Annotated in this window: 51 protein-coding genes; 30 read left to right on the forward strand and 21 right to left on the reverse strand. The window is 63.4% G+C overall.

Going from position 1 to position 49,875, the window contains the following annotated elements:
• Positions 1–23: 23 nt before the first annotated feature.
• Positions 24–872, reverse strand: a complete 849-nt coding sequence (locus C2U70_RS02965; protein ID WP_140976369.1) for an NlpC/P60 family protein — start codon at positions 870–872, stop codon at positions 24–26.
• Entirely contained in the window at positions 865–2,244 is a 1,380-nt protein-coding gene (locus C2U70_RS02970; protein WP_140976370.1) for a leucyl aminopeptidase family protein, read from the reverse strand. The genes C2U70_RS02965 and C2U70_RS02970 overlap by 8 nt, the downstream gene beginning before the upstream one ends.
• On the opposite strand from C2U70_RS02970, the gene C2U70_RS33635 reads away from it, so the two are divergent.
• Positions 2,243–2,371 (forward strand): hypothetical protein, encoded by a 129-nt coding sequence (locus C2U70_RS33635; protein ID WP_283810335.1) that lies wholly within the window; start codon positions 2,243–2,245, stop codon positions 2,369–2,371. The two genes, C2U70_RS02970 and C2U70_RS33635, sit on opposite strands and share 2 nt — an antisense overlap.
• A gap of 57 nt (positions 2,372–2,428) precedes the next feature.
• On the opposite strand, the gene C2U70_RS02975 is transcribed toward C2U70_RS33635, so the two are convergent.
• Together C2U70_RS02975 and C2U70_RS02980 are read right to left on the reverse strand one after the other, a co-directional pair.
• Positions 2,429–4,753, reverse strand: a complete 2,325-nt coding sequence (locus C2U70_RS02975; protein WP_140976371.1) for a tetratricopeptide repeat protein — start codon at positions 4,751–4,753, stop codon at positions 2,429–2,431.
• Positions 4,754–5,044: 291 nt separating this feature from the next.
• A complete protein-coding gene (locus C2U70_RS02980; protein ID WP_140976372.1) occupies positions 5,045–5,416 on the reverse strand; it encodes a hypothetical protein in 372 nt (123 codons plus the stop codon).
• 281 nt (positions 5,417–5,697) lie between these two features.
• Between C2U70_RS02980 and C2U70_RS02985 the strand changes: the two genes are divergently transcribed.
• The 5 genes from C2U70_RS02985 to C2U70_RS03010 all read left to right on the forward strand — a co-directional run bounded on the left by C2U70_RS02985 (position 5,698) and on the right by C2U70_RS03010 (position 13,767).
• Positions 5,698–8,379, forward strand: a complete 2,682-nt coding sequence (locus C2U70_RS02985; protein ID WP_140976373.1) for an arylsulfatase — start codon at positions 5,698–5,700, stop codon at positions 8,377–8,379.
• 75 nt (positions 8,380–8,454) lie between these two features.
• Positions 8,455–9,525, forward strand: coding sequence for a SphA family protein (locus tag C2U70_RS02990; RefSeq protein ID WP_246666650.1), 1,071 nt, complete (start codon positions 8,455–8,457; stop codon positions 9,523–9,525).
• Positions 9,526–10,092: 567 nt separating this feature from the next.
• Positions 10,093–11,589, forward strand: a complete 1,497-nt coding sequence (locus C2U70_RS03000; protein WP_140976375.1) for a DUF1254 domain-containing protein — start codon at positions 10,093–10,095, stop codon at positions 11,587–11,589.
• Between the two features lie 267 nt (positions 11,590–11,856).
• Positions 11,857–12,864 carry an ABC transporter substrate-binding protein gene (locus tag C2U70_RS03005; protein ID WP_140976376.1) on the forward strand — a complete coding sequence of 336 codons (1,008 nt, stop codon included), beginning with the start codon at positions 11,857–11,859 and terminating at the stop codon, positions 12,862–12,864.
• Between the two features lie 225 nt (positions 12,865–13,089).
• Positions 13,090–13,767, forward strand: coding sequence for a hypothetical protein (locus tag C2U70_RS03010; RefSeq protein ID WP_140976377.1), 678 nt, complete (start codon positions 13,090–13,092; stop codon positions 13,765–13,767).
• Between the two features lie 72 nt (positions 13,768–13,839).
• Here the strand turns inward: C2U70_RS03010 and C2U70_RS03015 are convergent, their stop codons facing one another.
• Positions 13,840–14,175 (reverse strand): hypothetical protein, encoded by a 336-nt coding sequence (locus tag C2U70_RS03015; protein ID WP_140976378.1) that lies wholly within the window; start codon positions 14,173–14,175, stop codon positions 13,840–13,842.
• Positions 14,176–14,554: 379 nt separating this feature from the next.
• On the opposite strand from C2U70_RS03015, the gene C2U70_RS03020 reads away from it, so the two are divergent.
• The 3 genes from C2U70_RS03020 (at position 14,555) to C2U70_RS03030 (ending at position 17,404) form a co-directional block, all read left to right on the forward strand.
• Positions 14,555–14,758 (forward strand): hypothetical protein, encoded by a 204-nt coding sequence (locus C2U70_RS03020; RefSeq protein ID WP_140976379.1) that lies wholly within the window; start codon positions 14,555–14,557, stop codon positions 14,756–14,758.
• A gap of 270 nt (positions 14,759–15,028) precedes the next feature.
• Positions 15,029–16,519 (forward strand): metallophosphoesterase family protein, encoded by a 1,491-nt coding sequence (locus C2U70_RS03025; protein ID WP_140976380.1) that lies wholly within the window; start codon positions 15,029–15,031, stop codon positions 16,517–16,519.
• 72 nt (positions 16,520–16,591) lie between these two features.
• Entirely contained in the window at positions 16,592–17,404 is an 813-nt protein-coding gene (locus C2U70_RS03030; RefSeq protein WP_140976381.1) for a tetratricopeptide repeat protein, read from the forward strand.
• Positions 17,405–17,543: 139 nt separating this feature from the next.
• Here the strand turns inward: C2U70_RS03030 and C2U70_RS03035 are convergent, their stop codons facing one another.
• The 10 genes from C2U70_RS03035 to C2U70_RS03075 all read right to left on the reverse strand — a co-directional run bounded on the left by C2U70_RS03035 (position 17,544) and on the right by C2U70_RS03075 (position 26,488).
• The gene (locus C2U70_RS03035; protein WP_140976382.1) at positions 17,544–18,518 is read right to left on the reverse strand and encodes a type II secretion system F family protein; all 975 of its coding nucleotides are present in this window, start codon (positions 18,516–18,518) and stop codon (positions 17,544–17,546) included.
• 9 nt (positions 18,519–18,527) lie between these two features.
• Complete coding sequence (locus C2U70_RS03040) at positions 18,528–19,505, reverse strand: type II secretion system F family protein (RefSeq protein ID WP_140976383.1); 978 nt, start codon at positions 19,503–19,505, stop codon at positions 18,528–18,530.
• Between the two features lie 13 nt (positions 19,506–19,518).
• Positions 19,519–20,982, reverse strand: a complete 1,464-nt coding sequence (locus tag C2U70_RS03045; RefSeq protein ID WP_140976384.1) for a CpaF family protein — start codon at positions 20,980–20,982, stop codon at positions 19,519–19,521.
• 20 nt (positions 20,983–21,002) lie between these two features.
• Entirely contained in the window at positions 21,003–22,271 is a 1,269-nt protein-coding gene (locus C2U70_RS03050; RefSeq protein WP_140976385.1) for an AAA family ATPase, read from the reverse strand.
• Positions 22,268–23,005, reverse strand: a complete 738-nt coding sequence (locus C2U70_RS03055) for a CpaD family pilus assembly protein (RefSeq protein ID WP_140976386.1) — start codon at positions 23,003–23,005, stop codon at positions 22,268–22,270. The genes C2U70_RS03050 and C2U70_RS03055 overlap by 4 nt, the downstream gene beginning before the upstream one ends.
• 20 nt (positions 23,006–23,025) lie before the next feature.
• Positions 23,026–24,519: a type II and III secretion system protein family protein gene (locus C2U70_RS03060; RefSeq protein WP_140976387.1), complete on the reverse strand. Its 1,494-nt coding sequence runs from the start codon at positions 24,517–24,519 to the stop codon at positions 23,026–23,028.
• Between the two features lie 2 nt (positions 24,520–24,521).
• The gene (gene cpaB, locus C2U70_RS03065; RefSeq protein ID WP_186294033.1) at positions 24,522–25,325 is read right to left on the reverse strand and encodes a Flp pilus assembly protein CpaB; all 804 of its coding nucleotides are present in this window, start codon (positions 25,323–25,325) and stop codon (positions 24,522–24,524) included.
• A gap of 127 nt (positions 25,326–25,452) precedes the next feature.
• Positions 25,453–25,977 carry an A24 family peptidase gene (locus C2U70_RS03070; RefSeq protein WP_140976389.1) on the reverse strand — a complete coding sequence of 175 codons (525 nt, stop codon included), beginning with the start codon at positions 25,975–25,977 and terminating at the stop codon, positions 25,453–25,455.
• Positions 25,978–26,101: 124 nt separating this feature from the next.
• Complete coding sequence (locus C2U70_RS32795) at positions 26,102–26,248, reverse strand: hypothetical protein (RefSeq protein ID WP_186294037.1); 147 nt, start codon at positions 26,246–26,248, stop codon at positions 26,102–26,104.
• Positions 26,249–26,323: 75 nt separating this feature from the next.
• Entirely contained in the window at positions 26,324–26,488 is a 165-nt protein-coding gene (locus C2U70_RS03075) for a Flp family type IVb pilin (protein WP_140976390.1), read from the reverse strand.
• 273 nt (positions 26,489–26,761) lie between these two features.
• On the opposite strand from C2U70_RS03075, the gene C2U70_RS03080 reads away from it, so the two are divergent.
• From C2U70_RS03080 to C2U70_RS03095, 4 genes are all read left to right on the forward strand, one after another.
• Complete coding sequence (locus C2U70_RS03080; protein WP_140976391.1) at positions 26,762–27,589, forward strand: sterol desaturase family protein; 828 nt, start codon at positions 26,762–26,764, stop codon at positions 27,587–27,589.
• Between the two features lie 103 nt (positions 27,590–27,692).
• Entirely contained in the window at positions 27,693–28,190 is a 498-nt protein-coding gene (locus tag C2U70_RS03085; protein ID WP_140976392.1) for a pilus assembly protein N-terminal domain-containing protein, read from the forward strand.
• Positions 28,191–28,386: 196 nt separating this feature from the next.
• On the forward strand, positions 28,387–28,932 hold the full coding sequence (locus C2U70_RS03090) for a TadE/TadG family type IV pilus assembly protein (protein WP_140976393.1): 546 nt from the start codon (positions 28,387–28,389) through the stop codon (positions 28,930–28,932).
• 50 nt (positions 28,933–28,982) lie between these two features.
• Complete coding sequence (locus tag C2U70_RS03095; protein ID WP_246666651.1) at positions 28,983–29,534, forward strand: TadE/TadG family type IV pilus assembly protein; 552 nt, start codon at positions 28,983–28,985, stop codon at positions 29,532–29,534.
• Between the two features lie 91 nt (positions 29,535–29,625).
• On the opposite strand, the gene C2U70_RS03100 is transcribed toward C2U70_RS03095, so the two are convergent.
• The 3 genes from C2U70_RS03100 to C2U70_RS03110 form a co-directional block, all read right to left on the reverse strand.
• Complete coding sequence (locus tag C2U70_RS03100; RefSeq protein ID WP_007599788.1) at positions 29,626–29,838, reverse strand: cold-shock protein; 213 nt, start codon at positions 29,836–29,838, stop codon at positions 29,626–29,628.
• A gap of 255 nt (positions 29,839–30,093) precedes the next feature.
• The gene (gene infA / locus C2U70_RS03105) at positions 30,094–30,381 is read right to left on the reverse strand and encodes a translation initiation factor IF-1 (protein ID WP_140976394.1); all 288 of its coding nucleotides are present in this window, start codon (positions 30,379–30,381) and stop codon (positions 30,094–30,096) included.
• A 23-nt stretch (positions 30,382–30,404) separates the two neighbouring features.
• Complete coding sequence (locus C2U70_RS03110; protein ID WP_186294034.1) at positions 30,405–31,940, reverse strand: DEAD/DEAH box helicase; 1,536 nt, start codon at positions 31,938–31,940, stop codon at positions 30,405–30,407.
• A gap of 526 nt (positions 31,941–32,466) precedes the next feature.
• Between C2U70_RS03110 and urtA the strand changes: the two genes are divergently transcribed.
• From urtA to C2U70_RS03180, 14 genes are all read left to right on the forward strand, one after another.
• Complete coding sequence (gene urtA, locus C2U70_RS03115; protein ID WP_140976396.1) at positions 32,467–33,789, forward strand: urea ABC transporter substrate-binding protein; 1,323 nt, start codon at positions 32,467–32,469, stop codon at positions 33,787–33,789.
• 81 nt (positions 33,790–33,870) lie between these two features.
• Positions 33,871–35,481: an urea ABC transporter permease subunit UrtB gene (gene urtB / locus C2U70_RS03120; protein WP_140976397.1), complete on the forward strand. Its 1,611-nt coding sequence runs from the start codon at positions 33,871–33,873 to the stop codon at positions 35,479–35,481.
• Positions 35,478–36,647 carry an urea ABC transporter permease subunit UrtC gene (gene urtC, locus C2U70_RS03125; RefSeq protein ID WP_140976398.1) on the forward strand — a complete coding sequence of 390 codons (1,170 nt, stop codon included), beginning with the start codon at positions 35,478–35,480 and terminating at the stop codon, positions 36,645–36,647. The genes urtB and urtC overlap by 4 nt, the downstream gene beginning before the upstream one ends.
• 5 nt (positions 36,648–36,652) lie before the next feature.
• A complete protein-coding gene (gene urtD / locus C2U70_RS03130) occupies positions 36,653–37,414 on the forward strand; it encodes an urea ABC transporter ATP-binding protein UrtD (RefSeq protein WP_140976399.1) in 762 nt (253 codons plus the stop codon).
• Positions 37,415–37,417: 3 nt separating this feature from the next.
• The gene (urtE, locus tag C2U70_RS03135) at positions 37,418–38,113 is read left to right on the forward strand and encodes an urea ABC transporter ATP-binding subunit UrtE (protein WP_140976400.1); all 696 of its coding nucleotides are present in this window, start codon (positions 37,418–37,420) and stop codon (positions 38,111–38,113) included.
• A 38-nt stretch (positions 38,114–38,151) separates the two neighbouring features.
• The gene (locus C2U70_RS03140; protein ID WP_140976401.1) at positions 38,152–38,982 is read left to right on the forward strand and encodes an urease accessory protein UreD; all 831 of its coding nucleotides are present in this window, start codon (positions 38,152–38,154) and stop codon (positions 38,980–38,982) included.
• Positions 38,983–39,007: 25 nt separating this feature from the next.
• Positions 39,008–39,310 (forward strand): urease subunit gamma, encoded by a 303-nt coding sequence (locus C2U70_RS03145; RefSeq protein WP_007605424.1) that lies wholly within the window; start codon positions 39,008–39,010, stop codon positions 39,308–39,310.
• A 9-nt stretch (positions 39,311–39,319) separates the two neighbouring features.
• The gene (locus tag C2U70_RS03150; protein WP_140976402.1) at positions 39,320–39,625 is read left to right on the forward strand and encodes an urease subunit beta; all 306 of its coding nucleotides are present in this window, start codon (positions 39,320–39,322) and stop codon (positions 39,623–39,625) included.
• Between the two features lie 49 nt (positions 39,626–39,674).
• A complete protein-coding gene (gene ureC / locus C2U70_RS03155; protein WP_140976403.1) occupies positions 39,675–41,390 on the forward strand; it encodes an urease subunit alpha in 1,716 nt (571 codons plus the stop codon).
• 112 nt (positions 41,391–41,502) lie between these two features.
• Positions 41,503–41,802, forward strand: a complete 300-nt coding sequence (locus C2U70_RS03160) for a putative quinol monooxygenase (RefSeq protein ID WP_057759418.1) — start codon at positions 41,503–41,505, stop codon at positions 41,800–41,802.
• Positions 41,803–41,817: 15 nt separating this feature from the next.
• Positions 41,818–42,462: an urease accessory protein UreE gene (locus C2U70_RS03165; protein WP_140976404.1), complete on the forward strand. Its 645-nt coding sequence runs from the start codon at positions 41,818–41,820 to the stop codon at positions 42,460–42,462.
• Positions 42,443–43,171, forward strand: coding sequence for an urease accessory protein UreF (locus tag C2U70_RS03170; RefSeq protein ID WP_140976415.1), 729 nt, complete (start codon positions 42,443–42,445; stop codon positions 43,169–43,171). The genes C2U70_RS03165 and C2U70_RS03170 overlap by 20 nt, the downstream gene beginning before the upstream one ends.
• Positions 43,172–43,330: 159 nt before the next feature.
• Positions 43,331–43,954, forward strand: a complete 624-nt coding sequence (gene ureG / locus C2U70_RS03175) for an urease accessory protein UreG (RefSeq protein ID WP_140976405.1) — start codon at positions 43,331–43,333, stop codon at positions 43,952–43,954.
• Positions 43,955–44,226: 272 nt separating this feature from the next.
• Positions 44,227–45,882: a CHASE domain-containing protein gene (locus C2U70_RS03180; RefSeq protein ID WP_140976406.1), complete on the forward strand. Its 1,656-nt coding sequence runs from the start codon at positions 44,227–44,229 to the stop codon at positions 45,880–45,882.
• Positions 45,883–45,989: 107 nt separating this feature from the next.
• Here the strand turns inward: C2U70_RS03180 and C2U70_RS03185 are convergent, their stop codons facing one another.
• Positions 45,990–46,538, reverse strand: a complete 549-nt coding sequence (locus C2U70_RS03185) for a sigma-70 family RNA polymerase sigma factor (protein WP_140976407.1) — start codon at positions 46,536–46,538, stop codon at positions 45,990–45,992.
• On the reverse strand, positions 46,538–46,771 hold the full coding sequence (locus C2U70_RS03190) for a NepR family anti-sigma factor (RefSeq protein ID WP_186294035.1): 234 nt from the start codon (positions 46,769–46,771) through the stop codon (positions 46,538–46,540). Before C2U70_RS03190 ends, C2U70_RS03185 begins: the two co-directional genes overlap by 1 nt.
• 208 nt (positions 46,772–46,979) lie before the next feature.
• Here C2U70_RS03190 and C2U70_RS03195 point away from each other — a divergent pair, with 208 nt between their 5' ends.
• Complete coding sequence (locus C2U70_RS03195; RefSeq protein ID WP_140976409.1) at positions 46,980–47,786, forward strand: response regulator; 807 nt, start codon at positions 46,980–46,982, stop codon at positions 47,784–47,786.
• A 343-nt stretch (positions 47,787–48,129) separates the two neighbouring features.
• Positions 48,130–48,732, forward strand: a complete 603-nt coding sequence (locus tag C2U70_RS03200; protein ID WP_140976410.1) for a nuclear transport factor 2 family protein — start codon at positions 48,130–48,132, stop codon at positions 48,730–48,732.
• 13 nt (positions 48,733–48,745) lie between these two features.
• Here the strand turns inward: C2U70_RS03200 and C2U70_RS03205 are convergent, their stop codons facing one another.
• Positions 48,746–49,102: a response regulator gene (locus C2U70_RS03205; RefSeq protein ID WP_140976411.1), complete on the reverse strand. Its 357-nt coding sequence runs from the start codon at positions 49,100–49,102 to the stop codon at positions 48,746–48,748.
• 331 nt (positions 49,103–49,433) lie between these two features.
• Between C2U70_RS03205 and C2U70_RS03210 the strand changes: the two genes are divergently transcribed.
• Complete coding sequence (locus C2U70_RS03210) at positions 49,434–49,823, forward strand: hypothetical protein (RefSeq protein WP_140976412.1); 390 nt, start codon at positions 49,434–49,436, stop codon at positions 49,821–49,823.
• The last annotated feature ends 52 nt before the right edge of the window (positions 49,824–49,875 follow it).

A 49,875-nucleotide genomic window follows, 5' to 3' on the forward strand; every position in this document is an offset into this window, starting at 1 on the left:
GCTAACCCACCCTACGAGAGCTGCTACAGCCGCTTGATCGCCGTGACCTCGCTGCCGGCCTGCCTGATCCGCGCAATCGCCGGTTCGGTCGGCTCGATCACCGTCGCCATGTGATGCGCGTTGGCGTGAACCATGGTGGCGGCGTCGCGCACGATTGCCACATGCCCCTTCCAGAAAATGAGATCGCCGCGTTGCAGCTTGCTCCGCTCATGCCCCTCCAGCGCGCGGCCGAGGCCCATCTGCTGCATGTCGCTGTCGCGGGGGCAGCCGATGCCGGCTGATGTGAGCGAGACCTGGACCAGGCCCGAGCAATCGATGCCAAGGCTGCTCTTGCCGCCCCAGAGATAGGGCGTGCCGACGAAGCGCTCGGCGACGGCAACGAAATCCGGCTCGCGATGGTCGAGTGCTGCCAGATGCGCCTTCGGCAAGAACTGTCCGCCGCGTGTCACGGCGAAGCTTCCCTCCTCACGGGCAATAGTGAGCTTCGACCCCAGCACCAGCGTGTCCGCCGGCGGCAGCTTGATCGACGGGCCGGGGAAAGCGAACGTCCGGAGCGCAATGACCTTGTGCGTCGCCTCGGCCGACGGTTTTGCCAGCGCGGCATCGGGCAGCCAGCCGACATAGCCGTCGCTGACGAGCTGGCCCCAGGCCCAGCCTTCGCCGTTGCGGTCGTAGATGGTGACGCGCTCGCCGCGCAGCGCTTCCGTCATCAACATCGTCGATGACGACGGCTGCTCGCGCATCGGCGCGATCGCCTCGATCACCTCAAAGTCCTCGCCGGTGACGAAGCGCTCCGCCTCGACCTTGCCTTCAAGATATTTTGCGGCGATGTCGCCGCGCGCCGGCGTCAGCCTCGGATCGAAATCACGCATAGCGCTCGCTCAAAAGCTTGTAGAGGGCGCGTGCGGCCTGGCACTCGCCGCCCTCGGGCCGCGCCGGTTTTGCCGACGGCGTCCAGGCGTAGATGTCGACATGCAGCCAGCTCCTGGCCTGGGCTACGAAGCGCTGCAAAAACAGCGCGCAGGTGATCGAGCCGGCAAAGCCGTTGGACGGCGCGTTGTTGATGTCGGCCGTCTTCGAATCCAGCCAGGAATCGTAAGGCGGCCACAGCGGCATGCGCCACAACGGATCGTTCTCCCCGGCCGCGCAGCGCGCGACGTCAGCGGCCAATGCTTCATCATTGGTGTAAAAAGGCGGTAAATCCGGCCCAAGTGCTACGCGCGCCGCGCCCGTCAGCGTGCCCAGGTCGATCAGCAAATCCGGCGTCTCCTCGTCGGCGAGTGCCAGCGCATCGGCCAGCACCAGCCGGCCCTCCGCGTCGGTATTGCCGATCTCGACCGTGATGCCCTTGCGCGAGGGAAAAATGTCGAGCGGGCGGAAGGCATTTCCCGCAACCGCGTTCTCGACCGCCGGGATCAGCACGCGCAGCCGCACCTTCAGCTTGGCGTCCATCACCATCCGCGCCAGCGCGAGCACGTTGGCGGCACCGCCCATGTCCTTCTTCATGATCAGCATGCCGCTCGACGGTTTTAGATCGAGCCCGCCGGTGTCGAAGCAGACGCCCTTGCCGACCAGCGTCACCTTGGGATGACCAGGATCGCCCCAGGAGATGTCGATCAGCCGCGGCGCGCGCGTTGAGGCCATGCCGACCGCGTGGATCAATGGAAAATTCTGCGTCTTGAGATCGTCGCCGACGATGCATTTGAAGCTTGCGCCATAAGCAGACGCCAGCTCTTGCGCGGCCGCGGCCAGCTCCTCCGGCCCCATGTCGTTGGAGGGCGTGTTGACGAGGTCGCGCGCCAGCATCGCGGCGTCAGCAATGCGCGTGATCTCGGCGGCGTCGACACCGTCGGGCGGCACCAGCCGCACGTCGGGGCTGTCAGCCTTGCGGTAGCGCGCGAAGCGATAGCTGCCGAGCGCAAAGGCGAGCGCGGCCAGCCGCGCATCATGCGGCGCATTGGCAAAGCGATAGGTGCCCGGCGGCAACAGCCCCGGCAGGCTGCCCGGCCGGAACAGGTCGCGCGATTTAGCGCCGTCGTCCTCGATGCCGAACAGCACCTGTGCGATCGCACCATCCGGTGCCGGCAGCGCGAGGTAGGCGCCCGGCTTGGCCATAAAATTGCTCGCAGTCGCGAACTGGCGCTGCGCCTGCGGCAGCGCTTCGCGAAATGCGTCCCAGCCCGACTTGGTGACGAAGCTGATGGGTATGGCTGATGTGGCTGAGGTTTCGAAGATGGAAGACATGGACTGGCAGCTCACGACGAATGCGATGCAACAGACTTCGCAGAGATTTGCCGCACCTGCAATCGGCTTTGCGGCGCGCGGCAAGACCAGGGCCTGTATTCATGAAGGTCCAGACCTGGGCTTCTGACGGCCGAGCGGAAATCTTACAATCAGTCAGAACATTGCCGCTCATGGCCCAAAGTAGTCATCGGGCCGGAGACTTGATAGCTCGCAGAAGTTCCTGGATGCGCGCGGTCAAACCCTGGTCGTCCGGTGTGATTGCCGCGAGTTGCTCGGCGTAACGAAGCTCAGCCTTGGTGTCGCCGGCGAGGCGGCTGAAGGAGATTAAAGCCGTCAGAATGTCTCGGTTGGCGGGTTGGCTCTGCAGGGCCTGCTTCAGCAGTGCGATCGCCTCATTCGATTGGCCGGCGGAATGTAGCGCGATGGCGTAGACATATTGGTAGCGCCGCTCTGCCGGCTCAAGTTCGCTGGCGCTGCGGAATTCGACAAGCGCGTCGGCGGGACGCTTGAGCCGGGTCAGCGCAAGGCCCAGCGCATGGTGCAGCCCGGCATCGCGCGACGCGACAGCGAGTGCGTTTCGAAGTACACCTTCGCCTTCGCCGTCATGGCCCAATTGACGGTAAAGGTCGGCAAGATTGATTGCTGCGGCTGTGTATTGTGGATTGAGTTTCAGAGCCGTCCTGTATTCCGTGTCCGCTTCAGCGCTGAGGCCGCGTTGCCGGAAGAAATTGCCCAGCGTGGTGCGGGCTTCCGGCCGTTCTGCATTGGAGCGCTGGGCGGCAACGAATTCGTCCGCCGCGGCCTCGAAGCGGGCGCGATCCGCTGGCGGCTGGCTTGCGGTCGGGACGCCCGCGAGCAGTGAGGCCGCCCTGATGCGGACGCCGCGAACGGGATCGGACAGGTGTGGGGACACCAACGGCCAGACCCGATCGGCGGGAACGTTCTCCAGCAAGTCAAGGGCTCCGATCCGCACCATCGGATCGGGATCGGCGAGCGCGGTACGGGCCATCGCTAGGTTCGCCGCCGAGGGGTTCGGCGCAAGTTCGGCCAGCGCGGTGGCGCGAGCTACGGCTGGCGCAGTTCCGTCCGTTGCGACGATACCGAGCAGGGCTGCCGCGTCGGCTTGATCCGTGCGCGCAGCCTGGAATGCCGGTCCATAAGTTTGAAAGCCCTTCCGGTTGGGACCGAACCATTGTTCGACGGCGATGGCAGCCCATTCGGCCGGCTTGTCCCGGTGGCACTCGTTACAGGCGTTCGGCGTTCCCAGTTTCACCGAGAGATCGGGCCTGGGGACCCGGAAGCTGTGGTCGCGCCTGGTATCGACCACCATGTAGTGTCGGTCTTGCATGTGGCAGGAGATGCAGGTCGGCGTCGGATCGACGCCAACATGGTGACGATGCCTCGCGTCGGCGTATCGGTCGGATGCGTGACACTGCAGGCAGACGCCTTCGCCAGGGCTGCGAAGCTTCGCGCTGTGCGGTTCGTGACAATCGCTGCAGGTAACGCCGGCGGCAAACATCCTGCTCTGCTTGAACGGCGTGTAGTTATATGGCTCCTCGACATCGCGGATCTGCCCGTCGGCATGATAGGTGTTGCGCGCCAGCGGCTCGACCACATGGGTTTGCGACAGCCATTGACCGGGCATCCAGTTCTCGTGAAAGCCGGCGCGGCGCGCGTGGCACAGGCCGCAAGTCTCGACTTCCTTGCGCAGCGTTACCGGTGCTACGGAACGCTTCGCGTTTCCGGTCGGCGGATCGATCGGCCAGGTGACGCCATGACGCTCGTCGAAGCGCACCAGCAATCCCTTGCTGGAATCCTCGCGCTTGCCGAACGGCCACCAGCTCTTCTGATCGCGCACCCAGTCGGCATGCCGCGACCCCTGGCCGTGACAAGCTTCGCAGCCGACGCTGATTTCCGCCCATGTCGTCGCAAAACGGTCGGCCTTGGCATCGTAATTCTTGCGCAGGCCCGTGGAGTGGCATTCCGCGCACATGAAATTCCAGTTCTGATTCAGCCTGGTCCAGTGCAGGACATCGTCATGCCTGATTTCCTCATCGGGCGAGAGATGAAACCAGCGCTGGCCGCCCTTGTCCTGCGGCCTTGAGTCCCAGGCCAGCGAAAGGGCCTGAATACGTCCATCGGCAAACTCGACGAGGTATTGCTGCAGCGGATCGATACCGAACGTGTACTTTACCTCGAACACGGCAAGCTTGCCGTCGGCGCCGTCGGTCTCCACCAGAAACTTGCCGTCCTTGCGGAAGAAGCGTGAATGCACGCCGTAGTAGTCGATGCCGGCGTCGTTGAAATTGCCGAGCACGGTTTGGTCGGTGGCATGCTGCATCGCAGCCTTGTGCTGCGAGGCACTCCACAATTTCGCTTCCGCCTGGTGGCAGCCCGCGCAGGTCTCGCTGCCGACGAAGCCGGCGACGGCCGGGCTTGAAGCTTGCGATTTCGGTCCGCGGTTGTCGAGAAGATGGAAGACGCCGCCAAATGCGAGCACAGCGGCCATCGCGACCGCCAACGAAATCCAGATCCGGCGCTTGGAGAGCGAGGCGATGCCAGATCTCTCGGCAGGGGGAGCTTGCGGCGGCGCGACGATCGCGGGGCCTTCGGCCGGCGCTTGCCGCGATCCACCCTTTGAGCCGGATTTTCCCTTTGGGCCGGATTTTCGTCGCCTGCCTGCCAACGACAGCCCCTTGTCGCTACGATCGCCGGGTCGCGATCAAGCAATCTGCCGGCGGGATCACTGCCGGCATCATCGACTGCGTCACCACCGAGTCAAGTAGGCGGAGCCCGTAACCTATTTCCGGTTACGGTTCTTGCTGGCACCTCTGAGCGCGAGCGCGGGCGCGGACGGTTTGTCGAGGCTCGCCATTTGCAGGCAGGTCAGCAAGTCGACATAACTTTCAGTTCCGGCGACAGTCGCCTCGCCTTCGCATTCATTTCTGACTTTATCGGAGTTCGCGGTCCAGATTGGAAGGATCTGTTGCTGCGCGGCATTCTCGTCGCGCATGCAATCCTCGTAGCTTTGGGCCAGCACCAGGCCCATGGCCTTGTCGGCTGCGACGCTGGCCTTGCAGGTTGCTTCGACATTCAGCTTTGGAACGCGATCGCTGATCGGCGTGACCAGCTGGCCTCCAAGCATTGCGATCGTCAGCAGCACAATCTTCATGGAATCCTCCTGTTGCCGTGCGGCGTTACGTGTCGCTCACTTCCGAACTGCCTTTGCTTGTTGCCCCGCAGCTTGCGATGAAAGCGCCGCAGATAGTCTTGATCTCAATCAATAGCGATCCATCACGCGTCTCGCGCGCAACGGTCAGCGCTGAAGCAACTCGAGTGCCCCGATCTGATTGATCTGAGTCAAGGTGCTCGCCAGGCACCATCCACATAATGGCTTTTCGGGTGTCGCGTGCGCCTCGCACGATGTTCGATTTTGAGCCGGGAGCATTTCATATGAAATTGCATCACTCGATCTTCACCGGACTGTGCGTCGCATTGCTCGCCTCAACTTCGGTAAGTGCCCAGCAGATCAACGGCGTACCGGGCTCACCGAGCGCCACCACGACCATTCCCGGCGACCAGCTTCCAGCACCGCCTGCGAAATTCGGCGGCAAGATCGAGCGCGATGCGGCGAGATCGACGCCTTACTGGCCGGCGCGGATCGTGCCGCCGAAGGGCGCGCCAAACGTGCTTTTGATCATTACGGATGACTCCGGCTACGGTGTGCCCTCGACATTCGGTGGCGTGATTCCGACCCCGGCGCTGGACCGGATTGCGCAGAATGGGCTGCGCTACACCAATTTTCATTCGACGGCGCTGTGTTCGCCGACGCGCGCGGCCTTGATCACTGGTCGCAACCATCACTCGGTCGGCTACGGCGTTGTCGCCGAGCAGGCCACCGGCTTTCCCGGCTACGACAGCATCATCACCAAGGACAAGGCCACGATCGGCCGGATCCTGCAGGACAATGGCTATCACACCGCCTGGTTCGGGAAGAACCACAACACGCCGGAATATCAGGCGAGCCAGGCCGGCCCGTTCGATCAGTGGCCGACCGGGATGGGCTTTGAATATTTCTACGGCTTCATGGGCGGCGACACCAACCAGTGGCAGCCGGGCAACCTCGTCCAGAACACCACGCCCATTCACCCCTATGTCGGAAAGCCCGGCTGGAATTTGGTGACGGCGATGGCCGATGACGCGATCGACTACGTCAATCGCATCAATGCGCTGTCGCCCGAGCAGCCCTTCCTGATCAAGTTTGCGCCGGGTGCTACCCATGCGCCGCACCATCCGACGCAGGAGTGGGTGAAGAAGATCAGCGACATGAAGCTGTTCGACCAGGGCTGGAACAAGCTGCGGGAGACGATCTTCGCCAACCAGAAGAAGCTCGGCGTCATCCCACAGGACGCCAAGCTGACGCCGTGGCCCAAGGATCTGATCAAGGAGTGGGACCAGCTCAACGCCGATGAAAAGAAGCTGTTCCTTCGTCAGGTCGAGGTGTTCGCAGCCTTCGTCGCCTACGCCGACAACGAAATCGGCCGCGTGATCCAGGCGATCGACGATCTCGGCAAGCTCGACAACACCATCGTCATCTATATCAACGGCGACAACGGTACCAGCGCCGAGGGCCAGCCGAACGGCACGCCGAACGAAGTCGCAATGTTCAACGGGGCCAATCCCGGAGTCGATGAACAGCTGAAATATTTCTACGACGCCTGGGGCACCGACCGTACCTACAACCACATGTCGATCGGTTGGGCCTGGGCGTTCGACACGCCGTTCTCCTGGACCAAGCAGATCGTGTCGCATTTCGGCGGCACCCGCCAGGGCATGGCGATCTCGTGGCCGAAGGGCATTACGGACAAGGGCGGAATTCGCAATCAATTCCACCATGTCATCGATGTCGTGCCGACCATTCTGGAAGCGGCACATATCCAGCAGCCGAAGGTCGTCGATGGCATCAAGCAGAGCCCGATCGAGGGCGTCAGCATGATGTACACGTTCGACAAGAAGAATGCGAACGCGCCTTCGACGCACAAGACGCAGTACTTCGAGATGTTTGCCGACCGCGCAATCTACAATGATGGCTGGATCGCCAGCACCAAGGTGATGCGGCCGCCGTGGGTGACGGTCGCGAAGCTGCCGAGCCCGCAGGATTATCCCTGGGAGCTCTACGACCTCAAGAACGACTGGACGCAGTACGAGGACGTTGCAGCCAAGTATCCGGCCAAGCTGAAGGAGATGCAGGAACTGTTCTGGAAGGAGGCGCAGAAGTATCAGGTGCTGCCGCTGGATTCGTCGTTGGCGGCGCGGCTGGTCACGCCGCGGCCAAGCCTCAGCGCCGGCCGTACCTCGTTTAGCTGGATACGTCCGCTGACCGGTACGCCGAACGGCGATGCGCCGAGCATCCTCAACAGTTCCTACAACTTCAAGATGGACGTGGAGATTCCGCAGGGCGGTGCCGAGGGCATGCTGATCACGCAAGGCGGCCGGTTCGGCGGCTACGGCTTCTACGTGTTGAAGAACAAGCCCGTGTTCACCTGGAATCTGGTCGACCTCAAGCGCGTGCGCTGGGAGGGCCCGGAACTGACGCCCGGCAAGCACCAGATCGAGTTCGACTTCAAATATGACGGTCTGGGCGCCGGCACGATCGCGTTCGGCGACTACAGCGGCATCGGCGCCGGCGGCACCGGGGTGCTGAAGGTCGATGGCAACGCGGTTGCCACCGAAAAGATGGAGCATACGCTGCCCTTCATCCTGCAGTGGGACGAGGCGCTCGACATCGGGTCAGACACGGGCACGCCGGTCGACGACAACGACTACAGCACCCCGTTCACCTTCACCGGCAAGCTGAACAAGGTCACGCTGAACATCGACCGGCCGAAGCTGTCGCCCGGAGACATCAAGCGCCTGCAGGATGCGGCGCGGGCCGCCGGAGACGGCCCGTCTGCTGATGCCGGGAAAGCCTCGACCGGCGCCGCAGCCCCGCAGGTCTCGGGCGACGTCGGACTCAATCTGGCTCAGAAGGTCGAACTTCGCATCGACAAGCTCGAAGGTTGCCGCAAGCAGGCACAGGAGCAAGGTCTCGGGGTCATCGAACGCGTGCAATTCGTCCGGAAGTGCATGGAGTAACGGCGGCTCCCCAGTCTATCGCGCCGAGCTCGACCTGCGCGGCGCGGTCACTGTCGAGCAACAAAGGGGGGAACGATGCGTCACGATCAGGGACGGATGCCATGGGCTGCGCTTCGTAGCGGCGCGGTGGCGATTGCGCTCGCCGCCATGGTGTCGATGCCGGGTGTGTCCCGCGCCGACGAAAGCGGCATTTCGTTCTGGCTGCCGGGCCTTTACGGCAGCCTCGCCGCGACGCCGGGCACGCCGGGCTGGTCGGTGGCGGCCATCTATTATCATACCAGCGTGAACGCATCGGGCGCGGCCGCGGCCTCCCGGGAATTCCAGGCCGGAAGGTTTTCGCCGACCGTCAATCTCAATCTCAACCTGGCCCTGAGCGGCCAGGCCGACCTGATGTTTATCGCGCCGACCTACACTTTTGCGACGCCGGTGCTCGGCGGCCAGTTGTCGGCGACGCTCGCCAGCGTCTACGGCAGGAATTCCGCGAGTATCGCCGGCACACTGACGGCCATGGTGGGGCCGCTCGTGGTCACGCGCGACGGATTCCTTGGAGATGCGCTCGTCTCCTATGGCGATCTCTATCCGACCTTGAAGCTGAAGTGGAACAACGGCGTCCACAATTACATGGTCTACGCTGCGGGCGACATTCCCGTCGGCGATTACAATCCGAGCCGGCTCGCCAATATCGGCATCGGCCACGGCGCCATCGATCTTGGCGGCGGCTACACCTATCTAAACCCCGCGACCGGCACGGAATTTTCAAGCGTCGGCGGCTTCACCTACAATCTCAAGAATCCCGATACGCAGTACCAGAGCGGCATCGACTTCCATTTCGACTGGGGCGTATCGCAATTCCTGTCGAAGCAGGTCTTTGTCGGCTTCGTCGGCTACGCCTACCAGCAGATTACCGATGATTTCGGTCAGCCCGCCGTGCTCGGCGGTTTCCGTTCGCGCGTGCTCGGTATCGGCCCGCAGCTCGGATATATCTTTCCAATCGGCAGCAATCAGGCTTTTCTCGGACTGAAGGGATATGGCGAGTTCAATGCTGCGAACCGGCCGTCGGGCTGGAACACCTGGCTGACGTTTTCGATCTCGGAGGCCGTGCCAGCCAGCGCCGTGACGCCGACCCGGCACAAAGTGTCGAAATAGCAAGGCAATGTTCTGCTGGACTGAAGTCCAGCGGTGTCACCGTTGCTGACGCCAGAGCCTGCTTCTTTAAGTGACGCGCGGGCGGTGCGCGACTGACTTGTGCTCCCCCCATCCAGGCGGAGAATTGATCTGCACTTGGTGTCTGCAACATTCATCCCAATTGGCTTGAGTTGATCCCGGTCAACGCGAAATTTGGTTTTAGTGGAATCGATGACTTTAAACGGAGGAAACCAAAATGAAGCTCACATTCGCATTGGCGGCTATCCTGCTGATAACCGGGTTCGTAGCCGCGAGCACTGAGAAAGCCAGTGCTGTGGTGTACTGCACATACGTTGATTATCCCGCCAATTGCGTCGTACGGCCAGGCGTCGTGCTGCGGCCGCGGCCCGTTGCTCGACAAGCGGTGGTGGGGGCTGGGACCGTAAATCGCGGTGGCCCGGTCAATCGCGCTGGCAGACGTTGATTGGTCATTCTGCGAGATTTGTAGCCCTGCACGAAATCCCGATAATCATGGGACTTACGAAGAGCTTTTTTATGAATTCAACATCTGACAAGAAGGGCCGTATCATGAAATTGGCGGCATCAGTAGTTTCTGCGTTGTCTCTCGTGGCGCTCTCGGCAATTCCGCTCAACGCGCAGCAATACAAGATGCAAACACCGATACCGCCGGGCGTTGCAATCCCGGACAAGGTGGAGACCCGCCTTGGGACGCTGAACTTCTTCGACGGCTTTCCCGACGATGCGACCGTGGAAAAGCTCTACGACAATCTGGACTTCCAGCACGCCGTCCAGGCCTACATGTTGGCGCTGGCTCCAGTGAACCAGTTGGCAAATCGGAAGGGCATCGCGGAACTGGGTCCGTTCAATCTAACGGTGCCGATCTTCGAGGACAGGATGGACTCGAAGTCGCTTTTTCTCACCCCGAACAACAACACGCCGTACACTTGGTTTTGGCTCGACCTGCGCGACGGGCCTCTGGTGCTCGAGGTGCCTCCCAATGTGCTCGGCCTCGTCAACGACATGTGGTATAATTTTGTTACCGATGTCGGGCTCGTCGGGCCGGACAAAGGTCAGGGCGGCAAATACCTGATCCTGCCGCCCGGCTACAAGGGCGAGGTGCCGAGCGGATATTTTGTCGTGAAGCCGGCGACGTTCAGCGTCTGGGTTCCGTGGCGCTCATTCCTGGTGAACGGCGATCCGAAGCCAGGCGTCGACTTGGTCGAACAGCACACGCGAATCTATCGCCTGAAAGATGCTGCCAATCCGCCGACACTCAATTTCGTGCATGTTTCCGGCAAGGCATTTAGCACGCTGGCGCCGGGAGATTATCCCTTTTGGGAGTATCTAAATCAGGTTGTGCAGGAAGAGCCGACTGATACGGTCGACCCGGTCACGCTCGGCCTCTACGCAGCGGTCGGAATCCAGAAGGGTAAGCCCTTCGCGCCCGATGCACGGATGAAGAAGATTCTGACCGAAGCCGCCTTGGTAGGTGACGCCACCGCGCGTGCAATCAATGGACGGTTGCGGATCAAGGAAAGCTACTACTATCCCAACAGCGCGTGGCGCACGGGCTTCTTCGGCGGCTACAAGTTCGAGGAAAACGGTGCGCGGATCCTCGATGCCTACTCGGCATTCTTTTTTTACGCGACCGGCGTGACGCCGGCGATGGATTCGAAGTCAGTTGGCGAGGGATCGCAGTACATGGCCGCGTTCGTCGACAGCCAAAACAAGCCACTCGACGGCGGAAAAAACTACAAGCTACACTTGCCGCCCAATATCCCGGTCAAGCAATTCTGGTCGGTCATCCTCTACGATAATCAGACCCGCTCCATGCTCCAGACCGACCAGCGTTGGCCAGCCGCAACCAGTCAGAACCCAAAACTCATGGGCAATGCGGACGGGTCAGTGGACGTCTATTTCGGGCCCACAGCACCGGCCGGCAAGGAGAACAACTGGGTGCAGACCATCCCCGGCAAAGGATGGAACACGCTCCTGCGCCTCTACGGCCCGCTCCAGCCGTGGTTCGACAAGACCTGGCGGCCCGGCGAGATTGAGCCGCTGTAGCAACGAGGAGGTCGGAGCTTCGGCTCGCCTCCTCATCTCCCATGTAGGCCCGGCCCACGCGGCGCCGCAATGACCGCGAAGGCCCGCTTGAAAATCGCGTACCGGTTGCATAGCGCTGACGAGTCATTCGTACTCAGCAGTGCTCACACTTCAGCGCGGGACGAATGCAAGTCCGGACATCGGCGGCCCCAAATTTAGAGCCGCAACGTATTCCAAGGATGGAGGTTGGGCGGTTACAGTGCCCCAAAATGGTGATTGGGGACGGGCATGCAGCGGCGTGAGTTCATCGGGCTGTTAGGCGCGACCGCGCTGAGTTTACCGGGACCGGGCTACGCCCAGACCAAAGCCACCTTGCCGCTGGTCGCGGTTTTGATGCCGTTCAAGCAGGACGGTGACTATAGGATCGCCGCGCTCCGCGAAGGCTTACGGGAAACTGGTTTCATCGAAGGGACGAACTATTCGCTGGCCGTGCGGTACGGCGAAGGCGATTATAATCGCATTCCCCAGCAAGCGGTCGAATTGGCTGCGCTCAATCCGCGCGTCTTCGTCACTTTGGGTTTTGGGGTTGGACCCAATAACCGGGTTTCTCCAGAGATACCGTTGGTTTTTTCCGGCGTTGCCGTGGACCCCGTCGCGTTGGGTTGGGTGCAAAGCTATGTGCATCCCGGTGGGATGATCACCGGAAACGTGATGAACGCAGTCGGTGGCGAGGAAACCCTGGCTCAAAAGCGTATCGGACTTTTCAAGCAAATTGTCCCCGGCCTGACACGTCTCGGGATGATCGCTCCCGTTCCAACTCAAAATCGGCCCGCGACGTTGGTGATGAAGGAAAAGGAAGCGCTGCAAAAAGTGGCCGCGGAATTGAGCTATGAGTTCGCCTTCTACGGTTTCAATACCATTGACGATCTGGAAAGCGCCTTTGCGGCAGGCCTTCGAGATGACGTGAGCGCGTTTTACGTCTCGGGTGAGCCGCTGCTTAGCGCCAACATATCGCGGGTCATACCTTTGGCCGCAGCGTCGAGAAGGCCGACTGTCGGACCATATCCGATATGGGGGCGTAGCGGCCTTTTGATGTCTTATTCAACTGACCCAGTCGACGGTATTCGCCGCGCAGGGGCGTACGTCTCGAGGATCTTGAAGGGCGAGAAGCCCGGCGATCTTCCCATCGAGCAGGCAAGCAAATTCACTCTGGTGATCAATCAGAAAACCGCAAAGACGCTTGGCATCGTCGTGCCTCCGACCTTATTGGCACTCGCCGACGAGGTGATTGATTAGGTGCGCTGATGTCCGAGTTTGGCCGCAACCCGGCTGCGAGGTCTGCTGTTGCGTCGCCATGAAGAGCATAGCCGGCTCACGCCCTGACCCCAAAGCGGAAATTCGAAATGTTTCTACCGCTGTAGCAATATATCAATGTGTGCTCGGTAGGGTTGTTATATCTGGGCGAAAGGTCGCCCACACCTATTTGCAAAATCCCACGGTGCGAGAGAATCTTCGACAAATATGAAGCGTGGCTGTCTTACAATTCTATTGGTCGCCGCAGTCAGCGCGGCGGCGTTGGTCGGTTGGTTTACGTTCGCATTCCACGACTATTCGTACCGCTATCGGTTAACGGTGAATATTGAAATCGATGGAAAGGTGCACACTGGGTCCAGTGTGATTGATGTCACGTGGCACGAAGGCATCAAGATCGGCGATGGGAGTCCCTTCGGTCCACTACTGCGTGGGCAGGCCCCCATTGTTGACCTCGACGACCACGGTATTGTTATTGCGACGTTGATCGCCAACTACAAGAACAGCAAGGATGGTCAGGGTGCATTGTGGCTCGTTCCTCGCGCCTTCGGCGACGCGCAAGGTGTCAATCTTGCCATGCTGCCCTCCTTGCAAGGCAAGCGTGAACTTGCCCTCGACAATCTTCCACGGTTTTTATGGTTCGCGAATTCGCAGGAACCCACCACGGGTAGGGGGATTACAGTAGCAGATTTCGCCTCTGTATTGGGTCCGTCCGCTCATTTCGTGAGCGCGTCTGTCGAGATCACCAATGATCCCGTTGTCATTTCCATTCGCGAGAAATTACCTTGGATCGCGGCGATCGAAAAACGTCCGCCTGGAGAACAAGTCCTCTACCTGCCTAATGGTCTTGGCATCAGCCGGTACATGTTTATCGGAGGCGCATCATGAAGTGCGCACCGACTGCGAATTTTCTGGACAATCGCACTGACGCAAGAAGTCCTCACGCTAGACAAGGGGCCCCTAAGGCACGATAGTTCGAATGCAGGACCGAACTGTTAGGTCCTTGATCCGAATGAACGCGCTGTCAGCGCCACTCTCATGGATGAACACACGACCCTTCAAGCCCGCGTCTGTGCTGCTTGGATTGACTTGCTCCGACAGAACAGCGGCGCCGAAGGACGTCCCGACCGGTACTATGCCCTGAGCATCGAGAACATCCGAGGCCATGGTGAGGAATTCCAACTGTGCATCACGTTTCGCGCCGGTCGAACGTATTGCTGCTGCGAAGACATGTGCCATACTGGCGCCTTCACCGAGAAACGGTGGCAGCAACTGCGAGCGGCCCTTGCCGTCCATGGCGTTGAGCCCCAAGGGCCACTAGTGGTGCGGATTTGCACTCGGCTAGAAGCAGGCGCGCGACTGCGCTACGGCAAGAGCGATGAGCCCGAGCCCGAGATGTACGATCAAGGCCCCTGGACGTTGACGGTCCGTGAGCAATCCCCAGTCGTTTGCGAATGATCCTGGAACCGACGCGCGACCGCTAGGACCGCTTATGTGGCCCAACTCGGACTTCTGGCGAGGTCCGCTATTGCGCCGCTACGAGGGGCACAGCGGACCTGACGACGCCACGGATCTATGAGTACACGCCCTAGCAAGCGACATGCTAGGTTTCGGCAAAAATTACCCGCGTGTACCGCGAGCCGAGTTACGACAAGATGTCCCGGGAGGAAACGGAATGGAAATACTGTGGAGCATCGTCGCGTTTCTTGGCCTCGCCGTCGAATCGGTATTCGCCTATGTCGAACATCATCACTGGATCTTCGCGTTCCTCGCCGGCGGCTATATCTTCTACCTGCACGACCGTGCCATCCATGCGCGCTTCGATGCGCTCGACAAGCGCATCGACGAGATCAGGAAGCGGCTCGCCATCGAATATTGAGCGGGCCGGCGAAACCTTCTGCAACCTCGGCTCGTAACTCGCTCCGGAAGCCGTCCTTCACAGGACCAGAGGCGAAGCGTGCTCAGGGCTTTACTAGCGTTGTGGTTGTGGCATAGTCGCAAAATATTAGAGATTGTGGAGGTCCGTAGCGCGCGTTGTTGCACGAATGCGCGCGGCGGCCTCCCGATCGGTGCGAACTGAAGTGTATTGGTCGAAAGGCATTTTGTTCAAGCCTTGAGCGACGCACCATTTGCGATGAGGCGGCGCGACATGGATAGGTCATTCGTCATTGCGCATGTGTCCGACCTGCACCTCGATGGCACGGGTCGGCTGCATCAGGCGGTCGAAGGCCTGATCGCAACCATTCGCCAGACGATGGCCGAATTCGCCGATGTTCCGGATCGCATTCTGCTGATCACCGGCGACCTCGTCAGCGATCCCACCCCGCGCGCGCTCGACGAAGCGCTGTCGGCGATCTCGGCCTTCCGGCAGACCGGCCTGTTCACCGACATCCAGGCGGTCGCGGGCAATCGCGATGTCAGGTCCCGCGGCCTGCTCGGCCGCCGCCACGACGTCTACGATTATCTCAACCTGCCGCGAACGTCGAAGAACGTCTATTATCGCCAGTCCGGGCTCGATCTCGTGCTGCTCGATTCCAACGCGGCGAGTCTCGCGGGCGGCAACATCGACCAGCGCGCCTATCACGGTGTCGTGGCGCAATCGGCGCGGCTGAGCGCCGAGCTCGCCGGCAGCCTGAGCGCCGACGGACGCGCTGACTACATCGAGCCGTCGGAGAATCTGGTGCGCGTGCTGGCGATGCATCATCATCCGCTGCCGCAGGCGACCGGCGAGGGCAAGCGCTTCCTCGGCAGCCCGGACGAGCCCATGATGTATCTCGCCAGCCCCGCCACCTTTCTCGAGGCGGCCACGTCCCTCAACGTCAATTTCATCCTGCACGGTCATCGGCACGTCGAGGGACTGACGCGGTATTCGATCCCCAATCCGCGCGCGACCGGGAGCCAGGGGCGCGAGGAGTTTTGGCGCACGCTCTATGTGCTGTCCTGTCCGTCGTCGACCGGGCAGGGCGGCGATGACGCCGGCTTCAACATCGTCCATTTCGGTCCGACCGCGTCCGATTCGGAGCGACGATACGGCTTCTCCGTCACCAGATATTCGCGGCCGCGGGAGGATGGCGCGTTCCATCGGCTCGACAGCAATCTGCCTGACGGTGTCATCCACCTGCCGGCAGGCCGGGACTTTTGCCGCGATCCGGCCTTCCAGGCGGCGATCGACCTGTCGGCCTGCGAAATGCCGAGGCGCGAGCAGATCGCGGCCATCGCTTGTCTGCTGCTCCGGCGTCATGCCTTCTATGACGATGATCACGACTGGGCGTACGCGCTTCATGCCGCGCTCGTCACCTCTCGTGTTGTTGGCGACCTCGGCGGCAAGGTCGCGCGGTCCGGCGCGCGGCACGATGCGAGCTCACTTGCGACAATCGGTCTGCTGCTGGACCGGCTGATTGCGCAGGCCGCCGACGTGCTCGGCATCGAGGGCGAGGAGCTCGACGATCTCCGCGCCAAGCGTCTCGTCGACCAGGCCGACATCGTGCGCGAATTGCCGAGGACGCCCCGTGACGGCGTGGACCTCGCCGGCGAGCGGCAGCTTCGGCTTGGCACGCTGCGCGAGCTCGGTGCGCAGATGAAAGCCCTGGGCTCCGATCTCGATCTCGGCGGCGCACCACCGGCCGGGACGCCGCGTTAACCGGCCGTTAGGGTTAACAGTCTATTGCTGGCGCGTTAGGCTCGATTAATCGGCTCGAGAGTCCTTAGCGTCATGCGTCACCAGTACAGTCTTGCCCGGCTCCTTGCGTCCACCTCGCTGGTTGCGGCGCTGGCGGCGGGCCTCGGCGGCTGCACGGGGATGTCAAAAATTTCCGACAGCATCACCGGCTCCATCAGCCCACGCGCGGAGGCCGCGCCGACCGATCCCGCGCGCGCCGCCGAGGTCTATGGCGAGCGCTACCGCGCCAATCCCAAGGATGCCGAGGCCGCACTCGCCTATGGCCAGGCGCTGCGCGCCAACGGCCAGCGGGCCCAGGCGGTCGCGGTGCTGGAGCAGGCGACCATCGCGCATCCCGGCAACAAGACGCTGCTTGCGCTTTATGGCCGCGCGCTTGCCGACAACGGCAATTTTCAGACCGCTTTCGACGTGCTGTCGAAGGCGCATTCGCCCGACAATCCCGACTGGCGCCTGCTCTCGGTGCAGGGCACCGCGCTCGACCAGATGGGCAAGCACGAGGATGCACGCCGCTATTATGTCAGCGCGCTGAAGCTCGCGCCCGGCGAGCCGAGCGTGCTGTCCAATCTCGGCCTGTCCTACATGCTGTCGCGGGACCTGCCCAAGGCCGAGGAGACGCTGCGACAGGCCTACGCCTCGCCGCGCGCCGGCACGCGGGTCCGGCAGAATCTCGGCCTCGTGGTGGGGCTGCAGGGGCGCTTTGCGGAGGCCGAGACCATCGTCAAGGCCGACCTGCCGCCCGACGAGGCCGCGGCGAATGTCGCTTATCTCAAGGACATGCTGAGCCGCAACGAAACGCCGTCCCGCGGCAAGCGGACGCCGGTTGCAGCCCTCAATCAGCAGGATTGAACGAAACCCGCTGCCGGCGGCGCCGATGCGCCGCGATGCCGATTGTGCCCGCCAGATCAGATGCTTCGCAATATCCGCCGGATCCTAAACCGGCGGCCGCCATCTACTGTGCATGGGGTTGTTTCCAACCCCTTCTTCGTCAGTGCAGCTCGGAAACCTTGATACCGGTCGGTCCGAGAATGACGACGAACAACACCGGCAGGAAGAACAGGATCATCGGCACGGTCAGTTTCGGCGGCAGCGCGGCGGCCTTCTTCTCGGCCTCGTTCATGCGCATGTCGCGGTTTTCCTGCGCCATCACGCGCAAGGAATGGCCGAGCGGCGTGCCGTAGCGCTCCGCCTGCTGAAGCGCCAGACAGACCGATTTGACGCCCTCCAGCCCGGTGCGGCGCGCCAGGTTCTCATAGGCCACCTTGCGGTCCTGCAGGTAGGACAATTCGGCCGTGGTCAGCGTGAACTCTTCCGACAGCGCGATCGACTGTCCCACGATTTCGGTCGCGACCTTGCGGAACGCCATTTCGACCGACATGCCGGATTCGATGCAGATCAGCAGCAGGTCGAGCGCGTCGGGAAAGGCGCGCTTGATCGAGAGCTGGCGTTTCGAGATCGCGTTGCGCAGGAACAGCATCGGCGCCTGCAGGCCGAGATAGGCCGCACCGACGCAGAGGCCGATCTTGATCGGCAGCGACTGCTCCATATGCGCGATCAGGAAGATGTAGAGGACAGAGCCGACGAACAGCACCAGCGGCGCCACCATACGGGCGAACAGGAAGGTGATGTAGGGCGCCTGGCCGCGATAGCCGGCCATGATGAGCTTGTCGCGGGCGGCTTCCTGCGCCAGCCATTTGGTGAGGTTGAAGTCCTCGACGACCTTGGAGACGAGCTGCTTCGGCGTCTGGCGCAGCGAAACCTTCTCGTTCTTGGCGAGCCGGTCGCGCTCGCGCTGACGAATGCGCTCACGCTCGCTCGCCACCGCCTTCATGCGCTTGGCGAGGCCTTCGCCGGCCAACAGCGGCGTGATCAGCGTGTAGACGGTGGCGCTGGCGGCGATCGCCGCCAGAAACATCGCGATGAAGCGGGCGTCATGCAGTTTAGCGACGAGGAACTCGACCATACGGCACCATCAGAAGTCGAAGTTGATCATTTTCTTCATCACCATGATTCCGATCGCCATCCAGACCACGCAACCGACCAGCATGAGCTGTCCGGTGGGGTGGGTCCAAAGGATCGAGATGTAGCCGGGCGTGGTGAGGTAGACGAGGAACATGACGATAGGCGGCAGCGAACCGATGATGCCGGCGGACGCCTTGGCTTCCATCGACATCGCCTGGATCTTCTCTTTCATCTTCTTGCGGTCGCGCAGCACCTTGGAGAGGTTGCCGAGCGCTTCGGAGAGGTTGCCGCCGGATTTCTGCTGGATCGAGATGACGATGCCGAAGAAGTTCGCTTCCGGCAGCGGCATGCGGTCGTACAGGCGCGTACAGGCCTCGCCGAGCGGCATGCCGATCGCCTGCGTCTCGATGATGGCCAGGAACTCGCTGCGCAGCGGCTCCGGCGAATCGGCTGCGACGACCTTGATCGATTCGAACAGCGGCAGGCCTGCCTTGATGCCGCGGACGATGACGTCGACGGCGTCCGGCAGCGCCTTCAGGAACTTCGCCTCGCGCCGCTTCTTCAGGAAGCTGAGCATCCAGCGCGGCAGGCCAAAACCCGCGGCAAAGGCAAGACCGACGGCGCCGAGCAGGCCGCCGCCGCCGAAGGTCACCAAGAAGAAGAATGCGCCCGCCAGCACGGCGGACACGACGTAGAATTTCTTCGGCGTCCAGTCGAGGCCCGCCTGCGACAGGCGAACGGGCAGCGGAACGCGCTTTTCCTGCTGGCGCCGGGCCTCGAGATCCTTGAGCGAGGTCTCGACCTGCTCGCGTCGCGAGCGCTGGCTCTTCTCGGCTTGCCGCGCCGTGGTGGGTTCGGTCCGCGCGACGGAGGCGCGGCGGCTTTCGGCCTTCCGTTCGCCCGAGAGCATCGGATACAGGAACACCCACGCGATGCCGCCGACGGCGGCGGTCGCGAGGAAGGAGAGGGCGAGCACTTGCATGTTCATGGCGCGCTATCCCTCAGGCCTTCGACGCCACTTCCGCCGCATCGAGCGCGGCGGCAAGGCGTTTCTCTTCGCCGTAGTAGCGGGCGCGTTCCCAGAAGCGCGGACGGCCGATGCCGGTCGAGCGGTGCCGGCCAATGATCTTGCCGTTGGCGTCCTCGCCCATCAGGTCGTAGATGAAGATGTCCTGCGTGATGATGGTGTCGCCTTCCATGCCCATCACCTCGGTGATGTGGGTGATGCGGCGCGAGCCGTCGCGCAGGCGCGCGGCCTGGATGATGACGTCGATCGAGGCGCAGATCATCTCGCGAATCGTCCGCGACGGCAGCGAGAAGCCGCCCATCGTGATCATGGATTCGCAGCGCGACAGCGCTTCGCGGGGGTTGTTGGCGTGCAGCGTGCCCATCGAGCCGTCATGGCCGGTGTTCATGGCCTGCAGCAGGTCGAAGGCTTCGGGTCCGCGGACCTCGCCGACGATAATGCGTTCGGGACGCATACGCAGGCAGTTGCGCACCAGTTCGCGCATCGTCACCTGGCCTTCGCCTTCGATATTGGGCGGGCGGGTTTCGAGGCGGACCACGTGCGGCTGCTGGAGCTGGAGCTCGGCGGCGTCCTCGCAGGTGATGACGCGCTCGTCGTGCTCGATATAGTTGGTCATGCAGTTGAGCAGCGTCGTCTTGCCCGAGCCGGTACCTCCGGAGATCAGAACGTTGCAGCGGCTGCGGCCGATGATCTGCAGGATCTCCGCGCCTTCGGGGGTGATGGCGCCGAACTTGACGAGCTGATCGAGCGTCAGCTTGTCCTTCTTGAACTTACGAATGGTGAGTGCGGGGCCGTCGATCGACAGCGGCGGCACGATGGCGTTGACGCGGGAGCCGTCGGCGAGGCGCGCGTCGCAGATCGGCGAGGATTCGTCGACGCGCCGGCCGACCTGGCTGACGATGCGCTGGCAGATATTGAGGAGCTGCTGGTTGTCGCGGAAGCGAATACCGGTGCGCTGGATCTTGCCGCCGACTTCGATGAAGACGGTGTTGGCGCCGTTGACCATGATGTCGGCGATGTCGTCGCGCGACAGCAGCGGCTCGAGCGGGCCGTAACCGAGCACGTCGTTGCAGATGTCGTCGAGCAGCTCTTCCTGCTCGGCGATCGACATCACGATGTTCTTGATCGCGATGATCTCGTTGACGATGTCGCGGATTTCCTCGCGCGCGGACTCCGAATCGAGCTTGGCGAGCTGGGCGAGGTCGATGGCCTCGATCAGCGCACCGAAGATCGTCGCCTTGACCTCGTAATAATTGTCCGAGCGGCGGTTTTCCATGGCCGGTGCGGGCCGGGACGGCGCGAGCGGCGGCGAGGCGACGGCCGGCGGAGGCGGCGCGCGCGAAACGGCCGGCGCCGGAGCCGCTTGAGGCTCTGGCGACCCGGCGCCGGGCTTGGGGGCCCGAAAATCGGTGTCTGTTCCGCTACGCTTACCGAACACTTAACGACTCCTTGCGGCGGCTATTTTCCCCGCAACTTCTCAATCAGAGGTGAAAGGAAAGACGACCTTTGCTTCTTGCTCTCGCTGCGGCCGGTCAGGCGCTGCGCGATCTGGAGGAACATCTCGATCGACTTGTGATTGGCCGAGATTTCCGCGATCATTTGGCCGTTATTGGCCGCGGAACCGAAGGTTTGCGGCTCGAACGGGATCGACACCACCGGCTGGCACTCGATCGCCTTGGCGAACTCGGCGGCGGCGATTTCTGGCCGTTTCGGCACGCCGACCTGGTTCAGGCAGTACAGCGGCGGCCGGTCGTTGGGACGGGAGGCCTTCAGGAGGTCGAACAGGTTCTTGGTGTTGCGCAGGTTCGCGAGGTCAGGCGCTGCCACGATCAAGATGTCGTCGGCTGCGATCAGGGCGCGCTTGGTCCAGCCGGTCCATTGATGCGGGACGTCCAGCACGATGCAGGGCATGGTCGAGCGCAGCGTATCGAACACGGCGTCGAAGGCGTCGGTGCCGAAATCATAGACCCGGTCGAGCGTTGCAGGCGCCGCCAGCAGGCTCAGATGGTCGGTGCATTTCGACAGCAGCCGGTCCATGAAGGCGGTATCGACGCGATCCGGCGAGAACACGGCGTCCGCAATGCCCTGCGGCGGGTCCTGGTTGTAGTCGAGCCCGGCGGTGCCGAAGGCGAGGTCGAGATCGGCGACGACGGCGTCCATCGCGAGGTCGCGGGCGATCGCCCAGGCGACGTTATGGGCGATGGTCGACGCGCCGACGCCGCCCTTGGCGCCGACCACGGCGATGATGCGGCCGACCGCCTTGGCTTCAGGCGCCGAGAACAGGTTGCAGATCGAGCGGACGACGTCGATCGGGCCGACCGGGGCCAGCACGTAGTCGCTGACGCCACGGCGCACCAGCTCGCGATAGAGCGCGACGTCGTTGACGCGGCCGATCACGATGACGCGGGTACCGGCGTCGCAAACGGTGGCGAGCTGGTCGAGCCCGCCCAGGATGTCGGTGCGGGCATCGGCCTCCAGCACGATCACGTTCGGCGTCGGCGCGGTGCGGTAGGCTTCGATCGCGGCAGCCATGCCGCCCATCTGGATCTTCAGATGGGCCTTGCCGAGGCGGCGGTCCTCGCCGGCCGACTGCACGGCCGCGGCCGTTTCGACGGTCTCGCAGAAGGCCTGCACCGACACGCGGGGCGCGGGCGCAATATGCTCCTCGACCGGCGGCGGCGCGGCCTGCGGCTGCTCTTCCTGAGTCTGGCGCGCGTAGCTGATCATTTGCCGGTGTCGCTCAGTTTGGCCTTCTCGGCTTCTGGATAGGTGGTGGTCGTCGGCGTGCCCTTGCGGTACTTCTCGAAGGCCGCGTTACGACGCATCGTGTAGGCTGGCGTTTCGGGCCGCGGCTGCTCGAGATCCGACGGATTGTCGATCATCGCAGCGAGGTTGCGTTGCGCGGCGCAGCCGAAATTGTAGTACGACTTGTTCTCGTACCAGCTCTTGTTCTTGATCGAGGGGCCGAGGTCCTCCGGCCATACGCCGCAGGGGCCGGCCACCGCCGCGATCTTCGAATAGGTCAGCCGGATCGGCGGCAGGAAGCGGGAATCCTCGGGGCGATAGCGCCGCACCATGACACCGCGCGGCGGGACGCCGGCTGCCGCCAGCATCGCCTGGATCTCGCGCAGCGAGTCCGCCGCCGCGCGTTCGTTCGGCGTGCCGGAGGGAACGTCGACATGGATCGCGCCGGTGCCCTCATGCAGCCAGGTCGAGGCGACGCCCATGACGTCGGCACGCTGGGCCGCGGTCAGGCCGCCGCGCGCATGGCCGACGAACACGACGATGGAACGGTTTTGCTCCTCGATCGCGATCGGGTGACGCTGCTTGTAGTCGTCGGGAATCGAGGCGGTGATCTCGGGTTCGGTGTGGGTACACGCGCCGAGCGCCATGGCGATGCCGACGAGCGCGAGGCCGAGGCGGGCGGCGCGCTTGCGATCGAGGGTTGGTATTGCGGTCATTGTCAAGTTCCCGTTCCGCCTCAGTCGGTGATGAAGCCGTAGGTGCCGCGATAATTGCGCGCCGGGTCGGTCCGGCGGGGCACGCCATAGATGCGGTTGATGTTGCCGAGCAGTTCTGCCTGCGGATCCGGGGGCGCCGCGAAGCCATCATCCGGGCGCGACAGGTCCTTCTGCGCGACCGCGCGGACGACGTAGGGGGTCACCAGCACCATCAGCTCGGTCTGGTTGTTGACGTAGTCGCGGCTGCGGAACAGCGATCCGAGCAGCGGCACCTGCATCAGGCCGGGCAATCCGTTGATCGCCTGCTTGGTTTGCTCCTGGATCAGGCCGGCCATCGCCATCGAGCCGCCGGAGGGAATTTCCAGTGTGGTCTCGGCACGGCGGGTCTTGATCGAGGGCACGGTGAGCGAGTTGACCGCGGTCGAGGTGACGGCCTGCGACAGCGTGATCGAGTTCTCGTTCGACAGCTCCGACACTTCCGTCATCACGCGCAGGCTGATGCGGCCTTCGGTCATCACGACCGGGGTGAAGTTGAGGGAGATGCCGAACTTCTTGAAGCTGATCTGAGTGGTACAGACATGCGTGGTGGGATCGCACGCATAGCCTGCCGGAACCGGGAATTCGCCGCCGGCGATGAAGGTCGCGGATTCGCCCGAGATCGCGGTGAGGTTCGGCTCGGCGAGGGTGCGCACGACGCCGGCGCTCTCCATCGCGCGCAGCGTCGCCGTCACCGACGGCGTCGTCCCGAACGAGGTGGTGAGGTTGTTGCCGGAGACCAAATTGCGGCCATAGGCCGTGAACGGGTTGGAGTTGGTGAAGTTCACCACCGCCGTGCCGTAATTGAGGTTGGCGGAGAGGTCGATGCCGAGCTGCTTGATGATGTTGCGCGCGACCTCGGCGACCGTCACCTTGAGCATGACCTGGTCGCGGCCGCGAACCACGATCGAGTTCACCACCTTGTCGGCGCCACCGGCAAGGCGTGCGGCAAGGTCGTTGGCCTGCTGCGCCTCGATGGGGCTCGCCGCGACGCCGGTCAGGATGACGCCTTCGCCGAGGCCGTCGATCAGGATGTCCGAATTGGGGGCGACCTGCTTGAGCGCGGCGCGGACGCCGTTGAGGTCGCGCTTGACCGCGATGTCATAGGCCGCGATCTGCTGACCGGCGGAATCGAAGAACACGATGTTGGTCTGGCCGACGGCCGCGCCGATGATGTAGGCGCGCTGCGCCGAGCGCACGACCGCATTGGCGATCTTGGGGTCGGCCACCAGCACGTCCTTGATGTCGCGCGGCAGGTCGATCACGATCGACTTGCCGACGCCGAGCGACAGGAAACGCGCGTTCATCTGGCCGTCGGCGGCCGAGACCTGCGGCACCGGGCGATAATCGGCGGCGATCACCGGTGTCAGCACCGGGTTGAGAGCGAGCGTGGTCGCGGCGGAAATCGACAGGGCGCGAACCATCATGGTCCGCAAGCTCGCCGTGGTGACCCTGCACTTCATATCGAAAGTCCTCATCGTCACTTCTGTGCCGTCATCTGGCTCGGGATGCCGAACCGGATGATCGAAATGCTCTCGCCGCGCTTGCGTGAAGGCTCATCCGACGCGGGTTCCTTGGCGTTGACGTCGGCGATGCTGCGGAGCGCCATCGACAGCGTGCCGCTCTGGCGGGCGCGGGCGAGCGTCTCGGTCTGCTCCGGCTTGAGCTCGAGCAGCACGGTCCGGCCGACGACGGCGTTCTGGCCGTCCTTTTCCTTCGGCGCCTGGTCGATCGCGAGCACGCGGATGTTGGACAGCACCACCTCGGCGGTGATGAGGTCGCTGGCCGAGCCGGCGCGATCCGGATTCTTGTCGCGCCGGACCAAGAGGATGTCGACGCGGTCGTTGGGCAGGATGAAGCCGCCGGCGCCGGTCTCGGGCGAAATCTCGGTGGCGACGGCGCGCATGCCGCTCGGCAGGATCGCGGCCATGAAGCCCGAGCCCTCGGCCTTGACCAGCTTCTGGTCGCGGATCGGCTCACCCTGGATGAAGGGGGCGCGCGCGATCGCGCCGACGACCTGGGTGTTGCCGTCCGGGCGATCGTTGCGGCGAATGAAGGTGGCGCTGGCGGTCGCGGCCGGCCAGGTCTGCCACTGGACGTCTTCCGGCTTGACGGGTTGACCGAGGCCGATGTCGTTCTTGGCGACGAGGACGTCGATGGTGGGAAGCTGGACGACCGGGGCGGCGGGAGGGGGAGCGGAATTGTCGGAACCGCTCGCAAGGTACGCGGCGATGCCGCCGGCACCGATAGCGACCGTCAGTACGACAATGCGTGCGGTATTCATACGCTTCACTTCCCAACTAAACGCCGCGACGCTGCCGCCGCCGTGGTCGCAGTTGAGCAGTTATTCGTCAAAGCATGGTTAATGAGGCGTATCTAAATCGGCTTAACGCCGGGTTACCCCGGTAGGCTCAGCGCATGGCGAGGTGAGCGAGATCAATCGCCTTCACCCATTCCGTCTCCGGATAGACCAGCAACGCCCCGAGCGCGAGCGCGATGCCGTAGGGGATGCCGGTCTCCTTGGCGTGCAGCCGGGCGAGCCAGGCCTGCCCGGCAAGCCCGAACGGCAACGGCCATTGCCGGAACTGGAGCAGGAGCAGGGTGAGCGCGCCGCCGAACAACGAGGCGTAGAGCGCGAAATCCATCAGATGGGCAAAGCCGAACCAAAGCGCGACGGCGGCTGCGACTTTCGCATCGCCGCCACCGACCCAGCCCATCGCAAAGCAGGTGAACGTCACGGCCAGCACCAGCGCGCCGGCGCCGACATGGGTCAGCACGTCGTAGGGCGCCATGCCGCCCGCGAGCGCGACCACGAAGAAGCCGGCGACCAGCGCCAGCGACACGCGGTTCGAGATCGTCATCGTGAACAGGTCGCTCGCCGCGGCGAAAGCCATCAGGGCCGGAAAGAGCATGAGGCGTGCGATGTCGAGGATCATGGGCTGCTTCTTGGGGCCGTGCGTGTGGCGCGGGATCGGAGCGTCGCCGAATTCTAGCCGCCAGTGCTAAACAAACCGAAAATGGAGGACGGCTCGTTTGGTCGCGGAACCCGTGGGGCCGTTTTCACCAGATGCTGACGATGCGCGCGGCCAGCGTCGCGAGCGCGAGCAGCAGGGCGGCGCAAACCCAATACACCGGCGCCTCGATCGGTGCCGTGCCGCTTGTAGCCGCGCCAGTGGCGGCATTCTGGTCAACTCTACGCAACGCCACGGGAACCCTGGTCCGCTCGAAAAAACAAAGGCCCCGGACAGAGTCCGGGGCTTTTGCTGTGTGCAGGCCGGTCGCTTACTTCAGCGAGCTGCTGATCGAACCGAACTTGGTGTTCAGCGTGGTGCCGAGGTTGTTGACGACGGTGATGATGGCGAGCGCGATGCCCGCGGCAATCAGGCCGTATTCGATGGCGGTGGCGCCGGACTCGTCTTTCACGAAACGCGCGAGAAGGTTCTTCATAAGCAAAACTCCATCTGGGATTTGGTACGTTCGGGGCTGGTCTCAGCGCGTCGAACATGAGAGCCGAGCTCTTTCGGTAGGGTTAATTCAACCGTGTAAACGCGATCGTTACAGGCTGCTTTTGACCAGAGTGAATTTCGACTTAAGGCGCTCCCTGCAATTCGATGTTGTTCGCAACGCCGCGGACCGGAAACTCACGGAAAACAAGCGACTTCACGCTCCCTTAAAGTTCGGGGCGTAGGCGTATGGCATTCAGGAATTGGAGTTGCGGCGATGTCGAGCCTGCCCATGGAAGTCGCCTTGATGCTGGGCGAGACCATCACCAAGGTCATTCCCATCACCTTCGGACTTGCCGTGGTCTTCACCGTGCTCGAGCATGTCTGGGCCTGCAATCCCGGCGCGCCCTGGTGGCGCAAGAAAGAGATCGTCACCGACATCTGCTACTGGTTCTTCGTGCCGGTGTTTGCGCGCACGATGCGGATTGGCTTGCTGATCGTCGGCGCCGGCGTCGTCTTCAACATCCACGATCCCGACGAGCTGATCGCCTTCTACGACAATGGCCACGGTCCGCTGTCGGAGCTGCCGCTGTGGATGCAGGGCGTGCTGTTCCTCGTCCTGTCGGATTTCATGCTCTACTGGATGCACCGGGTCTTCCATGGCGGCGGCTTCTGGAAGTACCACGCCGTCCACCATTCCTCGGAGGAGATCGGCTGGATCTCGGCGGCGCGCTTTCACCCCGTCAACCTGCTGCTGGGCACGATCAGCGTCGACGTGCTCTTGCTGATGGCCGGCATCTCGCCGAACGTGATGATCTGGGTCGGCCCCTTCACGACCTTCCATTCGGCCTTCGTCCACGCCAACCTCAACTGGACCTTCGGGCCGTTCAAGTATCTGCTGGCGACGCCGGTGTTCCACCGCTGGCACCACACCTCGCTCGCAGAGGGCGGCAACACCAATTTCGCCGGCACCTTCCCGATCTGGGACGTCCTGTTCGGTACCTTCCGGATGCCGGATAACGAGCTTCCGAAGGAATACGGTAAGGACGAGGCAGCCATGCCGGCCGAGTTCGGCGGCCAATTGGCCTATCCGTTCAGACAATAGGCTTTGTGTTTGCGGAACGTTCACGAATTGAGGTCAGGTTAGGCGGGTCGGGCGCCGGCTCCGCTCGTATCGCTTCTTGCCGGCCAGTTCCCCGGGGTTGAGTATGCGTAAAGAGTATCTGCGCCATCGCGCGCGCGTCTGTCTGCTGGTTGCGGCCGCCGTTTTGGCATCGCCGGCCGCCGTCCTGGCCGAACCCACCGCCGAGACCATCGCGGTCAATGTCGACCAGGCCAAGCTCGTGAAGCTGCCCGGCAAGGTCGCGACCATCGTGGTCGGCAATCCCCTGATCGCGGACGTGACGCTGCAGCCCGGCGGCATGGTCGTGGTGACCGGCAAGGGCTACGGCGCGACCAATTTCATCGCACTGGACCGCGGCGGCGAGGTTCTCGTCGACCGTCAGATCCAGGTCGAGGGCCCGAGCGACCGCCTCGTCACCGTCTATCGCGGCGTCGAGCGCGAATCCTATAGCTGCATGCCGATCTGCCAGCGCCGCGTCACGCTCGGCGACAGCGACAACTATTTCAACACCACCATGGGCCAGGCCGGCGCGCTGAGCAACTCGGCTGCGGGCAACGCCGCCGGCGCCGCCAAGACCAATTAACGAGACCAACTAACAAGACCAACAGGCAAATCGCGAGCGGGCGGGGTGCGGTGACCGCGCCCCGTCGCCGCCGGCCAACATGGTTAACGCTTTCCTAACGGCCCGGGCCGGCGCGGCCCTGTCGCCTGAAACACTCTAACAATCAGTTTCGGCTAAATACGGGGCGGAAGATCGCTGCCGCTGGGGATTTCTTGCGATGTCGTCGCCTGTCGCCTCGAAGTTGACGCTCCGGAAAATTCTGCACCGCTTCGGCCGCAATCGCCGCGGCTCGGCCGCGATCGAATTCGCGCTGGTCGCGCCGGTGTTCTTCGCGCTGCTGTTCGCGATCATCGAGACCGCGATCATGTTCTTCGCGAGCCAGGTGCTCGAGACCGTGACGCAGAATTCGGCGCGCATGATCCTGACCGGCCAGGCCCAGACCGGCTCTTATACGCAGACGCAATTCAAGACCTATGTCTGCACCCAGATCCCGGCGCTGTTCGACTGCAACAACCTCTATGTCGACGTGCAGAGCTATTCGACCTCGTTCGCCTCGGTGACCATCGACAGTCACATCGATGCCGCCGGCAACTTCAACACGGCGATGGGCTACAGCCCCGGCAGCGCCGGCGACGTCGTCGTGGTCAGGCTGTTCTACCAGTGGCCGCTGTTCGTCACCGGCATGGGCCTGAACATCTCCAATCTCGCGGGCAACAAGCGGTTGCTGGTGGCGACCGCCGCGTTCAAGAACGAACCCTATTGACGCCAACCATGCTGGGCAGACCGATGAAGACGATTGCAAGACTCCGGCAGATGAGACGTCTTTCCCTGCGGGGCTTCCTCGCCGACAGCCAGGGCCTGGCTGCGACCGAATTCGCGGTCATCGTGCCGCTGATGCTGGTGATGTTCTTTGGCACGGTCGAGTTCTCCTCGGCCGTCGCGATCGACCGCAAGGTGACGCTGATGGCGCGCACGCTGTCCGACCTCACCTCGCAGTCGACGTCGGTCGGCGATACCGACATGACCAACTTCTTCGCGGCCTCGACCGGTGTGATGACGCCCTATTCGACGACGCCGGTGGTGCGGACGATCACCGAGCTCTATGTCGACCCCACGACGCTGCAGGCCCGCGTGCAATGGAGCAAGGGATCGTCGCCGCGCACGGCGGGTTCGGTGGTGACAATCCCGACGTCGCTCGCGATCGGCGGCACCTATCTGATCTTCAGCGAGGTCAGCTACACCTACACGCCGTCGGTCGGCTTCGTGCTCAAGAGCGGGATCAATCTGAGCGACGTCGCCTACACCCGTCCGCGTCAGTCCACCTGCGTCTATTACAGCCCGTCGACGACCTGCACGACGACCTGAGTGAAAGTCCTGACGACAAGAAACTGGTGGCAAGAAAAAAGGCCGTGCGGTGCGCACGGCCTTTTCGTTTGTCCGGTTCGCTCGAGCAGGCTTAGCCCGCGGAGCGGAGATTGTCGGCGGCCGACTTGCCGGAGCGGCGATCGGCGACGATCTCGTAGGAGATCTTCTGGCCTTCGCGCAGCGTGCCGAGACCGGCGCGCTCGACGGCGCTGATGTGAACGAACACATCCTGGCCGCCATCGTCGGGCTGGATGAAGCCGAAGCCCTTGGTTGCGTTAAACCACTTCACGGTTCCCATGCTCATGGGGTAGTCCCTTCTCAGTCAACAATGTCAAAGCCCACTCTCGCGGGCTGGTTCGATCGAATTTTTGGAAGGGTCGTCAGCGTGTCTGAACCGGCTGTACCGGTGGATGCTAATGTCGTCCGGCCGAAAATCGATGGGTGGATTTTATTGGAAACAAGGCCTCAAAACAATCCTGACGTGCACGATTTTTTGATCCGCCGCAGTCAAGCGGCGGATCCCGTGCAGGTCAGGCCGTAACGTCGTTCCTGCCCGCGATTACCTGCGGCGGAACTGGCCGCCGCGCTGTGGGCCCCGCGGTGGACCGCCGGCGCCCGCCGGACGTTCGTCCTTGTGGCGGAATATCAGGCGGCCCTTCTCCAGATCGTAGGGCGACATCTCGACCGTCACGCGGTCGCCCGCCAGCGTCTTGATGCGATTCTTCTTCATCTTGCCGGCGGTATAGGCGACGATCTCGTGTCCGGCGTCGAGCTGCACGCGGTAGCGCGCGTCGGGGAGGATTTCGGTGACCAGTCCTTCGAACTGGATCAGCTCTTCCTTAGCCATTGATATCTCCAGGTCGTGGACGGCTAGTGCGAATAGGGTTTGCGGATCGGTTGGCCCATCGGCCGACTCTCGCGGCGTAAAAAGGCCACGCCTTGTATCCCATCAGGCTTGCCGGCGCCATGCGCGGAACGCTGTTCCGGCCGATCGGATTGTGAATGTCCCATCTTATTGGAACCGGACCGGTGGCGGCGAGACCCCTTCGAGGCCTTCTGGCTACCGCCAGGCCGTCCCTCGGCATGCCTGCCCTCACCGTGCCGACCTTCGCCGGGCCTTCCATCGCTCGGCTTGCCGGCGCTATGCCGTCCGTCACTGCGCCTGTCGTCACGCCGTCCGTCACCTTGCCTTGCGCCTTGCGGGCGCTGGCCCGGGCGGCCGGGGCGACCCTGGCGCTGCTGTGACGGGGGCGCGCCCGCATCGTTGCGGCCGGCGTCCGTGCGGTGGTCTTCCCGCGGCAGCGCCACCTGGATCAGCCGCTCGATGTCGCGGAGATAGCCGAGCTCCTCGCCGCCTGCGACCAGCGAGATCGCCGTTCCCTCGGCGCCGGCGCGCGCGGTGCGGCCGATGCGGTGGACATAGGTCTCGGGCACATTCGGGATGTCGAAATTGATGACGTGGGTGATGCCGTCGACGTCAATGCCGCGGGCGGCGATGTCGGTGGCGACCAGGGTGCGGATCTCACCGGTGCGGAACGCGGCGAGCGTCCGCTCGCGATGGTTCTGCGACTTGTTGCCGTGGATGGCGCTGGCGGCGATGCCGGCCCTCTCGAGCGTCTTCACGACCTTGTCGGCACCGTGCTTGGTGCGGGTGAAGACCAGCGCGCGGTTGATGGTTTCGTCCTTCAACAGCTTGGTCAGGAACGCCGGCTTGGCCGAGAAATCGACCTGCATGATGCGCTGGGTGATGCGCTCGGCCGTCGAGGCAACCGGGGTCACCGCGACGCGTGCGGGATCGCGCAGCATCGAATCGGCGAGTTCCGCGATGTCCTTCGGCATGGTGGCCGAGAAGAACAGCGTCTGCCGCTTGATCGGCAGTTTTGCGACGACTTTGCGGATGTCGTTGATGAAGCCCATGTCGAGCATGCGGTCGGCCTCGTCGAGCACGAGGAACTCGACGTTGGAAAGCTTCAGCCCGTTGCTCTGCACGAGGTCGAGCAGGCGGCCGGGGGTCGCGACCAGCACGTCGACACCCTGCATCAGGGAGCGGACCTGGCGGCCCATCGGCACGCCGCCGATGGCGAGCGCCGAGGTGAGGCGGATATGCCGGCCATAGGCGTTGAAGCTGTCGAGGATCTGGCCGGAGAGCTCGCGGGTCGGCGACAGCACCAGCACGCGGCAGGTCTTTGGCTGCGGCCGGACGCGGTTTTCCAGCAGCCGGTGCAGGATCGGCAGCGCGAAGGACGCGGTCTTGCCGGTGCCGGTCTGGGCGATGCCCACGACATCACGCCCGGTCAGCGCGATCGGGATGGTTTGGGCCTGGATGGGGGTGGGAGTGACGTAGTTCTCTTCTTTGAGAGCGCGCGAAATGGGATCGGCCAGGCCGAAGTCCTGAAAGGAAGTCAAAAGAGGGTCTTTCCAATGAAAGCATGCGCCCGCGCTCGTTGCGGGGCGCGCGCAAGGGTGTCGAGAGGACACCTGCGTGTTTGGGGTGTCGATGAGTTGGCTGAAAGGGGCAAACCAGATGCCCACGACGCTTGATAGCGCGGGGGCTTAAGAACACGCGGCTTGCTACGACCCATTGATTCGCAAGGGGTCTCGTACGCTCATATGGAACATCGAAGGGGCGGTTTCAAGGCATAGCCGGCGCTTACGGCTAATATTGCGTTGCCGGAGCGATGCCGGAATTTTAGCCAGAGTGCACTTTTTGTCCAAAAAATAGACTGTCTGCCGCATAAGCATACATTTTCTTGGCCTAATAAATAGGCATTGTGAACATGGCGATTTCTTGGCTGCGACAAAATAGACCTGAGAGAACAGTGGCTTGGCCCACTTCACCCCCATGGCATGGTTCTTGCGATTCCGTTAACCGCAGGCGGCCGTGGGGCCGTTTCGCAGCGTTTTCACGTCTGCGTCAGGGAGAAGATACCTCATGCTTACTAAATCAACTCACGATATAGCGGCGCCATTCAGCCGCCGCGGCTTGTTCGCCGCGACCGCCGGACTGATGCTCGGTCTGGCCTCCATTACCGGCGCCAAGGCCGCCGACGACACCATCAAGGTCGGTGTCCTGCATTCTCTGTCCGGCACCATGGCCATCAGCGAAACCACGCTGAAGGATACGATCCTCTTCCTGATCGACGAGCAGAACAAGAAGGGCGGCGTGCTCGGCAAGAAGCTCGAGGCCGTCGTCGTCGACCCCGCCTCGAACTGGCCGCTGTTCGCCGAAAAGGCCCGCGAGCTGATCACCAAGGACAAGGTGTCCGTCGTGTTCGGCTGCTGGACCTCGGTGTCCCGCAAGTCCGTGCTGCCCGTGTTCAAGGAGCTCAACAACATCCTGTTCTACCCCGTGCAGTACGAGGGTGAAGAGTCCGAGCGCAACGTGTTCTACACGGGTGCGGCGCCGAACCAGCAGGCGATCCCGGCGGTCGACTATCTGATGAAGGACGAGAAGGTGAAGCGCTGGGTGCTCGCCGGCACCGACTACGTCTATCCGCGCACCACCAACAAGATCCTGGAAGCCTATCTGAAGTCGAAGGGTGTCGCCCAGGAAGACATCATGATCAACTACACGCCGTTCGGTCACTCCGACTGGCAGACGATCGTGGCCGACATCAAGAAGTTCGGCTCGGCCGGCAAGAAGACCGCCGTGGTCTCGACCATCAACGGCGACGCCAACGTTCCCTTCTACAAGGAGCTCGGCAACCAGGGCATCAAGGCGACCGACATCCCGGTCGTGGCGTTCTCGGTGGGTGAAGAAGAACTCGCCGGCATCGACACCAAGCCGCTGCTCGGCCACCTCGCCGCCTGGAACTACTTCCAGTCGATCAAGGACCCCGAGAACGAGAAGTTCATCAAGGCCTGGCAGGCCTACACCAAGAACCCGAAGCGCGTGACCAACGATCCGATGGAAGCGCATGTGATCGGTTTCGACATGTGGGTGAAGGCTGTCGAGAAGGTGAAGTCGACCGATCCGGACAAGGTGATCGACGCTCTCCCCGGCATCGAAGCCAAGAACCTGACCGGCGGCACCTCGAAGATGCTCCCGAACCACCACATCACCAAGCCGGTGTTCATCGGCGAGATCAAGGCGAACGGCCAGTTCGACGTGGTCTGGAAGACCCCTGGCCTCGTTGCCGGCGATGCATGGTCGAAGGAGCTCGACGGCTCCAAGGACCTGATCGGCGACTGGGTCGAGAAGAAGTGCGGCAACTACAACACCAAGACCAACAAGTGCCTGGGTTCGGGCTCCTGATCCCGACCTGATCGATTGCACGACCGGAGAAGGCGGCGATCCCGCCGCCTTCTCCACCCATTTCTGCCGGGGTCATTCACAGTGCTTGCCAATTTGCCAGCTCGCCTTTGCACGCTCGCGCTCTCTCTGTTCCTGATCGCATTCGCGCTGCCGGCCATGGCCGGTCCGTTCGAGGACGCGGTCGCCAAATTCGCCAACGACGATTTTTCCGATACTGACGCCGCGATCGGCGTGGTCGCGAGCAGCGGCAATCCGCTGGCTTTTCCCATCATCAGTGCGCTGAAGGACGGCCGTCTCATGGCCGACGCCGACAGCAAGAAGGTTTACGTCACCGGTACCGACGGCAAGTCGGTCGATGCTGCAACGGGGGCTGCCGTCGCCAGCGTGCCCGCGAGCGCCAGCGCCGTCCGCCTCAACAATCGCCTGCGCCGCACCGTCGATGCCGCGCTCGGCGGCCTGACGCTGCTGTCGCCGGATGTCGCGACGCGCATCCAGGCCGCGCAGTCCGTCTTCAAGTCACATGAAGAATCGGCGCTCCCCGTGGTCGAGAGCGCGCTCGCCAAGGAGACCAACAAGACCGCCAAGACCGCGCTCAGCGAGGCCAGGGCGGCGATCATTCTGTTCAAGCCCGATGCCAGCGAGGTCGACAAGCTCGAGGCCGTCGCCACCATCAAGAGCCGCGGCGACCAGGAAGCGATGGCGTTTCTGACCGGGATCGGCAGCGATCAGCCGGCGTCGGTGAAGGCGGGCGCAGCCAGCGCGATCGCCTCGATTCAGAGCTCGCTTGCGGTCTGGTCGGGCGTTCAGAACGCCTGGTACGGCCTCTCACTCGGCTCGGTGCTGCTGCTTGCCGCGATCGGTCTTGCCATCACCTTCGGCGTGATGGGCGTCATCAACATGGCCCATGGCGAGATGGTGATGTTAGGAGCCTACACCACCTTCGTGGTGCAGGAGGTGATCCGCACCCGCTATCCCGGCCTGTTCGACTATTCGCTGCTGATTGCGGTGCCGCTCGCTTTCCTCGTTGCGGGCGCGATCGGCGTCCTGATCGAGCGCAGCATCATCCGCTTCCTCTATGGCCGTCCGCTGGAAACCCTGCTTGCGACCTGGGGTCTCTCGCTGGTGCTGCAGCAGGCGGTGCGCACCATGTTCGGCCCGACCAATCGCGAGGTCGGCAACCCCTCCTGGATGAGCGGCGCCTTCGAGCTCGGCCAGATCACCATCACCTATAACCGGCTCTGGATCCTCGTCTTCACGCTCGCCGTGTTCGCCATCCTGCTCGCGATGCTGCGCTACACCGCGCTTGGGCTCGAGATGCGCGCCGTGACGCAGAACCGCCGCATGGCGGCCTCGATGGGCATCGCCACCTCCCGTGTCGACGCGCTGACCTTCGGCCTCGGCTCGGGCATTGCGGGCATTGCCGGTGTGGCGCTGTCGCAGATCGACAATGTCAGTCCCAATCTCGGCCAGAGCTACATCATCGACAGCTTCATGGTCGTGGTGTTCGGCGGCGTCGGTAACCTCTGGGGCACGCTGGTCGGCGCCTTCACGCTCGGCATCGCCAACAAATTCCTGGAGCCGGTCGCAGGTGCCGTGCTCGGCAAGATCGCGATCCTGGTGCTGATCATCCTGTTCATTCAAAAGCGGCCACGCGGCTTGTTCGCGCTCAAGGGCCGTGCGGTGGAAGCATGACCCCTCACATGCTCACCCGATCGCTGGACCGCGGCGCGACTATCTTCCTCTTGGTCGTCGCGGCCATTGGCGTGCTGATCCCGCTGTCCAATCTGCTGTTGCCCACGGGTTCGTTCCTGCACGTGCCGACCTACCTGGTGGCGCTGTGGGGCAAGTATGTCTGCTACGCGATCCTGGCGCTGTCGATCGACCTGATCTGGGGCTATTGCGGCATCCTCTCGCTCGGCCACGGCGCGTTCTTCGCGCTCGGCGGCTACGCCATGGGCATGTATTTGATGCGCCAGATCGGCACCCGCGGCGTCTACGGCAATCCGATCCTGCCCGACTTCATGGTGTTCCTGAACTATCCGAAGCTCCCATGGTACTGGCACGGTTTTGATATGTTCTGGTTCGCCGCGTTGATGGTGATCGTGGTGCCGGGCCTGCTCGCCTTCTGCTTCGGCTGGCTCGCCTTCCGCTCCCGCGTCACCGGCGTCTATCTCTCCATCATCACGCAGGCGATGACCTATGCGCTGCTGCTCGGCTTTTTCCGCAACGATTTCGGCTTCGGCGGCAACAACGGCCTGACCGACTTCAAGGACATCCTCGGCTTCAACGTGCAGGCCGACGGCACCCGCGCGACGCTGTTCATGCTGAGCTGCCTCGCGCTGATCATCGGCTTCCTGATCTGCCGCTCGATCGTGTCCTCAAAGCTCGGCAAGGTGCTGATCGCGATCCGCGACGCGGAATCGCGCACCCGCTTCCTCGGCTACCGCGTCGAATCCTACAAGCTGTTCGTGTTCACGGTGTCGGCCTGCATGGCCGGCGTCGCCGGTGCGCTCTATGTGCCGCAGGTCGGCATCATCAATCCGTCCGAATTCGCGCCGGGCAACTCGATCGAGGCCGTGATCTGGGTCGCGGTCGGCGGCCGCGGCACGCTGGTCGGTGCCGCGCTCGGTGCCGTCGTCGTCAACTACGCAAAGACCTTCTTCACCTCGGGCATGCTGGCGCCGTACTGGCTGTTCATGCTGGGCGCGCTGTTCATCCTGGTGACGCTGCTGCTGCCGAAGGGCATCGTCGGCACCTTCAATTCCTGGTGGGAGCCGTGGAAGGCGAAGAAGGAGTCGGCCGCCGAGGTCAGCGCCGCGGCCGAAGACGGCGTCACCGAACCGAAGATGGCGGAGTAGGGCGCATGAACGTCATGGATACCCGCGCGACGTCCGCAATGCTCTATCTCGACGGCGTGCACGTCTCGTTCGACGGTTTTCACGCCATCAACAATCTTTCGCTGACCTTGGCGCCGGGCGAGATGCGCGCCATCATCGGCCCGAACGGTGCCGGCAAGACCACGATGATGGACATCATCACCGGCAAGACCAAGCCGGACGAGGGCACCGTGCTGTTCGACGGCGTCACCGATCTGACGCGGCTGGACGAGACACGGATTGCCGAGCTCGGTATCGGTCGGAAATTCCAGAAGCCCACGGTGTTCGAGAGCCAGACCGTGCAGGATAATCTCCTGCTCGCGCTCAATGTCGATCACAGCGTCAAGGGCACGCTGTTCTGGCGCGGCAACAAGGCCGAGTCCGAACGCATCGAGAAGGTGCTGGAGATCATCCGCCTCACCGACGCCCGCAACCGCCTCGCGGGCAGCCTCAGCCACGGCCAGAAGCAGTGGCTGGAGATCGGCATGCTGCTGGCGCAGGATCCAAAGCTGCTGCTGGTCGACGAACCCGTCGCGGGCATGACGGACGTCGAGACGCATCTGACGGCCGAGCTGCTCAAAGAGATCAACAAGACCCACACCGTCATGGTGGTGGAGCACGACATGACGTTCGTCCGCGAGCTCGGCGTCAAGGTCACCTGCCTGCACGAAGGCAGCGTGCTTGCGGAGGGCACCATCGACCAGGTCTCGTCCAACGACCGGGTCATCGAAGTCTATCTGGGGCGCTGAGCGATGCTTGAGGTCAAGGACATCAACCTGTTCTACGGCGCGGCGCAGGCGCTGCGCGGCGTCTCGATCGCAGCCGAGCCCGGCAAGGTGACCTGCGTGCTCGGGCGCAACGGCGTCGGCAAGACCTCGCTGCTGCGCGCCATGGTCGGCCAGTATCCGATCGCGTCGGGCGCGATCCTGTTCGACGGCACTGACATCACCGGCCTCAAGCCCTATGAGCGCGCACGAAAGGGCATCGGCTTCGTGCCGCAGGGCCGCGAGATCTTTCCGCTGTTGACGGTGGAGGAGAACCTCAAGACCGGTTTTGGCCCGCTCAAGCGCGAGGACCGCAACATTCCGGATGACGTGTTCTCGCTGTTTCCGGTGCTGCAGTCGATGCTCGGCCGGCGCGGCGGCGACCTCTCCGGCGGCCAGCAGCAGCAGCTCGCGATCGGGCGTGCGCTCGTGATGCGACCGAAGCTCCTGCTGCTCGACGAGCCGACCGAAGGCATTCAGCCCTCCATCATCAAGGACATCGGCCGCGCCATCTCCTATTTGCGCAACCTCGGCAGCATCGCCATCGTTCTGGTCGAACAATATCTCGACTTTGCCTGCGAACTCGGCGACAGTTTCGCGGTGATGGATCGTGGCGCGGTGAAATTCACCTGCGATCGCTCCAATCTCGATCCAGGCGAAATCAGCCGCCAGATGGCGCTGTAAGCCAATTCATTTTCTGCCGCGGCCGGCTGGGGAGGCGGATGCGCAGCGATTTTTCATCGGCATCTCAGACGTTCGAGGCCAATCGCGCCCGTGGCGCGGTGCGCTTTGACGTGCATGCGCGCGACGGCGTGACCCGCCGTGGCGTCCTGCACGAGTCCGGCTCGCTGCGCGTGCGCTTTCCGTCGCCGGAAGGCGACGGGTTGTCGGCGGTGTTCGTCAACACGGCCGGTGGCGTTGCCGGTGGCGACCGCTTTGACGTCGAGATCGCTGCTTCCGAAGGCGCGCGCTTGACGCTGACCACGGCGGCGGCGGAAAAGGTCTATCGCGCGCCGGGTCCGGCGGCGCAGCTTGGCATCAGCCTGAAGGTCGGCGCGAACGCGCATCTCGGCTGGTTGCCGCAGGAAACCATCCTGTTCGACCGCGCCCGCGTGCAGCGCCGCTTCGACATCGAGCTCGACGAGACGGCCTCGCTCGTGCTGTGCGAGATCGTGGTGTTCGGCCGCGCTGCGATGGGCGAGCGGATGGAGCAGGGCGAGTTTGTCGACCGCTGGCGTGTCTCGCGCGGCGGCCGGCTGGTCTTTGCCGAGACCGTCCGGCTCGACGGCAATATCGGCGCCAGGCTGGCGCGGTCCGCAATCGCCAAAGGTGGAGCTGCCATCGGCACGGCGCTGATCGTGCCCGGCGACGAGGCCCTGGTGGAGCGGCTTCGGGAGGCGTCAGAATCCTTTGCCGGCGAGGTCGGAATTTCCGCCTGGAATGGATTTGCAATGGCGCGCTTCTGTGCCCAAGATGCGGCTGCACTGCGCGCCGATATGATGGCCGTGCTGGCGCGCACCGGTGCCGCGCTGCCGCGACTCTGGTTGAATTGATCGACGTAACGAACAGAGATTTTTCATGAACCTGTCTCCCCGCGAAAAGGACAAGCTTCTGATTTCGATGGCGGCCATCGTGGCGCGGCGCAGGCTCGACCGCGGCGTCAAGCTCAATCACCCCGAGGCCATCGCGATCATCTCCGATTTCATCCTGGAAGGCGCCCGCGACGGCCGCACGGTGGCCGAGCTGATGCAGTCAGGTGCGCAGGTCTTGACCCGCGACCAGGTGATGCCTGGGATCCCTGAGATGATCCACGACATTCAGGTCGAGGCGACGTTTCCCGACGGCACCAAGCTCGTCACCGTGCACGAACCGATCCGATAGGAGCCCGACATGATCCCCGGCGAACTCTTCATCAAGGACGGCGACATCGAGCTCAATGCCGGCCGCAAGACGGTGACGCTCTCGGTCGCCAACACCGGCGACCGTCCCATTCAAGTGGGCTCGCACTACCATTTCTTCGAGACCAACCCCGCGCTCAAATTCGACCGCAAGAAGGCCCGCGGCATGCGCCTCGACATCGCCGCCGGCACTGCCGTGCGTTTCGAGCCCGGCCAGACCCGCGACGTCCAGCTCGTCGCGCTCGCGGGCAAGAAGACGATCTACGGTTTCCGCGGCGACGTGATGGGGAAGCTGTGAGCTTCCAGCGCACGCACGCTCAGAAATTCAAACGCAAGCGGGGCTAACGATGTCCGTCAAGATCAAACGTTCCGTCTATGCCGACATGTTCGGCCCGACCACCGGCGACAAGGTGCGGCTGGCCGACACCGATCTCATCATCGAGGTCGAGAAGGATTTCACCATTTATGGCGAGGAGGTGAAGTTCGGCGGCGGTAAGGTGATCCGCGACGGCATGGGCCAGTCGCAGGTCACCAACAAGCAGGGCGCGGCCGACACCGTCATCACCAATGCCGTGATCGTCGACCACTGGGGTATCGTGAAGGCCGACGTCGCGATCAAGGACGGCATGATCGCCGCGATCGGCAAGGCCGGCAATCCCGACATCCAGCCCGGCGTCACCATCATCATCGGCCCCGGCACCGACGTGATCGCAGGCGAGGGCAAGATCCTCACCGCCGGCGGTTTCGACAGCCATATCCATTTCATCTGCCCGCAGCAGATCGAGCATGCGCTGATGAGTGGCGTCACCTCGATGCTGGGCGGCGGCACCGGCCCCTCGCACGGCACCTTTGCCACCACCTGCACGCCCGGCCCGTGGCACATGGGGCGGATGATCCAGTCCTTCGATGCCTTCCCCGTCAATCTCGGCATCTCCGGCAAGGGCAATGCCTCACGCCCGGCCGCGCTGGTCGAGATGATCAAGGCCGGCGCCTGCGCGCTGAAGCTGCACGAGGACTGGGGCACGACGCCGGCCGCGATCGACAACTGTCTGTCGGTTGCCGACGACTATGACGTTCAGGTCATGCTGCACTCCGATACGCTGAACGAATCAGGCTTCGTCGAGGACACCATCAAGGCGTTCAAGGGCCGCACCATCCACGCCTTTCACACCGAGGGCGCCGGCGGCGGTCACGCGCCTGATATCATCAAGGTCGCAGGCCTGAAGAACGTGCTGCCGTCCTCGACCAATCCGACGCGGCCCTTCACGCGCAACACCATCGACGAGCATCTGGACATGCTGATGGTGTGCCACCATCTCGACCCGTCGATCGCCGAAGACCTCGCATTTGCCGAAAGCCGCATCCGCAAGGAGACCATCGCCGCCGAAGACATCTTGCATGACCTCGGCGCGCTCTCGATGATGTCCTCGGACTCGCAGGCGATGGGGCGGCTCGGCGAAGTCATCATCCGGACCTGGCAGACCGCGGACAAGATGAAGAAGCAGCGCGGGTCGTTGCCGCAGGACAAGGGCAAGGACAGCGACAATTTTCGCGTCAAGCGCTACATCGCAAAATACACCATCAACCCCGCGATCGCCCATGGCGTCTCGAAACTGATCGGCTCGGTCGAGAAGGGCAAGCTTGCCGACCTCGTGCTGTGGTCGCCGGCCTTCTTCGGCGTCAAACCGGACTGCATCATCAAGGGCGGCTCGATCGTCGCAGCACCCATGGGCGATCCCAACGCCTCGATCCCGACGCCGCAGCCCGTGCATTACCAGCCGATGTTTGCCGCCTTCGGCAAGGCGCGCACGGCATCGTCGGTGGTGTTCACCTCGAAGGCTGCCGTCACCGGCGGCCTGGCGCGCAAGCTCGGCATCGAGAAGAAGCTCTATGCGGTCCAGAACACCCGCGGAAAGATCTCCAAGAAGAGCATGATCCACAATGACGCCACGCCCAATATCGAGGTCGATCCGGAGACCTACGAGGTGCGCGCCGATGGCGAACTCCTGACCTGCGCGCCCGCCGAGGTGCTGCCGATGGCGCAACGGTATTTCATGTACTGAAATAACGCCTGAACGCATGTTTCGGGAACGGATTTACGGTTTTGCGTCCGCATCCGCTTGGTCTAAGGTCGCGCCCGGTAAGTACCCATAAGAAAAGCCGGGAGGATTTTTCGTGATCTACGTCGTCGCCACCTTGACCATCAAGCCCGAAACACGCGCGGAATTCATTGCAGCCGCCACCGCCTGCATCAAGGAGACCAGGAAGGAGCCCGGCAATATCGCCTATGATCTGCACGAGAGCGTCACCGACCCGACCAAGATGGTGTTCGTCGAGCAGTGGGAGAACATGGAGGCGCTGGGCCCGCATCGCGCCGCCGAGCACATGAAGACGTTCGGCCGTGTCGCGGTGAAGTGTTTCACGGCGCCGCCGAAGATCGAATACATCACGCCCGAGAAGGTCGAGACCCGGTAACAGGACTGAAGCCACATGATCAGGGCAACGCAGGTCAGGGGACAGCACCGCTTCACAGAGGCGCCGGCTGACACCGTCGTGCTCGATTTCGACGACCGTCATCGCCGCCGCATGGCGATGACGGGGACGCGCGGACTTGAATTCCTGCTGGATCTCGAGAACGCCGTCGCGTTGCGCGGCGGCGATGCGCTGGTGCTGGAGGACGGGCGGCTGGTCGAGGTGGTGGCGGCGCCCGAGCCGCTCTTGGAGATTCGCGGGTCCGATCCGCATCATTTGATCCGCGTTGCCTGGCATCTCGGCAACCGGCATCTGCCGACGCAGCTGATGGCCAAGGGTCTGCGCATCCGGCGCGATCACGTCATCGAGGCGATGGTCAAGGGGCTGGGTGCGCGGGTGATCGAGATCGAGGCGCCCTTCGATCCCGAAGGCGGCGCCTATGCCGATGCCGCGCATGCGCATGACGACCCCGGTCATCACCATGACCCCGGTCATCACCATGACCACGCGCATCACGATCACGCGCACGATGATCACGGTCATCACCATGACCATGGCCATCACGCGCATGATCATCATGGCCACGATCATCATCACCATGATGAGCATTGCGACCACGATCACGACCATCACGGCCACTCCCATGCTCATGACCGCAAATGAGCCCGTGGCCGCCGGCGCGCTGGGGGATAGCGAGGCGGCGGCGCTCTACCGGTTGATGACCTGGCTGTCGCCGGCCTTTCCCGTCGGCGGCTTCTCCTACTCCAGCGGCCTCGAATGGGCGGTCGAGGCCGGCGACATCACCGATGTCGCGACGCTCGCCGACTGGCTCGACGCGATGCTCAGCGACGGCTCCGGCTTCTGTGACGCGACCTTCCTGGTGCACGCGTTCCGCGCTGCCGAGGCCGGCGAGGAGATGCGTCTGCGCGAGGTCGCAGAACTCGGGGCCGCCTTCGTGCCGTCGCGCGAGCGGCAGCTCGAGACGTCGACGCAGGGCCGCGCCTTCATCGAGATCTCTCGCGCCGCCTGGGATGCGGAAGGCCTGGACACACTCGTTGCGGCATGCAACGCACCGCCGGTCTATCCCGTCGCGGTCGGCATCGTTGCGGCCGCCCATGGTGTGTCGCTGGGACCGACGCTGCACGCTTTCCTGCACGCAATCGTCTCGAACTGGATTTCGGCCGCGAGCCGCCTGGTCCCGCTCGGCCAGACCGACAGCCAGCGCGTGCTCGTCACGCTCGAGCAGGCGGTGGCCGCGACCGCGAACCGTGCGCTGCATGCGACGCTAGATGATCTCGGCAGCGCGACCTTTCGCGCCGATCTCGCGAGCCTCAGGCACGAGACGCAATACACCCGGCTGTTCCGGTCATGAGAGAAGTGGGATGCATTCCGCCGTCGTCCTGGCGAAAGCCAGGACCCATAACCACAACTGCCTGTGGTTATGCACGGATGTTGCCCCAGCCTGCCGCAACGACGATCTGTGGTGGTAATGGGTCCTGGCTTTCGCCAGGACGACGATAGGAAAGATTCAATGTCGAAGTCTCACGGCCCCCTGCGTGTCGGTGTCGGCGGTCCCGTCGGATCGGGCAAGACCGCGCTGATGGATTTGCTCTGCAAGTCGATGCGCGAGCGTTACGATATCGCGGCGATCACCAACGACATCTACACCAAATGGGATGCGGAATTCCTGGTGCGCTCGGGCTCGCTGACGCCGGACCGCATCGCCGGCGTCGAGACCGGCGGCTGCCCGCATACCGCGATCCGCGAGGACGCCTCGATGAATCTCGCGGCGGTTGCGGACATGCGCGCAAAGTTTCCCGGCCTCGATCTGGTGCTGATCGAATCCGGCGGCGACAATCTGGCGGCGACCTTCTCGCCGGAGCTCGCCGATCTCACGATCTACGTCATCGACGTCGCCGCCGGCGACAAGATCCCGTCCAAGGGCGGGCCGGGCATCACCCGGTCCGACCTGCTGGTCATCAACAAGATCGACCTCGCGCCCTATGTCGGCGCGTCCCTGGAGAAGATGAACACCGATGCCAAGCGGATGCGCGGTGAACGTCCCTTCGTCATGACCAACCTGAAGAAGAGCGAAGGCCTCGACCGCATCATTGGCTTCATCGAGACCAAGGGCGGTCTGCGCGCGGCGACGTGAGGCGGGCCACTGCGCCTTGTTAACGCCTGCGGCAAAATTGCCGGAGGCGGAACCTAATCAGGAGCCGGCGATTAACAGACTCCGGTGCCCGGAGCGCAAAATGCCATGGCCAGGCCAATTAAGCTTCTCGGCCTATCCAAGTTGCGTCCCGATGCCGCCTCCTTCATTATATCCCTCGGTGGGGTCTTTCTCTCTTTCGGCGATAGCCGTTCGAGCGGCGTGCAAATGCTCCGTGTTCTTCGCCAGCCTCTCATCTGTTTCTGAGTAATCGCGTGATCCGGCTGGGATTCATCATCGGCTTCATCGCACTGCTGGGCATGCTGTTGTCCGGGCTTGCGGCTTATCGCGTTCACGATCAGGAACTGACGATCGACCGCATCGCGCTGGCGCGTGCGATCGACGTTCATGCGAGCCTGGTGCAGGACCGGCTGACCGAGCGCGAGCTGCTCGCCCGCGTCGCCTCCGGCCTGTTCCGGGCGCCCTCGGTGATCAAGCCCAACATGCTGGAGCCGCTGCGCTCGGCGATCTACGCCTTCAAGACCGATTTCGTCGTGGCCGGCTGGATCGCCCGGCTCCAGCCGAACGAGCTCGACGCCGCGCGTGCGGCGCTTGCCGCCGCCGGCTTTCCCAATCCGACCATCCGCAACTTTGACGACAAGCCGCTCGACCCGGCTGCACTCAGCCAGCCGATCGACGTGCTGATGGATCTCGAGCCGCGCGGTGACGACACCAAGACGTTGCCGGGCCGTGCCTACGACCAGGATTCGGTGCGCGGCGCGATGCTGGCACGGGCCAAGGCGGAGAAGCGGTCGGTCGCCTCCGATCCGGTCCCGCTGGTGCGTGCCAACGGAGCGATCGGCATCATCGTGGCCGCACCCGTCATCCCGGAAGGGGCAACGGAGCCCGCCGGCTTCATCACCTTTTCCTACGAGCTCGCCTCGCTGATGCTGACCAATGACGACATGTCGTTGTTCTCGGTCGCCCTGAAGGATCCGCGCAAGCCGGACGAGGAGCTGATCGCGAGCGACCAGGGCATCGTCTCGACGCGCGCGGTGTCGGATGCCCGCGTCCCCTCGTCGAGCCGGACCGTGAGCTTCGGCGGCCGCGACTGGCAGCTCGGCTATTATGCCAAGACCAATTCGGTGCGCCGCGCCGAGCAGACCGCAATCATCGTGGCCGCGATCGGCTTTGCCATCACCGCAATGGTCTGCGGCCTGTTCGGCTATGTCGCCTACAACAATCTGCGGCTCAGCCGCGAGATCCAGGTGCGGATCGGCTTCGAGCGGCGCCTGACGGCCGTCATCGACGAGCTCAACCACCGGGTCAAAAACATTTTGGCGGTGATCCAGTCGATCGTCACGCGCACGCTGCGCCATGGCTCCGACATCGACGTCGCGCGCGAATTGTTGATCGGCCGCATCCATGCCATGTCCAACGTCGTCTCGCTGCTCAGCGAGAGCCAGTGGCAGGGTGTGAAGCTGAAGGGCCTGTTCGAGGCGCGCGCGATTCCGCATGCCGACCGCATCGCGGTCTCGGGCCCCGATATCGCGGTGAGTGCGCGCGCGGCGCAGAGCCTGTCGCTGCTGTTCTTCGAGCTCGCCTCGCATTCCGACGAAGGATTGTCGCTGGTCGGCAAGCATCCGCACATCGCCGCGAACTGGACGGTGACGGGCGAGGGGAGCGAGGCGATCTTTCATTTCCGCTGGGAAGAATCCAACACCAGCGAGGCGACGCGCCGCGCCGATTCCGATTTCGGCCTGATCCTGCTCGATCGCGTCGCGCCCGAAGCGCTCGGCGGCACAGCAAAGCGCTATTTCACCGAAGGCAGCTACGTCTACGAGCTGACCGCACCGATGGAGACCGTCGTCGACATGACCGAGCGCGACCGCACCGAGCAGTTCTCGCAGCCGGTGCGGCCGCCGAAGTAGCTAACAGCGCACTCCTCTTCCTTCTCCCCCTTGTGGGAGAAGGGAAGAGCACATGAAAAGGCGGCCACCGGGGGTGGCCGCCTCCACATTTCAGGGCCTAAAGCCGGTCAGCCGCCGCTGCCGCCGATCACGGCGCGCACCGTCTCGTCGGGACCGAAATCCTCGGCACCGTCGACATAGAGCAGCGCGGCGAGCTTCGAGCGCGCGCGGTTGACGCGGCTCTTGATGGTGCCGACCGCGCAGCCGCAGATCGAGGCCGCATCCTCATAGGAGAAGCCGGAGGCGCCGACCAGGATCAGCGCTTCGCGCTGGTCCTGCGGCAGCTTGTCCAGCGCCGTGCGGAATTCCTCGAACTCGAGATGCGCATTCTGCGACGGCTGCGTCTTGAGCGTCTTGGCGTAGTTGCCCTCGGCGTCCTCCACCTCCCGCCGCCGCTTGCGATAGTCGGAGCGGAACAGGTTGCGCAGGATGGTGAACAGCCACGCCGGCAGGTTCGAGCCGGGCTGGAACGAGTCGATGTTGGCGAGGGCGCGCAACAGCGTTTCCTGGACCAAATCGTCGGCTCGGTCGGCATTGCCGCTCAGTGAAATCGCAAACGCACGCAGGCTCGGGACGGCGGCCAGGATGTCGTCACGCAGGGAATCAGTGAGAGGCATCAGACCCTCCCATTGCTGCTGTCGTCGGATCCCCCGCCATCCTCCACCTGGGGTGTCGCTCCAGGGGTATCAAGCTTCTTGATCAGTTCGGCGAACCGGTCGGGAACCCCCTGCCTGACGACGTCGTCATACATGGCGCGCAATTGATGCCCAATCCGGGATTGAATCTCCGGAGTGAGTCCTCCTTTGCCGGGGGTCGTGTTTCTGCTGGCTTGAGATTTGAGATCTTTCATGACCTGTTCCACGTTTCCCCGAGTTAAGTCGCTGTAGAATCTAGAAATTCTCTCAACCGGGAGCCGTTCCCTAGAAAGACCCAATGCGAAGTTCGACAAAAAGTTCCGCATCAGACGGAACTTTTCTCAGGGTAAGGCGTCTTCAAGCCTACAGGGGAACCCGGGCCCCCCCGTCACGATGTCTGGCCCAAAGAAGAATGGAGTGGGGATGACCCGTTCACAGCTTGTTGCTGAGCACTTGCCGTTGTTGCGCCGGTACGCCCGTGCCCTGACGGGCAGCCAGTCATCGGGCGATGCCTATGTTGCAGCCATGCTGGAAGCCATGCTGGGCGATCCTGCCGTGCTTGACGAGAGCCATGGACCGCGCGCCGGCCTGTTCCGGCTGTTCACCCAGATCTGGAATTCGGTCTCGCTCAACGACGATTCCGAAGTGACGACATTGCCGATGCCGCCGGAACGGCGTCTGTCGAACATCACGCCGCTGCCGCGCCAGGCCTTCCTGCTGCTGTCGCTCGAGGGCTTTTCCGAGGAGGAGGTCGCCTTCATCCTCGGCACCGACGTCGGCGAGACCCGCCGCCTTGCCGATGCCGCCGGCCGCGAGATGGCGGCGGAGATCGCAACCGACGTGCTGATCATCGAGGACGAGACCTTCATCGCCATGGACCTCGAAAGCCTGGTGAAGAATCTCGGCCACAATGTCGTCGGCGTCGCCCGCACCCATTCGGACGCGGTGGCGCTCGCCAAGAACAGGCGTCCCGGCCTCATCCTCGCCGACATCCAGCTCGCCGACGGCTCGTCGGGGCTGGATGCCGTCAACGAGCTGCTGAGGACGTTCGAGGTGCCTGTCGTGTTCATCACGGCCTATCCGGAACGCTTCCTCACCGGCGAGCGCCCCGAGCCGGCGTTCCTGATCTCAAAGCCGTTCCAGCCGGCCATGGTGTCGGCGGTGGCGAGCCAGGCGCTGTTCTTCCAGCGCAACTCGCGCAACCGCGCGCCGAAAGCGCCTGCAGCGTAAAAGCACAGAACGGTGGGAGGAAACTGATCCGGCGAGCCCAGGGCTCGCCGGATTTTTCTTTGGCCGGCGGTCGCGCTTCCACACCCGTCATGGCCGGGCTTGTCCCGGCCATCCACGACCTTCGTTCGGCACAAGAACGTGGATACCCGGGACATAGGCGAGCGGAAGCGACGCCGTCCTTCGGACGGCTATGCCCGGGCATGACGAGCTTGGGGCGTGGGCTTGCCGTGATCCGCACATACGATTGCCTTGCGCTTGACGGCGAGGGGTTCCTCCGTCGATACGGGTCTAGGCCGTCGCGCCGCGGCCGAAGCCTATCCCGAAGCCTATCCGGAGACTGCTTATGCCCGACCAATCCCTGCTCGACCGTCTCGCCATCCGCGACCTCGTCGAAAACTGGGCGGTGTGGCGCGATGCCGGCGATTGGGAACGGTTTGCGACCGTCTGGCATGCGGAGGGCTGGATGTCGGCCACCTGGTTTCAGGGGCCGGCCGCCGACTTCATCCGGGTCAGCCGGGAGGGTTTTGCCAAGGGCGTGCGCATCCTGCATTTCCTCGGCGGCACCAGCATCGACCTCGCAGGCGCGCGCGCCATCGCGCAGACCAAGATGACGATCTCGCAGCGCGCGCCGGTGCACGACGTCCTCTGCGACGTCGTCTGCACCGGGCGCTTCTACGACTTCCTGGAAAAGCGCGGCGGCACATGGGGCATCGTCCGCCGCCAGCCGATCTACGAGAAGGATCGCATCGACCCGGTCGATCCGGCTGCGACGCTGCGTCTCGATGCGGAAAAGCTCGCAGCCCTTCCCGAAGGCTATCGCCATCTCGCCTACATGCAGGAGCTGATCGGCTACAAGGTCAAGCGCGACATGCCTGGCCTGACCGGTGCCGAAGTCGAGAAGCTCTATGCGCAGGGGCGGGAATGGTTGGCCGGAAAGCCGGGCTGACCATCCAACCAGATCAATGGGTGGCTTCGCGAACCAGGGCGCTCGGATAAACCGGCTTCGCCAGGAACGTCACCCCGTCGGGCAGCGCTGTCATGGGCGCCTGACCTGAGATCACCACCACCCGCAGTGCCGGGTTGGTCATTCGGGCAAGGCGGGCGAGCTCGATTCCGTCCATTCGGCCGGCGAGGCTGACGTCGGTCACCAGCAGCACGGGATGCCTCATCTTGAGCGCGAGCGCTGCGGTTTCCGCGTCCTCGCAGCGGATCACCTGGAAATTGCTCTCCTCGAGCAGCAGCGCGATCATGTCGCGCTGGATGTCGTCATCCTCGACCACGACAGCCACGCGCGCAAACGGCTTTGACTGGCCCATGGCATCACCTCCGCACTTCCCAGCGCATGCTAACGTGCGTGCCGCGTCCCGAGTTTCGGTTCCCTGGCGAAGATCGTTGCTGAATGAATGGGCAAAACCGGACGGCAGACAAAAGTAAGGCGCGACTGGCATCACCACAGTCGCGCCCTACGTCGCCGGTTTATGGGGCAGGGGGGAATAACCGGCTGCAGGGATGACTCTTCGCGCCCAAACTCGTTCCGCCTCTCCCAAGAATATTTTGCACACGGTTAAGTGATCGTCGTGCGGCCGAACCCGAGATGTTTCGGCAGCGTTGTTCCCGTGATCGCCATGGGGCGAGGGACGAACAGCCATGTCACAGATCAGCAAAGCGCTTCTCGGTGCAGTCGCCATCACGGTGGCGCTCGGCGCCGCGCAATTGGCCTCGGGCCACGATCTCGCCGACCGCTGGCAGGCGGTCGCGGACAAGCCCAGCCACAACATCAATCGCGCCGGCAAGGCCGACCGCATCGCCGATCCAAAACCATCGGCGGTTCCCACGCGCACGGTGTCGACACGCCTCAACGACCTCAAGGATACGTCAGTGCTGCTGCGTGTTCCCGCCGTGATCGAGACCGGGAATGCGGCGAAAGCTCCCACCCTGTTGCAGAAGAATCGCAAGCCGACGATCGCCTGCGAGCCCGTCGTCAGCTCGCTGACCGAAGTCGCGAAGCTGTTGCAGCCCGGACGCTGCGTGACGTGATCAGGATGAGAATGGGTTTGGCTTGCTCGTGCCACAAACTCGTCATGCCCGG

Origin of the sequence: Bradyrhizobium guangdongense (genome assembly GCF_006483445.1) — a bacterium.
Classification (GTDB): domain Bacteria; phylum Pseudomonadota; class Alphaproteobacteria; order Rhizobiales; family Xanthobacteraceae; genus Bradyrhizobium; species Bradyrhizobium guangdongense_A.

Excerpts from the sequence above, each read along its gene's own strand:
- C2U70_RS02965 (WP_140976369.1), bottom strand. The coding sequence starts at position 872 with ATGCGTGATTTCGATCCGAGGCTGACGCCGGCGCGCGGCGACATCGCC.
- C2U70_RS33635 (WP_283810335.1), top strand. The coding sequence starts at position 2,243 with ATGGACTGGCAGCTCACGACGAATGCGATGCAACAGACTTCGCAGAGA.
- C2U70_RS02970 (WP_140976370.1), bottom strand. The coding sequence starts at position 2,244 with ATGTCTTCCATCTTCGAAACCTCAGCCACATCAGCCATACCCATCAGC.
- C2U70_RS02975 (WP_140976371.1), bottom strand. The coding sequence starts at position 4,753 with ATGGCCGCTGTGCTCGCATTTGGCGGCGTCTTCCATCTTCTCGACAAC.
- C2U70_RS02980 (WP_140976372.1), bottom strand. The coding sequence starts at position 5,416 with ATGAAGATTGTGCTGCTGACGATCGCAATGCTTGGAGGCCAGCTGGTC.
- C2U70_RS02985 (WP_140976373.1), top strand. The coding sequence starts at position 5,698 with ATGAAATTGCATCACTCGATCTTCACCGGACTGTGCGTCGCATTGCTC.
- C2U70_RS02990 (WP_246666650.1), top strand. The coding sequence starts at position 8,455 with ATGCGTCACGATCAGGGACGGATGCCATGGGCTGCGCTTCGTAGCGGC.
- C2U70_RS03000 (WP_140976375.1), top strand. The coding sequence starts at position 10,093 with ATGAAATTGGCGGCATCAGTAGTTTCTGCGTTGTCTCTCGTGGCGCTC.
- C2U70_RS03005 (WP_140976376.1), top strand. The coding sequence starts at position 11,857 with ATGCAGCGGCGTGAGTTCATCGGGCTGTTAGGCGCGACCGCGCTGAGT.
- C2U70_RS03010 (WP_140976377.1), top strand. The coding sequence starts at position 13,090 with ATGAAGCGTGGCTGTCTTACAATTCTATTGGTCGCCGCAGTCAGCGCG.
- C2U70_RS03015 (WP_140976378.1), bottom strand. The coding sequence starts at position 14,175 with ATGGACGGCAAGGGCCGCTCGCAGTTGCTGCCACCGTTTCTCGGTGAA.
- C2U70_RS03020 (WP_140976379.1), top strand. The coding sequence starts at position 14,555 with ATGGAAATACTGTGGAGCATCGTCGCGTTTCTTGGCCTCGCCGTCGAA.
- C2U70_RS03025 (WP_140976380.1), top strand. The coding sequence starts at position 15,029 with ATGGATAGGTCATTCGTCATTGCGCATGTGTCCGACCTGCACCTCGAT.
- C2U70_RS03030 (WP_140976381.1), top strand. The coding sequence starts at position 16,592 with ATGCGTCACCAGTACAGTCTTGCCCGGCTCCTTGCGTCCACCTCGCTG.
- C2U70_RS03035 (WP_140976382.1), bottom strand. The coding sequence starts at position 18,518 with ATGGTCGAGTTCCTCGTCGCTAAACTGCATGACGCCCGCTTCATCGCG.
- C2U70_RS03040 (WP_140976383.1), bottom strand. The coding sequence starts at position 19,505 with ATGAACATGCAAGTGCTCGCCCTCTCCTTCCTCGCGACCGCCGCCGTC.
- C2U70_RS03050 (WP_140976385.1), bottom strand. The coding sequence starts at position 22,271 with ATGATCAGCTACGCGCGCCAGACTCAGGAAGAGCAGCCGCAGGCCGCG.
- C2U70_RS03055 (WP_140976386.1), bottom strand. The coding sequence starts at position 23,005 with ATGACCGCAATACCAACCCTCGATCGCAAGCGCGCCGCCCGCCTCGGC.
- C2U70_RS03060 (WP_140976387.1), bottom strand. The coding sequence starts at position 24,519 with ATGAGGACTTTCGATATGAAGTGCAGGGTCACCACGGCGAGCTTGCGG.
- cpaB (WP_186294033.1), bottom strand. The coding sequence starts at position 25,325 with ATGAATACCGCACGCATTGTCGTACTGACGGTCGCTATCGGTGCCGGC.
- C2U70_RS03070 (WP_140976389.1), bottom strand. The coding sequence starts at position 25,977 with ATGATCCTCGACATCGCACGCCTCATGCTCTTTCCGGCCCTGATGGCT.
- C2U70_RS03075 (WP_140976390.1), bottom strand. The coding sequence starts at position 26,488 with ATGAAGAACCTTCTCGCGCGTTTCGTGAAAGACGAGTCCGGCGCCACC.
- C2U70_RS03080 (WP_140976391.1), top strand. The coding sequence starts at position 26,762 with ATGTCGAGCCTGCCCATGGAAGTCGCCTTGATGCTGGGCGAGACCATC.
- C2U70_RS03085 (WP_140976392.1), top strand. The coding sequence starts at position 27,693 with ATGCGTAAAGAGTATCTGCGCCATCGCGCGCGCGTCTGTCTGCTGGTT.
- C2U70_RS03090 (WP_140976393.1), top strand. The coding sequence starts at position 28,387 with ATGTCGTCGCCTGTCGCCTCGAAGTTGACGCTCCGGAAAATTCTGCAC.
- C2U70_RS03095 (WP_246666651.1), top strand. The coding sequence starts at position 28,983 with ATGAGACGTCTTTCCCTGCGGGGCTTCCTCGCCGACAGCCAGGGCCTG.
- C2U70_RS03100 (WP_007599788.1), bottom strand. The coding sequence starts at position 29,838 with ATGAGCATGGGAACCGTGAAGTGGTTTAACGCAACCAAGGGCTTCGGC.
- infA (WP_140976394.1), bottom strand. The coding sequence starts at position 30,381 with ATGGCTAAGGAAGAGCTGATCCAGTTCGAAGGACTGGTCACCGAAATC.
- urtA (WP_140976396.1), top strand. The coding sequence starts at position 32,467 with ATGCTTACTAAATCAACTCACGATATAGCGGCGCCATTCAGCCGCCGC.
- urtC (WP_140976398.1), top strand. The coding sequence starts at position 35,478 with ATGACCCCTCACATGCTCACCCGATCGCTGGACCGCGGCGCGACTATC.
- urtD (WP_140976399.1), top strand. The coding sequence starts at position 36,653 with ATGAACGTCATGGATACCCGCGCGACGTCCGCAATGCTCTATCTCGAC.
- urtE (WP_140976400.1), top strand. The coding sequence starts at position 37,418 with ATGCTTGAGGTCAAGGACATCAACCTGTTCTACGGCGCGGCGCAGGCG.
- C2U70_RS03140 (WP_140976401.1), top strand. The coding sequence starts at position 38,152 with ATGCGCAGCGATTTTTCATCGGCATCTCAGACGTTCGAGGCCAATCGC.
- C2U70_RS03145 (WP_007605424.1), top strand. The coding sequence starts at position 39,008 with ATGAACCTGTCTCCCCGCGAAAAGGACAAGCTTCTGATTTCGATGGCG.
- C2U70_RS03150 (WP_140976402.1), top strand. The coding sequence starts at position 39,320 with ATGATCCCCGGCGAACTCTTCATCAAGGACGGCGACATCGAGCTCAAT.
- ureC (WP_140976403.1), top strand. The coding sequence starts at position 39,675 with ATGTCCGTCAAGATCAAACGTTCCGTCTATGCCGACATGTTCGGCCCG.
- C2U70_RS03165 (WP_140976404.1), top strand. The coding sequence starts at position 41,818 with ATGATCAGGGCAACGCAGGTCAGGGGACAGCACCGCTTCACAGAGGCG.
- C2U70_RS03170 (WP_140976415.1), top strand. The coding sequence starts at position 42,443 with ATGCTCATGACCGCAAATGAGCCCGTGGCCGCCGGCGCGCTGGGGGAT.
- ureG (WP_140976405.1), top strand. The coding sequence starts at position 43,331 with ATGTCGAAGTCTCACGGCCCCCTGCGTGTCGGTGTCGGCGGTCCCGTC.
- C2U70_RS03185 (WP_140976407.1), bottom strand. The coding sequence starts at position 46,538 with ATGCCTCTCACTGATTCCCTGCGTGACGACATCCTGGCCGCCGTCCCG.
- C2U70_RS03190 (WP_186294035.1), bottom strand. The coding sequence starts at position 46,771 with ATGAAAGATCTCAAATCTCAAGCCAGCAGAAACACGACCCCCGGCAAA.
- C2U70_RS03195 (WP_140976409.1), top strand. The coding sequence starts at position 46,980 with ATGACCCGTTCACAGCTTGTTGCTGAGCACTTGCCGTTGTTGCGCCGG.
- C2U70_RS03200 (WP_140976410.1), top strand. The coding sequence starts at position 48,130 with ATGCCCGACCAATCCCTGCTCGACCGTCTCGCCATCCGCGACCTCGTC.
- C2U70_RS03205 (WP_140976411.1), bottom strand. The coding sequence starts at position 49,102 with ATGGGCCAGTCAAAGCCGTTTGCGCGCGTGGCTGTCGTGGTCGAGGAT.
- C2U70_RS03210 (WP_140976412.1), top strand. The coding sequence starts at position 49,434 with ATGTCACAGATCAGCAAAGCGCTTCTCGGTGCAGTCGCCATCACGGTG.